Raw genomic sequence first — 57,671 nt, forward strand, 5'->3', positions numbered from 1 at the left:
CGACATCACCACCAAGCCGGTCTCGCGACGCGGGCTGGGTAATGCCATCAACGCCTTGCTGACGAGCGAAGGCGAGACGGCGCGCGCCACGGTGGAGGCGTCATCATCCACGCCGGCCGGCAAGGTGCTGGTGGTCGATGACACGCCTTCCAACCGCTTGCTGGTCAAGGAGCTGTTGCAGGACCGCGGCTTGACGCCGCTACTCGCGGGCAGCGGCGAGGAAGCGCTGGCTATGGCGCATGGGGAGTCCATATCACTGGTATTGATGGACATCCAGATGCCCGGCATGAACGGCGTGGACACCATGAAAGCGCTCCGCGCGCTTGATGACGACTGGCAGCGGCGTCCCATCGTGGCGCTAACTGCGCACGCTCTCGAAGAGGAACGCCAGCAGTTGCTACGCGATGGCATGAGCGATTGTTTGATCAAGCCGATCCGCGAGTCGGCGCTGGATACCCTGCTCAAGCGCTACCTGGGCGAGGCCGTCCATTCCACTTACGACTCTCGCCCCAAGGCGCTGCCCTCGCCATCACCCGACCAGGCACCGACGCAAGAAGTCCAGGACGAGACCGCTGGAGACGAATTACCGGTGGTCGACATGCAGCTTGGCATGCGCATGGCCGGAGGGCGCGAAGCACTGGCACACGACATGCTCACCCTGCTTTTCGAGCATTTGGATGAATCCGAACAGTCGATTCACACCGCTTGGGTTGCCCAGGACGCTGAGGCTTTCCATGAGCAGATCCACCGCCTCAATGGCGCCTGTCGCTACTGCGGCGTGCCACAATTGGCCTTGTTGGCGGAGACGCTGGAAACCCGCCTCAAGGCCCAGGGGCTCGAAGCCTGCCAGGGACTCTACGCTACGCTTCAGACCGCAATCACGCGGCTACGCGAGTGGCAGGCCCAGAACTGGCAGACCGAGGCCTGAGGAACGCAGGATCAATCGCCGCCACACTCGCCGTTATCGTCATGATCGTGGTCGTCCTCATGCTCATGACCGTGCTCGTGGGCATCGAGCTGTGCCATGACCCCGGCTTCCTGCCCGGCAATAGCGAGGCGCTTCATGTCCGCCACGGCCTCTTTGAGGCCCACGAACAGCGCTCGCGCGATAATGGCATGCCCGATATTCAATTCGTGAATGCCGGGGATCGCGGCAATCGCCTCGACGTTGTGGTAATGCAGTCCGTGACCGGCGTTGACCGTCAGCCCCAGCTCGAACGCCATCTCGGCCGCCGCCACCAGGCGCTGGTACTCGATACGCTGTGCTTCGCCACTGGCCTCGGCATATGCCCCGGTATGCAGCTCGACGGTCGGCGCGCCCAGCTCGAACGCGGCCTGGATCTGAGCGGGCTCAGGATCGATGAACAACGACACCTCGCAGTTCACCGCGGCCAGACGCCGGCAGGCCTCACCCACGCGCTCGCAAGCGCCCACGACATCGAGCCCGCCTTCGGTGGTGAGTTCTTCGCGCTGCTCGGGCACCAGGCAAACGTTGGCGGGACGTAACGCCTCGGCAAAGGTGATCATCTCCTCGGTCACAGCCATTTCCAGGTTCATGCGCGTGGCCAGCGTTTCGGCAAGCACGCGCACGTCGCGCTCCTGAATATGGCGGCGATCCTCACGCAGATGCAGGGTAATGCCATCAGCGCCGGCTTCTTCGGCCAGCATGGCGGCCTGCACGGGATCCGGATAGCGTGTCCCCCGCGCCTGACGCAGCGTGGCGATATGATCAATATTGACGCCCAATAGGATACGTGGCGGATGCATGGCGATGTCCTTTCAATAAGAAGTTGGAATAATAAGAGGATGAAATGGTCGTCAGGAGGTGCGTCGACGCTCGGCCAGTCGCCGCATCAACTCTCGCGAGCGCAAGGGGCGCTCGCCCAATAAGGGCGCCAATGCCGAACGCGTGACATGCTTGGCAACACCTGCCAGGCCTGGCGCCTCCCAGTCACCCCGCGCCAACCACTTGAGGCTGCGACCGTCGATGCCTCCCTGTCCGGGGGCGACGGCGCGAAAGCAATGACGCTCGGCGTGATACAGATAATGCGTATAGGCGTCCAGCGGGGCATCGTGCTCATCGACGAAACGCGGTGCCATGTCGAGGCTCTCCAGGAGGGTAATTTCCAGGCGTCTCAACGCTCCCGCTCGCTTGGCCGGCGATGGCAAGGCTTCGAGCGTCAGCGCGTAATGCGAAAACACCTCGCCCACCGGATACTCCAGCGGCAATACCCGCGTCATGAGCTCGTTGGCGTAAAACCCGCACAGTAACCCTTCGCCGGCCAGCAGGGCCGTACTGCCCTGGCTTTCGAGCAGTCGCAAACGCTTGAGCTCGCCATTCCCGCTCCAGGTGACGTGCAAGGGGGAATATGGCTGCAGAATCCCGCGCGCCTTGCTGCCACCACGTTGCACGCCTTGGGCTACGGCACGCACTCGCCCCTGTGTGAGCGTCAGCAATTCGACGATGGCGCTGGTCTCACGGTAGGGACGTTTGTGCAGTAAAAAGGCCGGTTCAGGCGTCATCGCGGCATCCATGCGCCTTGGCAAGCGCCATCAGTCGAGATCGTAACCCAAGCTCTTCAGGGCGCGATCATCGTCGGACCACCCTCGCTTGACCTTCACCCACAGGTTGAGCATCACCTTGGCATCGAAAGCCCGTTCCATTTCCAGACGGGCCTCGCGGCCGATGTTCTTGATCCGCTCGCCCTGATCGCCGATCAGAATCTTCTTCTGCCCCTGGCGCTCGACCAGAATCAAGGCACTGATGTGCAACGTCTTGCCATCATCCTTGAATTCCTCGATCTCGACGGTCATCTGATACGGCAGTTCGTCGCCGAGCTGGCGCATGACCTTCTCGCGCACCAACTCGGCAGCCAGGAAACGCTGACTCTTGTTAGTGACCTGATCCTCGGAGAAGTAATGCACGCTTTCCGGCAAGCGCTGGGCGACTTCGGCTTCAAGCTCAGGCACGTTGGTGCCGTTCTTGGCCGAGAGAGGCACTACGGCCGCGAACTCGCGCTTCTTGCTGATGCTATCCAGCCACGGCAGCAGACTGCTCTTGTCCTCGAGCCAGTCGACCTTGTTGACGGCTAGAATCACCGGTGCCGGCACGTTGCTGAGCTTCTCGAGCACCACGTCGTCTTCCTCGGTCCACTTGGTGCGGTCGACGATGAAGATCACGCAGTCGATATCACGCAGGGCGTGCGTGGCTGCCTGATTCATGAAGCGGTTGATCGCCTTGTTACGATCCCGCGACTGAATGTGCATACCCGGTGTGTCGACGTAGATGAACTGGGTGTCTTCCTCGGTCTTGATGCCCATCACCTGGTGACGCGTCGTTTGCGGACGCCGCGAGGTGATCGAGACCTTCTGCCCGAGAATCCGGTTCATCAGTGTCGATTTACCGACATTGGGGCGGCCAACGATGGCCACGAAACCACAGTGTTGCGTCATGCGTGTCTGCTCTGGGAAGGTTCGAGTATTTCCAGCGCCTTTTCGGCGGCTTGCTGTTCGGCGTGGCGACGGCTGGAGCCGACGCCCAGCATATGATCCTCAAGCATCTCTACATGACACTCGATGGTAAAGACCTGCGCGTGCGCTTCGCCTTCGACCGAGACCACTTCATAGCGCGGTAACGCCGATTGCCGAGATTGCAAAAATTCCTGCAGGCGCGTCTTGGGGTCTTTCTGGTTGTCCTGTAGATCGAGCGCTTCCAGGCGCGTTGCGTACCATGACAGCACCCGCGCCTTGGCGACGTCCATGCCCGCATCGAGATAGATGGCACCGATCAGCGCTTCTACGCCATCGGCGAGAATCGAGTCACGCCGGTAACCACCGCTTTTCATCTCGCCGGAGCCGAGTCGCAGGCATTCGCCCAACTCGAACTCGCGCGCCAGCTCGGCCAGGGTCTGCCCTTTCACCAAGCGCGCGCGCAAACGCGACAACTGACCTTCTCGCGCTTGGGGAAAGCGCTGGAAAAGCGCTTCGCCGATCACGAAGTTGACGATGGAGTCACCCAAAAATTCCAGGCGCTCGTTATTCTTACCTCCATAGCTACGATGGGTCACCGCCAACTCAAGCCGCGCGGTATCACGAAACTGGTAACCGATTCGTTTACTGAGGGTGTGCAAAGGGCTACTCACGACACTGCCTTTTTCATCTGTTCTGGGTGAAGCGGCGGAGAGCATGGCTCTCCCCCAGTATGAGTCATTCAAGAGTATGGTTCATTCGATGACTCTGACACTAGAGAAACTCGGCAAGCCGCTATCCCAGTGCATCCACACCGCGAATGCCTTGCCCACGATATTTTCTTCCGGTACGAAGCCCCAGTAGCGGCTATCGTTGGAATGATCCCGGTTGTCGCCCATCATGAAATAATGGCCGTCCGGCACCACGACCTCGGGCATTTGCGGACCGGGATCGTCGGGATTGTTATAAATGGCGTGCGCCACGCCATCCAATTGCTCCTCGAACTGTTGCTCGCCAGGCGCTGCCTTGATGTCGTCGTCCATCACCGATTTGCCGACCGGCTCATCGTTGACGTAAAGCTGCTTGTCTTCATAGCGAATGCGGTCCCCCGGCAAGCCGATAACACGCTTGATGAAATCGACTGAGGGATCATCAGGGAAGCGGAATACCATGACATCGCCACGCTCGGGTTCGCCGAAATCGACGACCTCGGTGTTGATGACGGGTAGCCGCAGCCCGTAGGTGAACTTGTTGACCAGGATGAAATCTCCGACCTTGAGTGTCGGACGCATCGAGCCGGAGGGAATCTGAAATGGCTCGACCACGAAACTCCGCAGCACCAACACGATCAGCAGCACGGGGAAGAAGGAACGCGCATAATCCACCGCCCAGGGTTCCTTGCCCAACTTGTCCCGCGTGGCGGTGTCCAGCCCACCGTCGACTTGCGATTCGGCTTTTTCCAGACGAGCGCGGCGGGCTCGCCGCCACCATACGATATCAACCAGCCAGACAACGCCGGTGATGGCGACGGCCAACACCAGCAACAACGTAAAATCCATGGCTTTGATTCCTAATCATTCATCTTGAGGACGGCGAGGAAGGCATCCTGGGGAATTTCCACTTTACCTACCTGCTTCATGCGCTTTTTGCCTGCCTTTTGCTTTTCGAGCAACTTCCGCTTGCGGGTCACGTCGCCGCCGTAACACTTGGCAGTCACGTTCTTGCGCAATGCCTTGACGGTCGAGCGCGATACGACCTGACCGCCCAACGTCGCCTGGATAGCGACATCGAACATTTGTCGCGGAATCAGCTCTTTCATCTTTTCCACCAACGCGCGCCCACGCGGATGGGCATGATCGCGGTGCACGATGGTGGCGAGCGCGTCGACGCGGTCACCGTTGATCAATACGTCGAGACGCACGAGATTGGCGGCTTCGAAACGCTCGAAGTTGTATTCGAGTGACGCATAGCCTTTGGAGATCGACTTCAAGCGGTCGAAGAAGTCCATCACCACTTCGCTCATCGGCAATTCGTAGGTGAGCTGAATCTGACTGCCCAGGAACAGCATGTCGAGCTGTGTCCCACGACGCTGCTCGCACTCGGTGATGACATTGCCGACGTATTCCTGCGGTACCAGAATGCTGGCACGCACGATGGGCTCACGCATCTCTTCGATGTCGGCCATGTCCGGCAATTTGGACGGATTGGACACGTAACGTATCTCACCGTCCTTCATGACCAGCTCGTAGATGACCGTCGGCGCCGTGGTCAAGAGGTCCAGGTCGTACTCACGCTCGAGACGTTCCTGGATGATCTCCATGTGCAAGGTGCCGAGGAAGCCGACGCGGAAACCGAAGCCTAATGCATCGGAATTCTCCGGCTCGTAGCCCAACGACGCATCGTTGAGGGCCAGCTTCTCCAACGCATCGCGGAAGTCTTCGTAATCGTCGGAGCTGACGGGAAACATGCCCGCATAGACTTGGGGCTTGACCTTCTGGAACCCGGGCAGGCGCGCGACGTCGTCACCCCCTTTGGCATGCACGATGGTGTCCCCTACCGGCGCGCCGTGGATGTCCTTGATGCCTGCCACGACGAAACCGACTTCACCGGCACGCAGGACGCCGGTTTGCTTGCGCTTGGGCGTGAAGATACCGACTTCGCTGACCTCCCAGGCCCGCTCGGTGGACTTCATGCGGATCTTGTCCCCCTTCTTGATCGTGCCGTCGAAGAGGCGCACCAGGGAAATCACGCCCAGATAGTTGTCGAACCACGAATCGACGATCAACGCCTGCAACGGCGCCTCGGGGTCTCCTTTGGGCGGTGGCACGTCACGCACCAGACGCTCGAGCAAGGCTTCCATGCCCAGGCCACTCTTCGCAGAGACCTGGCAGGCATCGGTGGCATCGATACCGATGATTTCTTCCACCTCGTGGGCCACGCGGTCAGGATCGGCCTGGGGCAGATCGATCTTGTTGAGGACCGGCAAGACTTCGAGCCCTTGCTCCACCGCCGTGTAGCAATTGGCCACCGATTGCGCTTCGACGCCTTGCGCCGCATCGACCACCAACAACGCGCCCTCGCAGGCATAAAGCGAGCGCGACACTTCGTAGGAAAAGTCGACGTGGCCCGGCGTATCGATGAAGTTGAGCTGATAGACCTGACCATCCTCGGCCTTGTAGTCCAGCGTCACGGACTGAGCCTTGATGGTGATGCCTCGCTCACGCTCGAGATCCATCGAGTCGAGCACCTGCTCCTTCGTCTCGCGCTCCGTCAAACCACCGCAGATCTGGATGATGCGGTCGGAAAGCGTCGACTTGCCGTGGTCAATGTGGGCAATGATGGAAAAATTGCGAATGAGTGGAAGCGTTGCGTTATTTTCGTCGCGGCTCATCAAGTCCTACCTGAGTCAGAAACACGATCCGGTCAAGCTAGGCAGCTTGCTAGGCGAGAGTACGCGGACCGATGGACAATTCAATTGAAAGGCATTGTACCGGCAAGCACCCTCCATGGACAGCGAGGGCGTTCGATCGACATGACGAGGCCCCGACGGAGCGGGGCCTCGATGCCTAGTCTAGGTACATTGTCACTGCGTCAATCATCGGCGGATTCAAGCCGCAGCGCGACGAACAGCGACTGTCCATCCCGGGCGATACGCACTGGAATGGCGCGGTCAGTGGGCGCATTCTTAACCGCTTCTAGCAGTGCATCGGTATCTTCGATGATGGTGCCATCGAAACTGATGATGACGTCGCCAGACGAAATCCCCGCAGCCGCCGCGGCACCGCGTGGGTCGACCTGACGCACCATGACACCATTATCGACGTCCAACTGACGACGCATCTGATCGTCCAGGTCGCTAACCGCGACGCCCAGACGCTCTTGGTTGTCGTTTTTCTGATGCTGTTGGCCTGACGTCATCTTGCCCTCTTTCGGCCAATTGCCCACGGTGACATCAACCTTCTGTGGCTCGCCGTTACGCAGAATGCTCAGCGTCACTTCATCGCCAGGCGACACGCGGCCTACTAGTCGCGGCAAGGCACTGGAGTCTTTGACTTCTGCGTCGTCGACCGAGAGCACGACATCGCCGGCCTGGAGTCCAGCCTCGCTGGCGGGGCTGTCATCAGTGACGTCGGCAATCAACGCACCGCGCGTGTCATCAAGACCGAAGGATTCTGCCAGGTCTCTCGACACGGGCTGGATCACCACTCCGAGCCAACCGCGGCTGACGTGCCCGGAATCTTTCAACTGATCGGCGATGTCCATTGCCACGTTGATCGGAATGGCGAAGGAAACGCCCATGAAGCCACCACTACGGGTGTAGATCTGGGAGTTGATACCCACGACCTCGCCATCGAGATTGAACAAGGGGCCGCCGGAATTACCCGGATTGATCGCTACGTCGGTCTGGATGAAGGGGACATAGGCGTCAATCGGCAGGGTGCGGTTGATGGCGCTGACGATACCCGAGGTCACCGAGTGATCGAACCCGAAGGGCGAGCCGATGGCGGCGACCCACTCGCCGACCTGCAGCTCGTCGGAGTCCCCCATGTCGAGTGTCGGCAAATCGTCGGCGTCGACCTTGAGTACGGCAACGTCGGTTTTCTTGTCGGCGCCCACCAGAGTGGCCTCGAGCTCACGACGATCGTTGAGTCGAACCACGATCTCGTCGGCACCGTCCACCACATGGGCGTTGGTCATGATATAGCCGTCATGACTGATCACGAATCCCGACCCCAATGAATGGCGCTCTTGAGTACCCTGACCGGGTGCCCCCGGCGTCATGGGCGGCATCTGATCGCCGAAGAAGTGGCGAAAGATATCGGGAACGCCCTGTTCACCGAATGGCGAGCCCTGCATGGCCCGTGTATTGACCGTGCTGGTAGTGGAAATGTTGACGACACCCGGCGCAGCGTCTTCGACCAATTGAGTGAAGTCCGGCAATTCGCGTGCCTGCGCGAACTGCGCGGCGCATAACGTAACCAACGCCAGGAACAAAGGGGTGAAATAGCGAGAGAGACGTTGCATAAAAGACTCCTGATGAAAAGCGTGAACTCGTTAGCCAAAACGAGGAGTCACATCGACAATGAGCCGGTGCGCATTACCGGCTTACCATGGGTTGGCGGCTAAGAAATCTAGCATCGCCAACTCCATTGATACACTAACGGGACAAGAGTTCACTGAACAACGTAATTAGTTCAACGCAACGCGTTCAATACGCGGCCCTGGTCCTGCCAGACATCCCCAGCCCTGCCACAAAGCGCAGCGCATCGACAAAGCATAAAACGACAAAAGGCGCGCCCCCTGGCAGTAGGTGACGCGCCTTGGCGCGGAATCGAGGGAATCGTCACACTTAGACGACAGACAGCATGGGCTTAACGCTGACTCGACACCTCGGTACCCGAACCATCGAATGCGCGAGAAGACGACATCCAAGCCTCGCCCACATCACCGGACTGCTGCTGGTTCAAGTACGCTTGCAGAAGGCGCGACTGTTCATAGTCGCTGCGTGATGTCTGACGCGGGGAGTCGGAAAAGAGCGACGCATCCATGCTGGCTTCCATGGCGCCGCCGGGGCCCGAAGGCGCGAGGCTGGGAAATACCGGATTCGTCCCGGGCGACGAAGTAAAGAACCCAGTGTCGTCACCGCCGAAACTCGCTAGCCTGGCACCAATACCGCCTCCCGAGGGCGCGCTCTGCAGCGAGGCTGGCTGCATACTGGCGCCGCCCTCGGAGGGAGGCGTCTCGCCGGAAGAGGCGTTACCGCTGGCGAACTCGGCACCTTCACCGGGGACACCGCTTGGCGAATTGGCGTTATATACCTGAACGCCAGTAATGACCATCAGCGACACCGCCGCCGCGACGGCGGCACTTCCTGCGAAGGAAAGCGGCACCGCACGACGCGAGCCGGATGTCACCGCTTCCTGCGACCCAGGTTCGTCCGCAAGGCGTGCCATTATACCGGCGGAAAGATCCGCACTGACATCCACACCACGATCACGCTGCATCATGCTGCGCGCCAAGTGATAACGCCGCCATGTTTCGGCGTCTTCAGGCGCGTCTTGCAACGACCTCATGACACGGCGTACCTCAAGCTCGTCGCCCTCGTTATCCATCAGTGCGGACAAGGACTCTCGCACGTTCTGATTCATACCTACACCCTCACATTCGAGAAGACGAATGCCCATCGTCTACTGGGCGCTACGCAGCGTTTCACGTGTGGCAACACCTTTTCTTGATATCTTGCACGAGCGCCTTGCCCACCTGACGCGGTAGCGCCCACTCATTCCACTGGTACCCGTTGAGACGTCAAAGGCGCCGGACAGTTCAATTTTGCATGCGTCGAGCGACACTTTTTTATCACCCGCCTTGATCACTCGACCGTGGCATCGGCTTGACGCGGTGCGTTGAGCATCGGCTCGATGGCTTTATCCACCGCTTCACGCGCCCTGAAGATGCGCGAGCGCACCGTACCCACCGGACACTGCATGATATTGGCGATATCTTCATAGGCGAGACCGTCCATCTCGCGCAAGGTAATCGCGGTGCGTAGATCTTCCGGCAAGTTCTCGATGGCCTCGAACACCACCGCCTCGAGCTGATCGCGCTGCATGGCGGCTTCAGGGGTCTCAATATCGGAAAGACGACCGCTATGATCGAGCACCTCGGCATCCGCGATATCCATGTCGCTGCCCGGCGGTCTTCGCCCGCGAGAAACGAGATGATTCTTGGCGGTGTTGATGGCGATGCGATACATCCACGTATAAAAGGCACTATCGGAGCGAAACTTGCTCAAGGCGCGATACGCCTTGATGAAGGCTTCTTGAGCGACATCCTGCACCTCGGCGGGATCATTCACATAACGCCCAATCAAGCCGAGAATCTTGTGCTGGTACTTTTTGACCAGAAGGTCGAAAGCCCGGGTGTCTCCCTTCTGGGCACGCTCGACGAGCTGGTGGTCGGTTTCCCTAGTGCCCATTCATTTCTCCCCCATGCCGGAGGCACTATAAAGCGAAGCGCCGACAACGGCGCCAGCGCAGGAAGATCGTATCTGCTGTGTGGTCATCATGTTCCAGTCGAGCCCACGGGGCGCTGAATAATCAAAGTAATAGACGAAATTGGGCGAAGACCTAGGGTCATGTGGCCGATCCACTTGCTTAACTTAAGTAGTGCCTAGTGTTCCTTTTTCTGCCCGCCCCATCAAGACGATAAAGCGGCGGATGCGCTGATGGCATCCGAGCATTGACCGCCATCATGGCGAGAAGTTCGGCCATGACATTGATTTTCCCGGCGCCGACAAGCGATAGTAGCGCTTCTTTGCAAGCGAAACCGATGCCCTTCGCGACACATATCTACAGGTAGCGGAATGTCAGAACAGCAGGTCAATAACATTAACGTCCTTTCCCAGGACGTACTGGTCACACCCGAAGCGCTCAAGCGTGAAATTCCCCTTTCCGAGGAGGCGGAGCGCACGGTACTCGAAGGTCGCCGAACCGTTCAACGGATTCTCGACGGCGACGACCCGCGTCTCGTCGTCGTCATCGGCCCCTGCTCGATTCACGATGTGGACGCGGCACGCGATTATGCCCGCCGCCTGCGCCAGCTAGCCGACGAGGTGAGCGATAGCCTGTACGTCGTGATGCGCGTGTATTTCGAGAAGCCACGCACCACCGTCGGCTGGAAGGGGCTGATCAACGACCCGCACCTCGACGACACCTTCGACATTCAGGAAGGGCTGCGCACCGCCCGGCGCCTTCTGGTGGAACTCGCCGAAATGGGCCTACCACTGGCCACCGAGGCGCTCGATCCCATCTCGCCGCAGTATTTGCAAGATTGCATCAGTTGGTCGGCCATTGGAGCACGCACCACCGAGTCCCAGACACACCGCGAGATGGCGTCCGGCCTGTCGTCGCCGGTCGGCTTCAAGAACGGTACCGATGGCAGTCTCGATGTCGCCGTCAACGCGCTCAAGTCCGTTGCCCACCCGCACAATTTCCTGGGTATCGACCAAGGCGGACAGGTTGCCGTCATTCGCACGCGCGGCAACCCCTACGGCCATATCGTGCTGCGCGGCGGTAACGGCAAGCCCAATTACGACAGCGTCAGCGTTACCCTCGCCGACAAGGAACTGCGTAATGCAGGCGTGATACCGAACATCATGGTCGACTGCTCGCACGCCAATTCCAACAAGGATCCGTCCTTGCAACCCTTGGTGATGGATAACATCGCCAACCAGATCCTCGAGGGCAACACCTCTATCATGGGACTGATGGTCGAGTCGCACATCGGCTGGGGCAACCAGAAGATTCCCGAGGATCGCTCGCAGTTGCAGTACGGCGTTTCAATTACCGACGCCTGCATCGACTGGCCGACGACCGAAACGGCCATGCGTGAGATGAACGAGAAGTTGAAGCCGGTGCTGACCCAGCGCCAGCGCGGCGAGTAAGGCTCTCCCCACGACCCCGCTTCACTGGCGGGGTCAGCTCACTGACTATCGCTTGAGAGCTAGGCATTGCTCGAAACAGGCTGTCCGAACAGTGCCTAAGCCCTGTCTAAAAAGCGCCTTATTGCGCCATACCGTCTATTTCGCGCCGGAAAGGCGGCAAGGAATCGAGCAGCGCCCGTCCGTAACGGCGCGTCAGGACACGGCGGTCGAGTAATGTGATGCGTCCCTGATCGGCTTCCTTGCGAATCAATCGACCGCAGGCCTGGACCAGACGAATCGAGGCATCCGGCACCGAAATGCGCATGAACGGATTGCCGCCACGACTCTCGATCCACTCCGCCAAGGTCGCTCCCACCGGGTCATCGGGCACCGAGAACGGCAGGCGGGTGATCACCACATGAGTGAGATACTCACCCGGCAGATCGATCCCCTCGGCGAAACTCGCCAACCCAAAGATGATACTGCCCTCCCCGGCGTCGACACGCGCGCGATGGCGTTGCAGCAATTCACGCTTGGGCAGGTGATTCTGCGCTAGCACCCGCTGACGCACCGCTTCTGGCAACGCATCGAGTACGGCGCGCATCTGCTTGCGTGACGAAAACAGCATGAGCACGGCTTCACGCTCGCCCAGCGCTTGGGTGAAATCGATCAGCGCACGCTCGTGGGCTTCGCGATTGCTGGGGTCGACGGCTTCCGGCGGCACGCTAAGCACCGCTCGCGAATAATCGAAAGGGCTGGGCAGGCGTTGATAGCGATAGCGATTGGCAAGCCCGGCGCGCTCTTGCAAACGCTCGAAGCGATTGAGCGCGGTCAGCGTCGCCGAGGTCACTACCGCGCCATAGCATGTGCCCCACAAATGCCGGGCCAAGGTCTCGGCGGCCGAGACGGGGCTTGCCGAAAACGTCAATTCCGCCTCGCCGGCGACACGCTCGAAGGTGAGCCAACGTGCTTGCGGTACACCATCCTCGGGGTCCGCCGTGGCCAACGCTTGCCACAAGGCATGCGCTTCCAGGGCACGGCCGTGCAGCAAAGCGATCAACGGCAGCCAGGCCTCGGCCTGCTCGCGAGGCAGCCCCGTGGCTTTTTCCGGATCGAGGCTCTCGCGCAGGATATCGGCCATGCTCTCGAGCGTACGCGACAACTCGGCGAAGGCCGTGACCATCGCCCCGGCCTGCTCGGAAAGTGCCTCGGGCACCCGCCCCATGGAGAAGCGGTGATGCACGGCATCACTGGCTTCTTCAGGCAGCCCGTGTTCCAACTCGGCGATGCTATGCCCCATGGCGAACGCCTCGCCGAGGCGCGGTTCCAGCGCGGCGATGGCTTCCGGCAAGCTCGACAACAAGCGAGCCAGGGTCGGCTGCACGGCCAGCGCGGTATTGAGCTCGGTCAGCGACTTCTTCAGCGTGCGCAGCCAGCGTAGCGTACCGTTGACCGGCAATCGGTGATAAAAGTGGTCGAGAGCCTTATCAGGCAGATGGTGCCCTTCATCGAAGACGTAGATGCACTCCTTGGGCGATGGCAATACCAACCCGCCCCCCAAGGAAAGATCCGCCAGCACGAGATCGTGGTTGGCGACGATGATATCGGCCTGATCGAGCCCACGGCGGGCACGAAAGAAGGCGCAGGCGCCGAAGTGACCACAGCGACGATTGGTGCACTGGCGATGATCGATGGTCAGGCGGCGCCAATCGGCATCGTCGATCCCCGTCGGCCAGCTATCGCGATCCCCTTCCCAGCGCCCTGCCGAGTAGGCCTCGGCCATCTCGTGCGCCAGGGCCTGGAAGTCGTCGCCGTCGCGGGACGTCATCGCCTCTTCGAAAAGCGACAGCGTGGGATTGTCTTCTCCACCTTCCAGGGCCTGATCGAGTCGCGCCACGCACAGGTAGCGCCCCCGGCCTTTGGCCAGGGCGTATTCGAAATCGAGGCCGCTATGCGCCTTGAGGGCCGGCAGATCGTGATGCAGTACCTGCTCTTGTAGCGCCACCGTGGCGGTGGAGATCACCAGGCGCTTACTACGCGCCTGGGCGATGGGCAGCGCGGCAAGCAGATAGGCCAGCGTCTTGCCAGTGCCGGTCCCCGCTTCCAGCACGCAGACATGCTCGTTGGAGAGACGTCGCCCCGCGTCATCTGCCTCGATGCCACCCAAGGTCCGCGCGATCTCGGCGATCATCAGGCGCTGACCGTAACGCGGCGTCAGCTCGAGCCCCTCGAGCACCTGCCGGTAGGCCGCCTGAATGGTCGCCTTGAGCTCGGGATCGAGCGCCTGGGATGCCGTTTCCGCCAAGGGTTAGAGCAGCCCTTCGGGAGGATGCTGACAAGGCAGCTTGGCGTCGATGTAGGACTCGATTCCCGGCAGCGCAAACGCATCTTCTTCGCCGACGAAACTGATCGACACGCCCTCGGCACCGGCACGGCCCGTGCGGCCGATACGGTGAACGTAATCCTCGGGATCTTCCGGCAGGGTGTAATTCACCACATGGCTGACATCGTCGATATGAATGCCACGCCCTGCTACGTCGGTGGCGACCAGCACATCCACCTCGCCGTTGCGGAAACGATCGAGCGTTTCGATACGTGCCTTTTGGGGAACATCCCCGGAAAGCATCGCCACATTGATGCCGGCGTCACGCAAGCTCGAGTCGAGATTACGGACCAGATCACGGCGGTTACCGAACACGATTACGCGCTCCATGCTCTCTTGGTTGAGCAAGTTGATCAGTAGGCGTTGCTTGTCGCTGTCCCCCACCAGATAGACACGCTGATCGATGTTGGCGGCATTCTCGAGGCTGGCCTCGATCTCGACGTGCGTGGCGCCATGCGTCCACTGTCTGGCCAAGTTGAGAATGTCCGGACTGAACGTCGCCGAGAACAGGAAGGTCTGGCGCTCTTCGGACTTGGGCGTATGTTGGATGATGCGCTTGACGTCGGGGATGAAGCCCATTGACAGCATACGGTCCGCTTCATCGAGGACCAGCACCTCGGTTTGCGTCAAATCGACATCGCGCTTTTCGTGGAAGTCGAGCAGACGCCCCGGCGTCGCGACGAGCAGATCGAGCTTGCGCGACAACTGATCGCGCTGCTTCTGATAGTCCATGCCGCCGACGACGCTGGCCACATTGAGTGATGTGAAGCGCGCCAGTGCCTTGGCGTCTTTCTCGATCTGCAGCGCCAGTTCACGCGTCGGCGCAATGATCAACGCACGCGGTGCACCGGGCTTCTGGCCGTCAGGGGCCTTCTCTTCCAGGAAATACGCCAGAATCGAAATCAGGAAAGCGGCGGTCTTGCCGGTACCCGTCTGCGCCTTGCCGACCACATCGCCACCAAGCAGCGTATGCGTCAAGGCTTCCGCCTGGATTGGCGTGCAGTATTCGAATCCCAGGGCGTGAATCGCGCGCATCAGCGGCACGGGAAGATCGAAATCGTGAAAACGCCACTTGCCCGCTACCGGTGTCACCTGGAACTGTTTGACGTCCCACTGGGACTGCGACCGGCGCGGCTTGCGACGCCGACGCTTGGGCTTGCGGTTCTGGGCCGGTGCTGGGGTTTTATCCGACTCACTCATAGGCTTCTATGTCTGTCCATATTCGTACGCAAATGCATGAATCCAGCGCGCTTGTCCGCCTTTCCGGGGCGCGCCACGGCCATCGCGACAGCCAAGCTGGATCACGACGCAAGCGAGCATTGTATCAGTCATTGCCGAGCATCGCGCGGGCATCGCGCTCAAGCACGGATGTCGCCCGGCAGCGCGACTGGTAGAATGGTCCTCAAGTCAATACGACACAGGGTCACGACATGACACGCAGCAAAAAAACGCGTTCGATCGCCAACAAAGTGACGATTCGCACCGGGCGCCGCAAGGACTTCCGTAAATGGCGCCATGATAACCCCGATCAGGTCAAATCGTCGCCGCGCTATGTGCAGAAGAAACGTCAGCAACGCAAACTGCAGGCCGCTCGTCGCCTGGCACGCCAACAGCAGGCGCCGACCCTCGACGTGCATGGCACGCCGACACGCGACGACGATTCGCGGGGTGATCGCTGATGCGCCTGGTCTCCTTCAACATCAACGGGATCCGTGCCCGCCTCCACCAATTGGAGGCACTCATCGAGGCGCATCGTCCCGATATCATCGGTCTCCAGGAAACCAAGGTGCAGGACAGCGAGTTCCCGCGCGAGGCCGTCGAGGCGCTCGGCTATCACGTCGCTTTTCACGGCCAGAAAGGCCATTACGGCGTCGCGTTACTCACCCGACAGCCCCCCGAGGCCGTGCATTATGGCCTGCCCGACGATGGCGAAGAAGCCCAGCGACGCTTGATCGGCGTCCGCGTCAGCTGTGACGACGGCGAGACCATGACCGTGTACAACGGTTACTTCCCGCAGGGTGAAAATATTGAGCACCCCACCAAGTTTCCCAAAAAGCGTGATTTCTATGCCCGGCTCACGGCATTGCTGCAAGAGCGGCATACGCCCAGCGAACGACTCGCGGTCATGGGGGACTTCAATATTTCGCCCGCCGACATCGACATCGGCATCGGCGAGTCCAATCGCAAACGCTGGCTGCGCGAAGGCAAGACCAGTTTCCAGCCCGTCGAGCGTGAATGGCTCACGCGCCTCACCGACTGGGGGCTGAGCGATTGCTATCGCCTGCGCTACCCCGAGGTCGACGATCGCTTCAGCTGGTTCGATTACCGTTCGCGGGGCTTCGAGCGCGAGCCCAAGCGCGGCTTGCGCATCGACTACATCATGGTCACCCCTACGCTGTGCGAGCGGGTGGAAGACGCAGGCATCGATTACGAACTACGCGGCATCCAACGTCCTTCGGATCACGCCCCGGTATGGGCACAGCTGGCTTTGTAACACGCATCCACGCTCGTGGAAGGTAGGCATCACGGCGTATCGGAGGGCGTCTGGGGCGCCGGCGCCTTCGGTGATGCGTCAACGTCGGGCGCCTGCCCGGCATTCCCTTCGCCGAGCGATGCCAGCCAGGCTTCGGCCTGCGACGCACCGGCATCGCGCGCCGCTTCGAACGCCTCACGCGCCGCCTCTTCATCCGACGACTCCAGTTGCGATACCCCTTCCAGCAACCAGGTTCGCGCGGGGTCGGCCCCCTGCTCACGGGCTTGGCGAAGCGCTGCTATCGCTGTCGACCACTCGCCCCAGCCGTAGGCCAGCTCGCCGAGCTGGCGCCAATCCTCCGCGGCCTGGGTCTCTTCGGCCAACGCACGCCACGCCGACAGCGCCTTCTGGTGTGCGCGCGCCGACGTCCAGGCCTCGGCGAGAAGACGCCGATGCTCGCTGTCACGCGACAGCGTGCCCTTCTCGAATGCCGTTTCCAGATGCTCGGCGGCGCGCGCTGGGGTCCCGCCAGCCAGATGCAGCCGAATCAGACGTTCGAGATCGTCCTCACCCGCAAGCGCGCCCCGCCGCCAGCCGGCCTCCCATAACGCTGCTGCCAGTCCGGGCTGCTGCATGCGCTGCGCCAGCGCCGCAGCACGTCGCCAGGCCTGGGGATCGTCACTCTCGCTTCGCAGCTGATCATCGAGCAGCCCCAGCGCCGCGTCGTAACGCTCGGCGTGCTGGTAGACGCTGGCAGCCAAGCGACGTCGATCAGCATCCATGCCGCCCGCGCGACGCGCGCGGTCGACCCACTGCGCCGCCTGCGACCACTGCTCCTGCGTCGCCTGGGCTTGCACCATCAACCACAAGCCATCGCGGTCGTCCGGGCGATACTCGAGCCACCTTTCAAGCAGTTGAGCCCCCCGCGAGGTCTGCCCCGCGCGTAGTCGCAAACGTGCCTCTTGATTGAGCCAACGCTGGCGCGAATCGGCATCGACACTGTCGATACGGCGAGCCTGGCGAAAGAGGTCCGCCGCGTCGGCATCTCGACCCTGGCGCGCCTCACCGGTGGCCGCTAGTTGCAGAAACAGGGCACGCGCCCAGCGATCAGCCCGATTACCGCCTTTTAGCCGCTCAGCGGCCGCCTTGGCGTCATCAATGGCACTCTCGCTGGCGTTATCCTGCATGCGCTGCTGCAGCGACTCCAACGCCCGAATCATGTCCGGTGCCAGGGCCGGTCCAGCGGCACTGGCGCTCGTGCTGGCCATTCCCAGGCCCAGACATAGCATCGCTAAACATCCCCAATGACGCCACTGCATGCGTTACCTCTTGAGACGAAATTCTAGCCGCTGACGCGCTTCACGCGGGCGATCGCTTCGCGGAAACTGCCAATCTGCGACGGCCTTGAGCGCCGCACGTTCGAACATGCTACGCGGCTCGGCATCGGTGACGTGCAAGGAATCGCGATCGACCTGGCCATTGGGCAGGATCGTGAAGCTCACCTCCACGAACCCTTCGATGCCACGTCGTTGTGCCCGTGACGGATATTCCGGCGGCACGCGCTCGGTCGGCTGCGGCGAGCCGACTTGCTCGGCGTCCTGCTCGCTCGTTTCGCCGCTCGCCGAGGCTTCGGTGTCCGCGGCCTCATCGCTGTCACCTTGCGCCGCTGCATCCGCAGATGACGTTTCTTGTGCAGGCTCAGGGGCGGGCTGCGGTTCGGGATCGGGGTCCGGTTCAGGTTCGGGCGCCGGCTCGGGTTCGGGTTCAGGCGTGGGCTCGATTTCCTCAAGCTCCGGCAACGACTCTTCCGGCACCTCCGGCGTAGGAGGCACCGATGCTTCCGGCTCTGGCAACGTCAGCGAACTGTCACTCTGGGGCGCGGGCACTGGCGAGGGCGGCGGAGGCGGCGGCGTTTGAGCCGGAGGCGTCGGGGCATCCGGCGCAGCCGCTTCCGGCGCCGACGCCTGTTGTGTCTCGGGCGCCTCGACACGTGACATCGACATCGGCTGCTCGACCGGTTCACGGTTATCTTCCGGCGGTGCCACCAACAGAGCCAACAGGTAGAAAAGCCCCAACGCCATCAAGATCCCGCCTACAGCGCCTGCGATCGCTCTCATCCGTCGGCGCCTCGATCCGCCGCCACGGCGACGTTTTCCACGCCTGCATCGCGAATGGCATCCATGACTTCAATGAGAAGTCCGGTGGTCGATTGGCGGTCGGCCTGGATCACGACGCCACCTTCGTCGCTCACCAGACTGGCCACTTCATTGCCCACGCGATGCGCATCCACCGGCTGCCCATCGACCCATACGGCGTCCTCGGCGGTGATCGCCACCATGACTTGCGCTTCAGGACGCGCGGTCGCGGAGGACGATTCGGGACGATCGATTTCCACGCCACTTTCCTTGATGAAGCTGGTCGTCACGATGAAGAAGATCAACATGATGAAAACCACATCCAGCATCGGCGTGAGGTTGATTTCCTGGGCGTCGTCATTGACGTCCTGTAGTCGACGCCTACGCATTGGCATCCTCCACGGCACGTGCCATGCGGTCATGTAGCCGCTGATCCTCGCGCCGAATCACGTGTTCTAGACGGGTGGTGAACAAGAGCCCCACCACGGCGACCGCCATGCCGGTCAATGTCGGTAACGTCGCGCGAGCCACGCCATCGGCCATGGCCCGCGCTTGGTTGACATCGGTCAAGGAGAGGCTGTCGAAGACCTGGATCATCCCGGTGACCGTCCCCAGCAATCCCAGCAGCGGGCACAGTCCCACCAGCAGCTTGAGCCACGGTAAAGGGCGCCGCAGTTGGCCGATGAGTTCCGACGTCCAGACCTCGCGCAACGTCAACGCGCTCCAGCTGGCGTGATCGCGGCGCGCGACCCAGCGCGCTACCAGTGCCCGACGACGACGGCTATGCACGAATTGCCAGTACAAGCCGCGCTCCAGCCCCATGGCGAAAAGCGCCATGGCCACCAAGGCAATCATCACCAGTACCGGGCCACCGGCCTTGACCAGCCAGACGATGGGCTCAGCGAGCGTGGACATCGGCCTGCGTCCTCGTATGCCCGTGAGAGGCCTCGAGATGCTCGGCCAGGACGGCACTCGCCCGTCCCTCGAGCGTGCCGAGCAATTCGCGGCTGCGGCTACTCAAGGCGGTATGCACGAATAGAAGCGGCACGGCGACGATCAGGCCCAGCACGGTGGTCACCAACGCCTGGCTGATCCCGCCGGCCATGAGTTGGGGGTCGCCGGTGCCGAATACGGTGATCGACTGGAAGGTGACGATCATCCCCGTCACGGTCCCCAATAGTCCCAGCAAGGGCGCGACGGCCGCCATGAGCTTGACCAGGGGTTGGCCACGCTCGAGACGCGGTTTCTCAGCCAGCAGCGCTTCGTCGAGGCGTGCCTCCAGCGCTTCCGGTGCGTGATCGTGCCCCAGCGCCGCGAAGCGACCGAGCACCCGCCCCAGCGGATTATCGCCGCGCAAGGAGTCAGGAGTACGAAGCTGGCGACGCAGACGCAGACTGACCATCAGCAAATACGCGTATTGCGCCAGCGCGACCAACAAGCCTGCGATACCCAGCACGACAATGACATAGCCAACCGCGCCGCCTTGCTGAAAACGCTCCCACAGCGAGGGTTGCTGCGCCAGGGCATCGAGTACATTGCCTTGAGTGGGGTCGAAGACCACCTTCTCTCCTTCACCATGCTGGAAGGCCTGCAGTGCATCGCTGGCATCCTCAGGCGTATGCGACACCACACGTAGGCCGGCCTCGCCTGCTTGGCTGCCTGTATCACGCGTCAGGAGCTTGCCACCGCTGAAGGCGAGAAAGTCGCCCAGACGCACCGCCTCACGCTGCTCGACGTTACCTTCGGCATCGGCGATGGGCGCTTCGAAGCGCACACCGCGTCCGGTTTCCGCCGTCAGCTCGGCAAACGTCCGCCCCAGGTTTTCCAGTGTCTGGGTATCGATGATGGCGGCGTCGTCGAGCCGTTCCGGCAGCGTCGTCCGCGTTCCCACGGTCAACCAGCCATTGCCCAGATCGTCGCGCAGTTCCCCGATGGCGCCCTGCGCCACGTCGAATACGCCATCAAGGTCGCCCGCTTCATCACGTCGCCGCTGATTGACATCGTCGAGCGCTTCACGCTGGCGTGTTTGAGTTGCCTCCAGTTCATCGCGCCGTTGCCGCGCATCATCGCGTTCGGCTTCCGCTTCTTCCACCGCGTCGCGCAGTGCAGTGCGGTCGTCCACCAGTGCGCTCAAGCGCTCCCGGTCTCTCGACTCGGCAGCCTCACTATCCGCACGCAGACTTTCTAGCATTTGCTCCAGCGAGGGGCTTGAATCGCCCTCCTGGGCCAACGCCGAAGGCACAATGCCCGGAAGTGCCATCACAGATACCAGCATCAGGGCCACTACCGATACCCGGGACCGCAGAGACTTCCATGTACTCATGACGACTCCTCGTCCTCGGCTGGAGAATTCGCGTCATCGGCCGATTGCGTCTCGACCGCTACTGAGACCGGAAGATCAAGCAATGCCGGCGCCCGCTGGTCATGCGCAATACGCAGCCCTTTACGCAGTTCATCGAGCGCATCGTCTTCAAGGGATTGCCACTCCTGCGCATCGGCACGCCAGACGCCACCCGAACGGCCATCCGGTGTGGTGTAATAAAGCCCAATACGCCCCACGCGCAGATAGTCGACTTGACGATCATCATCGCCCACCAACGGACCTTGCCAGGCATCCATCTCACGGCCATAGTCGAGTTCCGTGCGCCAGGCAGAGAGAACGCGATCAAGCTTGTCACCCGCGCTCATTTCGCTGTCATCGAGCATCGCATCGAGACTCTCGACGCGCGCCAAGCGCTCCTCGCGCAAGAAAGGCAAGTCGGCTTCGATCAGGGTGCGCAATTGCGACACCATATCGCGCAGCTGTCCCGGCAAGGCTTCGCGCGTCACCGAGAGTTGATCGATGGCCTCGCGGCGCTTCTCGATCAAAGCCTGCTGTGCCTGATTACGGCGGGCAAGCTCGTCGTTGTAGCGCTCGAGGCGCGAGGCTTCGCGTCTGGCATCGCGCAAGCGCGTCAGCAATTCACGCGTTTCGTCGTCGGCTGCGTCTATCTTGTCCTGCAACGCCGCCTGCTCTTGCTGCGCCTGCGCGCTGGCGTCTCGCAATGACGTCTGTTGTGCACAGACCGTTGCGGAAACCCCCATCAATAACGCCATACCGGCGCAAGCCGCACGCCGGCATGTCCGTGTTCGGCTTCGCGTGTCGTTAGGCACCACGCTTTCTCCCGTTGCTTGATCGTGTCGGACGCCCTTAGCGCCGACGAAAGGACGGCTAGCACGCTAATACAAACAAGAACAATTATCAATCATGGGCTATGAGAAAGAAAAACCGGCCACGTGAGCCGGTTTGACAATACATCGCGCACCAAGCCAATCGGCAGGCCGCGTTGGGACTTCGACTTACAATTTGGATTCGAGTTCGGGAAGTACTTCGAACAAGTCGCCCACCAGACCGTAATCGGCGACCTGGAAGATCGGCGCTTCTTCATCCTTGTTGATCGCCACGATGACCTTGGCATCTTTCATGCCGGCCAGGTGCTGGATGGCGCCACTGATCCCTACGGCGATGTACAGCTCCGGCGCGACGATTTTGCCGGTCTGGCCGACCTGCATGTCGTTGGGCACGAAGCCGGCGTCCACAGCCGCACGCGAGGCGCCAATCGCCGCGCCGAGCTTGTCGGCGATGCCGTCGAGCAGCTTGAAGTTCTCTCCGTTGCCCATGCCGCGACCGCCAGAGACGACCACGCGGGCACTGCCCAGTTCAGGACGATCGCTACTCGCCAGTTCCTCACCGACGAACTGCGACAGAGTGTTCTCGACCGTGGCGTTGACTGACTCGACCTCGGCGCTTCCCGTGGCGTCGACGGCATCGAAGGCCGTGGTACGCACGGTAATCACCTTGAGGACATCGCTCGACTGCACGGTGGCAATCGCGTTGCCCGCATAGATCGGACGCAGGAAGGTATCGGGGCTTTCCACACCGATCACCTCCGACAGTGCGGCCACGTCCTTGAGCGCGGCGACACGCGGCAACACGTTCTTGCCGTGGGTGGACGCGGCGGCCAACACATGGCTGTAGTCGCCAGCGAGCCCGGCGATGAGCTCGGCCAGCGGTTCGGCGAGCTGGTGCGCGTAGACGCCGTCGTCGGCGACCCTTACCTTGCTGACACCGGCCAGTTTGGCGGCCGACTCGGCGACGCCCGCGACGCTCTCGCCCGCCACCAGGATCTCGATGTCTCCGCCGATGGCCTGAGCCGCGGCAACCACGTGGGCGGTGCTTTCCGCCAGTTGGCCGTTATGATGTTCGGCGATAACCAGAATGCTCATGCGATCACCTTGGCTTCGTTCTTGAGTTTGTCGACGAGTTCATCCACGGAGGCCACCTTGGCGCCGCCCTGGCGTTCAGCCGGCGATTCCACCTTGAGCACACTCAGGCTGGACGCCACGGCAATCCCCATATCCTCGGGGCTCTTGACGTCGATGGGCTTCTTCTTGGCCTTCATGATATCGGGCAGCTTGGCATAGCGCGGCTCGTTGAGGCGCAGGTCGGTGGTAATCACCGCCGGCAGCTTGAGCGCGACGGTCTGCAGGCCGCCGTCGATTTCACGGGTCACGCGGACCTCCTCGCCCTCAACCTGTACCTCGGAGGCGAACGTACCCTGCCCCATGCCTGCCAAGGCGGCCAGCATCTGGCCGGTCTGATTGTTATCGGTGTCGATGGATTGCTTGCCGAGAATCGTCAGACCCGGCTGCTCGTCCTCAACGACCTGCTTGAGAAGCTTCGCGGCGGTCAGCGACTCGACCTTGTCGTCGGTCTCGACGTGAATCGCGCGATCGGCCCCCAGTGCCAGGGCGGTGCGCAGCTGCTCCTGTGCGGCTTTGGGACCAATAGTTACGGCAACCACCTCGCTGGCCACCCCTTTTTCCTTGAGGCGCACCGCTTCTTCCACGGCGATCTCGCAGAAAGGATTCATGGCCATCTTGACGTTGGTGAGATCGACGTCGGAGTGATCCGGCTTGACCCGGATCTTGACGTTATAATCGATGACGCGTTTGACCGCGACGAGTACTTTCATGGTGTCCTCGCTTGGTTAGAACCGGCAGGCATGCCCTTAGAATAAATTCATTCAAGCGTTTGATAGGGGGCGTGTCCCGAAAAAACGTCGCCCGTTACACACTCGGCGACCCTGTATAATATTGCGTGATCTCGTCCAACCTGGTCAAACCCTGAAGCGCCGTCATGGCAGTGCCGGACGACAAACTCGATGGAAAATGACATCATGCGGGCCGGCCACTCGGGGTGGAATCAAACGGCCGTTTAAAATACAATCTTTAAAATACAACCAAGAAAAACGCGACTTGTCCATGCACCATTGCTCGAAAGACACTGTGCATGCTCGGGCGCGTCGACCGCCCAACGCGAAGATGGAGGAGATCAAGCCGTGGAACGCGAATACATGGATTTCGACGTCGTCATCGTCGGCGCCGGCCCATCCGGGCTCTCGGCGGCATGTCGCCTGATGCAGCAAGCCCACGAGGCCCAGCGCGAACTCAGCGTCTGCGTAGTCGAAAAAGGCTCCGAAGTGGGCGCGCATATTCTGTCCGGTGCCGTGCTCGAGACACGCGCCCTTCGCGAGCTCTTCCCTGACTGGGAATCGCGTGGCGCGCCGTTGACCACCCCTGTGCTCAGCGATGATCTCTACCTGCTCAAGGACGCCGAGAGCGCCCAGAAACTACCCAATGCCTTGGTGCCCAAGAGCATGCATAACACCGGCGGCGCGCATGACAATTATGTCATCAGCGCCGGCAACCTGTGTCGTTGGCTGGCCGAGCAGGCCGAAGAACTCGGCGTGGAAATTTTTCCCGGGTTCGCCGCCCAGGAAAGCTTGCACGATGAGGATGGCACGGTACGCGGCATCCTCGTCGGAGACATGGGCGTGGCCGCCGACGGCAGTGAAAAATCCGGCCACATGCCGGGCATGGAACTGCGTGCCAAGTACACATTGTTCGCCGAGGGCGCACGCGGGCATCTCGGCAAGCGCCTGATCGAGCGCTTCGACCTCGACGAAGGTCGCGATCCCCAACACTATGCCCTGGGTTTCAAGGAGCTCTGGGACGTGCCCGCCGATCAGCACGAGCCCGGACGCGTCTTGCATGGCTCGGGCTGGCCATTGCCCAGCGATACCCATGGCGGCTGGTTTCTCTACCATGCCGACAATCAGCAAGTCGTGGTGGGGTTGATCGTCGATCTTTCTTACGACAACCCATACCTCTCGCCCTTCGATGAATTTCAGCGCATGAAGCACCATCCGGTGCTCAAGCAACATCTCGAAGGCGGCTCCCGCGTTTCCTACGGGGCGCGCGCTATCACCAAGGGCGGCGCCAATAGTCTCCCCAAGATGACCTTTCCCGGTGGCCTGTTGATCGGCTGCGATGCCGGCACGCTCAACTTCGCCAAGATCAAGGGCATCCACATGGCGATGAAATCCGGCCTGGTCGCCGCAGATGCCGTGTTCGAGGCCTTCGTCGCGGGCGACGAAGGTGGCGCGGAGCTGACCGCCTTCACCTCGAAATGGCAAAATAGCTGGGCCTGGGCAGAGTTGACCGAAAGCCGCAGCTTCGGACCGGCGATTCACAAATACGGCACCGTCAAGGGTGGCGCCTACAACTTCCTCGACCAACTGCTGGGCGGCAAGTTGCCCACCGTGCACGACACCACCTCCGATCATGCGCGCATGCGCCATGCCAACGAGGTGACACCCTTTGACTATCCCAAGCCGGATGGCAAGCTCTCGTTCGACAAGTCTTCGTCGGTGTTCCTCTCCAATACCAATCACGAAGAGGATCAACCCTGCCACTTGCGGCTCACCGATCCCGAAATCCCGGTACGCGTCAACTTGCCGGAATACGCCGAGCCCGCGCAACGCTACTGTCCCGCAGGGGTATACGAAATCGTCGAAGAAGACGGCGAACCCAAGTTCCAGATCAACTTCCAGAACTGCGTACACTGCAAGACTTGCGACATCAAGGATCCGTCCCAGAACATTACCTGGGTGGCGCCGGAAGGCGGTGGTGGTCCCAACTACCCCAACATGTAGTCATGCCCAGGGTGTCCTCGCCAACGAGTGGGGGCATCTAAGCGGCCCTACCTCAGCTCGGCACCGCTGGTTCCGCCACATGCTCAAGCGGCGCGCGCGCGGCGATCAACCGCCGGCGCCCCGCCTGGGTGAAGCGCACCTCGATGACTGGATTGGCGGGGTCGCCCTCGAGCACCACGATCTCGCCATCGCCGAAGACCTCATGCCGCACCCACTCCCCCACCGCCCATGTCGCAGACGCTGATTCAGCGACTGGTTCTGACGCACGAGTGACGGTTAGATTCAGGCCACAACGTTCGAGATAACGCCCGACGACCTCTGGCGCACGCACCGCCAGCGTGTCAGATGGTGTCTCGCCGAGCGCGGCGGCAGCGCGATGGCAGTCGTCCCAGGCGGTCTCGTCGAGGAAGCGACTGGGACGATGATCGCCGCCATCATGCAGGACCAGCAAACGCTCGCGCGCCCGGGTAATCGCTACGTAATAAAGGCGACGCTCCTCCTCCAGGCGTTCGGCGTCCAGAGGCGTCTCACGCGTGTAGTGTGGAAAGTCTTCCTCGTTGGCGCCCCACAGCGCGACCATCGGCCATTCGAGTCCCTTGGCGCCATGCACCGTGGTTACCAACACGCCATCCTCGCGCGCTTCTACCGGTTGACTTAGTAGCGCGATGAAGCCTTCGGGGTCGTTGGCCAGTTCACCGGCCTGTTCGATCAACACATCGAGCAGACGCACATCATCCTCGGCCTTGGCGCGCCTCGAGGCGGCGCGTTTGAGGGCCTTGTCCGCCTCGGTGGCTTCGACGACATGTTCAAGCAGCTTGGCCGGCGGCCAATTCGACATGCGTGGCAGTTCGCATAGCAACTGCCAGCGACGCTTGAGGTTGCGCCGCTGAAGGGGCTTCAACGCATTCAACAAAGGGTCGTGCCGCTCAGGCCATTGCTGGGTCTGGGCCAGTTGGCGCGCCAAGGCGGTCAACGTCTCGCGAGGCACGAAGACCGTTGGCTGCGATAACAGCAGATTGAGCTGCTCAGGGTCCTGCAGGCGGCGCCCATCACGCGCCAGGGCCAGATACCCCGCCAGCGCCTGCACCAGCGGCAGACGGAACACGAAGCGATCCTCACGCGCGAGCCGGAACGGAATGCCGGCACGCAACAGCTGCAACTGCACGGAGACGGACAGCGCCCAACTGCGCACCAGCACGCAGGCCTCGCCCAAGGCTCGCCCGTCGCCGCGCCACTGCTGAAGGGCATCGAGCAGCGCACTGCTGCCCACTGCCACGTCGGCGCGGGTCGCTGGCGTGCTAGGCGCGGCCAGACATAGCTGATCGGGACGCCGGCGATTGGCGCGAATGGCATGGTTGGCCGCCAACGCCAACACATGGCCATGGCGAAAGGTATACGACAGCGGATAATCGTGAGCGGTACCGAACAAGGCGGTAAAACGTTCGAACATCGCATCGGGGCGCGCCCCGCGCCACTCGTAGATGCACTGATTAGCATCGCCCACCGCCATCACTTGTGCACTCTCACCTGCAAGAATGGCCAGCAGGCGCTGCTGCACCTCGTTGATGTCCTGATACTCATCGACGATCACATGATCGAGAAACCCCTGCACACGGGCGCAAGCCTCGGGCGTCGTTTCCAGGCAACGTAGTGGCCGATAGAGCAGGTCGGCGTAGGTCATCAAGGCGTGATCCTCGAGCAATCCCTCGAAGACCGCATACGCCTCACAGAAGTGCTGGGTACCATCACCGAAATCTAGGCGTTCGTAGAGCAGCTCCGGGGCGCACATCTCAGCCTTGACCAGCTCGCAGAACTGCGCCAGCGCCTCGAGACGATCAGACTCCAGTGCGGCGTGGCGCTGACTGTCGTCGGCGTGCTCCAGGCTCATCTGTACCGCCTGGCGCAGCAGACGCTCGCGTTGCCAATCGGCGGCGATCAACTGACGCGATGACAGATACCCCCAGCGCGTCAGGGTTTGGGTCAAGCGATGGCCGATGGAGTGAAAGGTTCGCACATCGGGAAGGCGCTGCCCCGCCGCCTCGTGGGTCAGCTTATGGGTGAAGTCCTCGCGTGCGGCACGATTGAACATCAGTACCAACATCCGCTGCGGTGGCACGCGGTTGGCCAGCAGGTGCAAGACGCGCTGCACGAGCGTGGTGGTCTTGCCGGCACCGGCAACCGCCGACACGCGCGCATGCCCCTCAATATGCGCGATCACGGCGCGCTGTTCGGGCGTCGCCTCGCTCACGGCATTTCCTCGGGTAACCAACCAAGGGGCTGCCAGACGCCGTCGCTATATATCCCGAGCTCGCTACCGTTAGGTGTCTCATGCATCTCGGCGGTATCGATCAGGCGATAGTAGACGTTGCGGTTGAGCCGTGCCGACAATCCGAAGCGAATGGCGACCTCGGGCACCGGATCGCCGCCCGGCATTGCGCTGACCACGAGGCGGCGTTCCGCGCCCAGGGTGACGCTATCGCCGAGGTTGGTGGTCAGCGTCCACACCCCGTCGCGACAATCGGCATCGGCAATCAAAAACGCTCGATCCTCAACCTGGATACGCAGCTTTTCGACCGGTGTAACCAGGTAATAATCGCCATCCGCTTCCCGACGCAACAGACGCGACAGCAAGCGTACCAAGCGTGCGCGCCCAATCGGCGTACCCTCATGCCACCAGCGGCCATCAGAGGCAATGATCAACGCCATGTCACCGCAGAAAGGCGGGTCCCAGGTATCGACCGGCGGCAACGCTGCCGTGGGGGATGCGTCGAGATGCGTCGTCAACGACTCTAGTGTCATGTTCGCTCCTCGCTGCTGGGCGTTACTGACCGCTCATCTGCGCCAATGCCTCGCGTACGTCATCGGGGGCCTCGGGCAGCGCGGCACGAAACAACCGGTAGAAATTGGCACTCGTCTGCATCGCGACTTCGTCGACACTGATACCCCGCTCAGCGGCAATGCATTCCGCCACTTCCACGACCCATTGAGGCTCATTGGGCTTGCCACGATGCGGCACCGGGGCCAGATAAGGGCTATCGGTCTCGATCAATAGCCGGTCGAGGGGTACAAGGCGCGCCAGTTCGTGAACCGAGGTGGCGTTACGGAAGGTCACGATACCGGAAAGCGAAATGTAGAAACCCAGCCTCACCGCTTCCCGCGCCATGTCGAGGTCTTCGGTGAAGCAATGCAAGACGCCTCCCACCGCGGGATCGGTATGCTCACGAATCAACGCCAAGGTATCTTCCTTGGCGTCACGGGTATGTACGACCACCGGCAATTCGAGTTCACGCGCGGCGCGCAGGTGGTGAGCGAAACGCTGACGCTGCACATCGTGAGCCACTTCATCGTAATGATAGTCCAACCCGGTCTCGCCAATCGCCACCGCGTCATGACGCTGGGCACAGTCGACGATGGCTTGCACATCGGGCTCGTGCTCGACCCGATGCAACGGGTGCACGCCGGCGGACAGCGACACGTCATCATGGGCACGAGCGATATCGACCAGGTTAGGCACGCCATCCAGCGTGACGGCAATCGCCAGGAAGTGACGCACGCCTCGTTGGCGGGCGGCGTCCAGGGCGCTATCGAGCTTGCCGTCATGGGCAGTGAGGTCGAGTCGATCGAGATGGCAGTGGGAATCAACGAACATGCGGTACCTAATGAGTCGAAAAGGTTGTGGCCCAGCCCATGGCATTAGGCACTTTTCAGACGAGGCCTAAAGGGTATAGCTGGGGCGTGTGGCAGTGATGCCTTCGAGCTGAGCCTCGATCAGCTCCCTTACACGCTGATCGGCGTCACTGAAATGCACGCCGATCCCCGGAACGCGCCGCCCACCGACACCCGGCGGCGACAGCCAGGCGACCGTCCCCGAGACTGGCAGACGCTCGGCGCCCTCGGGCAAGGTGACCAACAGATACACCGTATCGCCGAGCGCATAACGCTCCTGCGTGGGAACGAAGATGCCACCCCGTTCCAGCCAGGGCATATAAGCTGCCTGCAGAGTCTGCGTATCATGGAACGTCAGGGATAAGGCTTTTTGCGCCACGCCAGGTACTCCTCGGTCAGGATACACGTCTAGCTTCATGCATGATGTTTATGCCTCCCAGCATGGCGTTGTCACGAGCGCAACGACGACGGTCACGAGCGCAACAGCGACGCCCATCGAACCAACCAGGCTTCCAGCACCAATTGTGCATTGGGGTTGCCCCCGGCGGCGATCAAACGGCGCTGTTCGCGCGCGTAGTCGAGCAGACGAAACCAATCGCGAACCCGCGCATTCTTGGCTGCCTGGCGATACAGCGGCAGGAGGTCCGGATTGCGCACGTGTTGCGCTTCGCCGGAGACGCCCAAACGAATCAGGTCTTCGAGCCAAACGATACCGTACCACAGCACGCGGTCCAACGACTGAGGATCGAGACGCGCTGCCTCGGCGACCGGCTCCGCGCCACGCACCAAGGCATCGAAGAGCTCACGCAACTCCTGGCGCAAGCCGCGCCCCTCGGACAATTCGACGGCAAACTGGGGCAAGCCGCCGGCCACGCGCAACCAGAAGCGCGCTTGCTCGGGGTCTTCGAAACGTTCGTTCAGCCATTCCAGGGCACTGTGCGATTCGGGCACGCCCAAGCTCCAATGCTGGCAACGTGAACGAATGGTCGGCAGCATGCGCGAAGGAATGTCCGCCAGAAGCACGAACAGTGTCTTCGCGCCCGGCTCTTCGAGACTCTTGAGGAGGGCATTGGAAGCAGCCACGTTCATGGCTTCCGCGGGATATAGGCGAATCACGCGATAACCGCCCTGTTGTGCTGTCTGCGACACGAAAGCATTGACCTGCCGAATCGGATCGATGCGTATCTGGCGGCGCTTTTCGGCCGGAGTGATATCGAGCAAGTCAGGATGATATCCCGACGCCAGCATGTGACAGGCATGGCACTCGCCACAGGCGGTGTCCCCCGGTGCATGACACAGCGTGCGGGCTACCAGAGCATCGGCAAGGTCGTGCTTGCCGATCCCATGCGGGCCCGAAATCAATAGCGCATGCGCCAAACGGCCGGCGTCCTGTTGGCGAATCAGGCGCTGCCACAAGTCACGCTGCCAAGGCAGTGGCGTCACGACCATAACGCGCTTCTCGCTGCCAAGTGATCGGCGATCGACGCCTGGACTGCATCCAGCTCTCGGTCGGCATCGATCACGGCGAACCGCGCTGGCGCCTGGGCGGCGCGGGCAAGGTAGCTGTCACGCACGGCAGTGAAGAAGTTTTGCCGTTCGCGCTCGAAGCGGTCGCGTGTGGTGCCACGATGTTCGACACGGCGCTGGGCGGCCTCGACCGGCATATCCAGTAACAGCGTCAGGTCGGGTTGCAAATCGTCTTGCACCAAGGCTTCGAGTGTCGCGATACGGGTCTCGTCCAGCCCACGTCCGCCGCCCTGATAGGCGAAGGTCGCATCGGTAAAACGGTCGCAGACGACCCACACGCCCCGCGCCAACGCAGGACGGATCTTGGCCGCTAGATGCTGGGCACGGGCCGCGAACATCAGCAGCAATTCGGCCGTGTCATCGAGCGGCTCCTGCGGGGTGGGGTCGAGCAGCAGCGCACGAATCGCCTCGGCTCGTGGAGTGCCGCCCGGCTCACGCGTACGTAGCACTTCGATACCGCGAGCGCTCAACCAATCGCACACGAAATCCATGTTGGTGGACTTTCCTACTCCTTCACCCCCTTCGAGGGTGATGAAACGTCCTGACGTCATGGCGATGCTCTACCCCGCTCAGCGATTGAGAATGTAACGGCGTACCGCGGCATTGTGCTCGGCCAGCGTACTGGAAAAATGATGCGAGCCATCGCCTTGGGAGACGAAATACAAGGCATCCCCAGGAGCCGGGTTCACGGCCGCTTGCAACGACCCCGCACCCGGCATGGCAATCGGTGTCGGCGGTAGTCCGTCAATCACATAGGTGTTATAGGGCGTCTCGCGACGCAGATCGGCACGCGTGATGTTGCCATCATAGTCGTCTCCCATGCCGTAAATTACCGTGGGATCGGTCTGCAGCCGCATGCCGCTTTCGAGGCGCCGCGTGAAGACGCCGGCAATCTTGCGTCGTTCTTCCGGCACGCCCGTCTCGCGTTCGATCAACGATGCCAGGATGAGCGCGTCGTAGGCGCTGTCGATGGGCAAGTCGTCATGCCGTTGTGCCCAGACATCTTCCAGAATGGCATCCATACGCTCGTAAGCGCGACGCAATACCTCAAGGTCCGTCATCCCTTTATGGTAGCGATACGTATCGGGGAAAAAACGTCCCTCAGGATATTCGCTCTCGTGCCCCAAGGCCGCCATGACCTCGTCATCGCTCATGCCTCGAGTACGATGTTCTAGCTTGGCAGCGGCATCCAGTTCACGACGCATCTGCGCGAACGTCCACCCTTCGGGAATGGTAAACTGATAAGACACGACATTGTCGCTGGAAAGCCGCGCCACCATGTCGTTGCCGCTCATCCCGGGGTCTAGTTCGAACTCGCCGGAACGCAATCCATTAACCTCGTCGGGCGAGAGCCGTGCCAGAACGCGATACGGCCAGGTAGCGTCGATAATGCCGCGCTCTTTGAGTTCACCGATGACACGCAAGAACCCCGCACCACGCGGCACTTCGTAAATCGCCGTTTCATCGAGAGCCAGCGGAGCCGCCAGGCGGGATTGCCAATACTGATAGGCCCCCAACATGGCCACGCCAGCCAGTACCGCAATCCCTATGAAAACCTTCACCACTCGCATGTCGATACCTTGTCTCACGCCTCATCGAAGGCGTCATGGGGATAGCCCAGCAGTCGGTGGGCATGCTGTTGCAGATGCCGATGCGCGGTATGTACCTCCCACCGTTTCAGGCAGGTACCGTCAGCATCGTCCAACTGTCTCAGGGGCCACACCCCCTGAACCGAATTGAGGACCCAGACCGCATCGGCTTCCCTCAACGCCTCGACCCCAGCTCCGCGCGTGTGGATCGGCAAGCGCTCGCGCAACGCCGCCAGCAGCGTACCCTCCACACCACATGCGCTCAGGTCGGGGGTTTCGAGAATACCGTGCCGCCGCCACACCAGGTTCATGCTGGTCGCCTCGACGAGCTGATCGTACTGATCGCACAACACCCCCTCGGCAACCTCGGGATCGCACCACTCACGACGCGCCATGACGTTCTCGAGGCGATTGAGATGCTTGATGCCTGCCAATAAAGGCTGGTGCCCCACGCGCAGCCGGCACAGGCGCACTCGTACGCCATCGCGCCAATACGCAGACTGTGGCGTGAATGGCATACACCGCCAACGCAGACGCGGTGTGGGCGATTCGGGAGATGCGTAACCACGCCCACCGCTGCCACGGGTCACGAGCAGCTTGAGCACGAACAAGCCAGCCCTCGCCTGCCCCGGCAGGCTCGCCAAGGTCTGTGTATCCGGCAATGGAATTTCCAGCCGCTCGGCACCGCGTGCCAGTCGCCTAAGATGCGCATCCCACAATAAAGGATGGCCATCACGCACGAGGACGGTCTCAAAGAGACCGTCCCCATAAGCGAAGCCGCGATCGTCGAACGGCACTGCCTCGTCAGCCATGGCGCCTAAACGCGGCCGAAGATCAGTGACCCATTGGTGCCGCCGAAGCCGAAGGAATTCGACAAGCTGTACGTCACCGGCATCTCGCGCGCCTCGTTGGGCACATAATCTAGCGTGCATCCCTCGTCGGGATCTTCGAGGTTGATGGTGGGTGGCGCAACGTTATCGCGGATGGCCAGCACGCTGAAAATCGCCTCGACAGCGCCAGCGGCTCCCAGCAGATGACCGATCATCGACTTCGTGGAGCTGACCGCTACGGATTTGGCCGCATCGCCCATGACGCGCTCCACGGCCTGGCTCTCGGCGACATCGCCCGCCTGGGTCGAGGTCCCGTGCGCGTTGATGTAATCCAACTCGCCGGCATCGATAGCGGCGTCCTTGACGGCATTGCGCATGGCCATTTCCGCTCCCTGACCGTTGGGCGCGGTCATATGGTAGGCGTCATCGCTCATGCCAAAGCCCAGCAGCTCGGCATAGATGGGCGCGCCACGCTGCTTGGCATGCTCGTACTCCTCAAGCACCAGTACCCCCGCACCATCGGAGAGCACGAAGCCATCCCGTTCGCGGTCCCAGGGGCGGCTCGCCGCGGCGGGGTCGTCATTACGCGTGGATAGTGCACGTGCCGACGAGAAGCCACCCAAGCCCAGCGGTGTAGTGGCCATTTCGGCTCCCCCGCAGACCATGGCATCCGCATCGCCATAGGCAATGGTGCGCGCCGCATAGCCAATGTTGTGCGTCCCCGTGGTACAAGCAGTGGTAATGGCGATGTTGGGGCCACGAAAGCCATGCTGAATCGCCAGGTTGCCGGAGATCATATTGATGATCGATCCGGGTACGAAAAACGGCGAAATTTTGCGCGGTCCACCGCGATTCAAGGCATTGTGGTTATGCTCGATCATCGGCAACCCCCCTATGCCTGAACCGATCGCCACACCGATACGATCGGCGTTCTCGCCATTGCCCTCCAGCCCAGCATCGGCGATGGCCTGACCCGCCGCCGCGATCCCGTACTGAATGAACAAATCCATCTTGCGCGCTTCTTTGGGATTCAGGTAAGGACTGATGTCGAAGTCCTTCACCGAACCGCCAAAACGCGTATTGAATCCCGTGGTGTCGAAGTGTTCGATCGGTGCGATGCCACTCTTGCCCGCCAGGATGTTGTCCCAGCTTTCCTTGACATTGTTACCGACCGGGGTCACCAGACCCAGTCCGGTTACCACGACCCTTTTACGAGGCATCAGCTCTCCTCCAGACTTGCGAGTTGGCACGGCAGTGCCGTGTTTGGCGCGCATTATACCCGAAACACCGACGGGATGGAGACCGCACGCATGCACAAACGACGAAGGCCGCCCTGATGACAGAGCGGCCTTCGCGAGTCGATGTCGAACCGGGCGACCCGGTACCGCTCTACTTACTGGTGAGCGACGACGTAATCGATCGCTTCCTGAACGGTCGTGATCTTCTCGGCTTCTTCGTCGGGAATCTCGGTGTCGAATTCTTCTTCGAGCGCCATCACCAGCTCGACAGTGTCCAGCGAGTCGGCGCCGAGATCCTCGGTGAAGGAAGACGTGTTCTGGATGTCTTCTTCCTTGACGTTCAGGCGCTCAGCCACAACCTTCTTCACGCGCTCTTCGATGGTGCTCATTCTCTTGTTACTCCTAGTGGTACGAATCCGCTAGCTCTGAAAAGCTGCGGCTAGTTTATAGACCGCTCCCAGACGACGCAACAGCGCCTTGGAGAGCGTCAACGCATATTCATGCCGCCGTTGACCTGCAGCGTCTCACCGGTAATGTAGCCGGCATTGTCGCTGGTGAGAAAGCCCACGGCAGCGGCAATTTCCTCGGGAGCACCCAAACGCGACAGCGGAATCTGTCCCAACAACGCTTCATGCTGGGCCTCGGGTAGCGCCTGCGTCATGTCGGTGGCAATGAAACCCGGCGCGACACTATTGACGGTAATGCCACGCGAGGCGACTTCACGCGCCAGGGAACGAGAAAACCCTTCCATGCCAGCCTTGGCCGCCGCATAGTTGGTCTGTCCCAGATTGCCCATGCTGGCGACTACCGAGCTGATACTGACGATACGCCCGAAACGCGCCTTGGTCATGCCACGCACGCACGCTTTGGTGACGCGATAAAGCGACTTGAGATTGGTGTCGAGCACCGCATCCCATTCGTCTTCTTTCATGCGCATCAGCAGATTGTCGCGCGTAATGCCGGCATTGTTGACCAGTATGGTCGGTGCACCGAACTCGTCGCCAATCGCTTTGATCAGGCTCTCGACGCTAGCCTGGTCAGTGACGTCGAGCACGCGACCAGCGCCCTCGACATCGTGCGCCTTTAGATCGGCATCGATCTTGTCGGCACCGGATTGGCTGGTGGCAGTACCGATCACCACACGTCCTTGACGGCCCAGCTCACGGGCGATCGCCTGTCCAATGCCACGACTGGCACCGGTGACCAGGGCTATCCTGCGTTCGCTTGTCATCTGGTTTCCCGCATTCATCACTAAGACTGCTCCCCTTCGCTACGCGCCAATTCCAGTGCGCTCTCGAGCGATTCGGGGTCGTTGACGGCAAGCCCCTTGGCTTGGCGTTGAATTCGCTTATTGAGTCCGGTCAGAACCTTACCCGGGCCACATTCGACAAAGACCCGAGCGCCACGTTCATACATGGCGTTGATGCAATCCGTCCAACGTACCGGTCGATAAAGCTGCTCGACGAGACGCTGACTGAGCGTTTGAACATCTTCATGCGCAAGCGCATCGACATTCTGTACCACCGTATAGCGTGGCGTTCTGAGATCGAGTCGATCGATTTCCGCTGCGAGGCGCTCGGCAGCCGGCTGCATCAAGTTGCAATGCGAGGGCACCGACACCGGCAGTTGCAAGGCCCGCTTGGCGCCAGCTTCCTGGCACAAGCCAATGGCCCGTTCAACGGCGGCTTTGTCGCCCGCAATCACGACCTGCCCCGGGGCATTATAGTTGACCGCCGCGACCACTTCACCTTGCGCTGCCTCACGACATGCCGTCTCGACCGTCGCATCATCGAGACCCAGCACCGCCGCCATCGCGCCACGGCCTTCCGGTACCGCTGCCTGCATCGCCTCACCGCGCAGACGCACCAGGCGCACGCCTTCCGCAAAGCTGATGACACCGGCACATACCATGGCGCTGTATTCACCCAGACTATGCCCCGCCATCACCAGAGGGCGAGGGCCCTCAAGCTCTTGCCAGACGCGCCAGATCGCGACGCTAGAGGTCAGCAGCGCAGGTTGCGTGCAGGCGGTAGCGTTCAAGGCGCTCTCGGGGCCTTCTTGCACGACTTTCCAGAGGTCGTAACCTAACGCACCGGACGCTTCGTCGAACGTGGTCCGCACGACGCTGTAACGCTCGGCCAGCTCCCTCAGCATGCCGACCTGCTGGGAGCCCTGCCCCGGAAAGACGAGGGCGAGGGATTGTGTCATGACAGTCACCTTTGAGGATGGGAGTCGTCGGGTTGAGCATCGCTCGCTAACCCACTATCCGCTCGACCGCTATCGGGGTCGACCGAGAGGATAGAAGGCTCAGGGCGCACCGCATCGCTCAACTCCCGTGCCAGATGCGAAGGCAAGTCCATGTCGACCTCGCGCACCGCGCGTGAAATAGCATAGGCAAAGCCTTTGACGTCTGCCCCGCCATGACTCTTGACGATGATACCCGACAGCCCCAGCAGACTCGCGCCATTATAGCGCACCGGGTCGAGCCGCCGCTTGAGACGAAGTAACGCAGGCCTTGCCATGGCACGTACCACGCGCGTGGTCAGATGCGCCTCGAACGTCTCCTGCAGGCGCGACAGCAACATCGTCGCCAAACCCTCGCTGGCTTTCAGGATCGCATTGCCCACGAAACCGTCGCACACCACGACATCTGCCGCCCCCGAGAAGACGCCATCGCCTTCGAGGTAGCCGATATACTCGAAGCCATAACCATCTCGATGGCACACCACGCCTTGGCGCAGATACTCATCCGCTTCGCGTACGCTGGGCACGCCTTTATTGGCTTCAACACCAATATTCAAGAGCGCCACACGCGGTGTCGCCACATCATCGATCACCCGCGCCATGATCGCGCCCATACGCGCAAAATCGACCAAATGACGAGCCTGGACACCGACGTTGGCACCCAGGTCGAGCAGATAACACTGCCCGCCGCCCTGAGTTGGCACCGCCGTGCTGATGGCGGGCCGGGCAATACCCTTGACCGTGCCCAATTCACGCCTTGACAACGCCATCAGCGCTCCAGTGTTCCCCGCACTGACGCAGGCATCCGCTTGGCCGTCGCGAACACTCGCGATGGCACCGAGCATGCTCGACCCATTGGCCTCACGCATAGCATTCGCTACCCGCATGGCCTGCGAAATGACACGCGGCGCGTGCTGCAGGACGAGACGGGAGCGATAGCCGGAAAGGCGTTTGGGAAGGGACTCTAGCTCGGCCTCCAAAGCGTCGCGAGGGCCGTGCATCTCAATCTCAAGATTCGAGTGCATGGCAAGCGCCTGGAGAGAGCCGATGACGGTGGCGCGGGGACCCAGGTCCCCGCCCATCGCATCGATAGCGATTCGCACGGTCACGTGCGCGTCGACGACGTCTTAAACGTCGAAGACCTTGCGGCCACGGTAGAAGCCATCGGACGCCACGTGGTGACGACGATGCGTAGTACCGGTTTCCTTGTCTTGAGACAGGGTCGGTGCGCTCAACGCATCGTGACTACGACGCATGCCACGCTTGGAACGGCTCTTGCGGACTTTTTGAACTGCCATGGGTTACACTCCAGAGTGTCAACGATGATTCAAAGTTTGCCTTTCAAGTTACGCAGCACCTCGAAAGGGCTTGCAGGACGCTGTTCCGATACCTCGGTATCAGCGCCGCTTTCCAGCTGGTCGCGCGAAACGGCGCAATCCGCCTCGTCATGATAAACCACCTGCGGCAGGCTGAGGATGAGCTCATCCTCAACGACCGGCAGAAGATTCAGCTGTTCGTTTTCCACCAAGACCGGTTCGTAATCGCTCGGCAACTCGCCCGCCAGGCTATCATCAGTGACAAGACCCAACAGAAAGCGACTCTCCAGCGTCACCGGCATGAACTCCAGACAGCGTCTGCAAGGCACCTGCACATGCGCCAGGAGATGACCGTCCATGAGGCGCCGCCCTTGCGTATCGATATCGAAACTCAGGCGTACCTCGCAGTCACCCTGCTGCGCGCCGATCTCTTCGCCAAGACGCTGCATCGCATCAAGCGCCGCTAGCCCTTCGAGACGTTCGCGATTGGCAGCGAGCTTGTAAGGCTCGACCTGCTTGGGGAGTCGTGTGGTTAACATAGGCGCGCAATAATAGGGACTTGCCCCGACGCTGTCAAAACAAGCGCACTGTACAGAACCGACTGGACGCGACAGACTGCGAATTGATACGCCAACCCGCCATCTTTTTTCCAGGAGACGCCATGACTCGTCTTGTCCTCGCTTCCGGCTCCCGTTGGCGCCGCCAGCTTCTCGACCGTCTCGAACTGCCTTATGCGTGGGCCTCGCCGGATATCGATGAAACCCCTTACCCTCGCGAATCACCCCAGGCTCTGGTGCATCGCCTCGCACTAGGCAAGGCCACGGCACTCGCCGGCGAATATCCCGAACACTTGATCATCGGCTCGGATCAGGTCTGCCTGTTCGATGGTGAGATACTCGGCAAACCTGGCGACATGGCCACCGCCCGCGCCAACCTGCGCCGCTTTTCGGGCCGACATGTTCGCTTTCTAACCGGCATCGCCCTGATCGATACCGCCCACGCGCGCCATTGGGTCGATCATGAACGTTACGATGTCGTATTTCGCGAACTCAGCGACACCCAGATCGAGCGTTACGTCGAGAAGGAGCGCCCACTGGATAGTGCCGGCAGCTTTCGTATGGAAGGGTTGGGCATCACTCTCTTCGAACGCCTCGAAGGTCGTGACCCCAACACCCTGATCGGCCTGCCGCTGATACGCCTGTGTGAAATGCTGCGCGAGGCCGGTCTCGACCCACTGGGCTGATACCGGCTTGGCGCCGTATTGCACCTGGCCGTCATTGCACCTGATAGCGCACGGGCGACGCGTTGCTGGAGATCCCAGCCCACTCGGCCGCGACACGCCCCAACTGACGTGACAAGCGACTCAAGGGATCGAGCGCCGGCGTATAATCATGCAGTTGCACATCATCGAAGCGCTCCCGAGACAACCCATCGAGACTCTCCAAGCCGTCGATCAGCCCCAAGTCGAGCGCTTGCTCCCCGGTCCAGACCAGGCCGGAAAAGAGCCTAGGATCGTCGGCCAAACGTGCGCCGCGCCCGTCCTTGACGTCTTCGATGAATTGACGGTGAGTGGTGTCCAACACGTCTTGCCAGAAATCTCGCTGCTCATCGCGCATCGGGGAGAAGGGATCGAGAAACGCCTTGTTGTCGCCGGCGGTAAAGACCCGGCGCTCGATTCCCAGCTTATCGATGGCCTCCTGCATCCCGAAGCCGGAATAAATGACGCCGATGGAGCCCACCAGGCTCGCCGGGGCGGCATAGATATCGTCCGCCGCCGACGCTATGTAATAGGCACCGCTAGCGCCGATATCCTCGATCACTGCCACGACCGGCTTGTCGCCTTTTTTCGTCAAACGGCGCACTTCATCATATACGCGCTGTGATTGCACTGGGCTGCCACCGGGGCTATTGATATGCAGCACCACCGCCCGTGACGACGGCGCTTTCCATGCGGCACGCAGCCCTTCGATGATGCGCTCGGCACTGGCCTCCCCATCGGCATCGATGACACCGTCGACCTCGACGACGCCCAGATGGGGTGCACCGACACCACCGGCCATGTCGCGATCGGTGAAGAATAACGCATACGCTGTCATCGCTAGCGACGACGCAATCAGCAGCACGACCACTAGACGAAAGAATAGCTTCCAGCGCCGTGAACGCCGCTGCTCGACGAGCACGCCGTCGATCCAGCGGTCGAGCATGCGCTGTTCGCGCAGGCGCCGCAGCTCACGCAAGCGGTCGGGGTCGCTTATCGCCTCTTCGTCAGACTCGTCGGCCTGGTTGCGTTCGCGCGACGCGCGCCCGACAGCGGGGCCCTGCGTCCAAGCGTCCTCGCGTTTATCGTCACTCATGAGATTTCGCTCCGACGCCCGATGCACTGTCCTGCATCGGGTACATCATCGTGGTGATCCACATACAACCAATCCATCAGCGCCGTGAACGTATCGGCCATCAACACAGGTTCGCTACGCGCCAGGCGCTCGCGGGCATGAACGCCGTAGGTCACCGCCACGCGGTCCATACCCAATGCCCGTGCCATTTCCATGTCGTATTCGGTATCCCCGACCATCAACGCCTCCTCCGGCGCCAAGTCCGTCTCGGCCAGCAATTCCTCCAGCATGCGAGGGTGCGGCTTGGACAACGTTTCATCGGCCGTACGGCTAGCGTGGAACCATTCACCACTGCCTGTGCTCGTGAAAATGCGATCCAGACCACGGCGGCTCTTGCCGGTCGCCACTGCCAATCGCAGGTTCGACTCGCCGCGTAGGCGTGTCATGCCGGATGCCACCCCATCAAAGAAGCGCATCGGCTCCCGCTCAGCGGCAACGAAGTGTGCCGCGTAACGCTCGCGCAAAAGCTCACGTTGCTCCGCGGCCATGCCCGGACATAGCTTGGCGATGGCCTCTGGAAGCCCCAGCCCAATAATGTCACGCACCTCCGCAGCCGACAGCGGTGTCCAGCCGATATCGTGCGCTGCTGCTTGCATGCAGGCGACGATTCGCGCCGCGGAATCCATCAAGGTGCCATCCCAATCGAAGATCACTAAACGATAGCGCAAACCACTCTCCCCTCATCGGCGTTATTCGAGGCCGCGCCCTCGCGACCCATTGGCCAATCAATTGGCACGGCGCGCTCTCGCCAACACCGCTTCGAGCGTTTCCCCCAACGGTGCCTTGACATGCACCGGGCGACCGCTCGAGGGTTCGGGAAAGGTCAAGGCATGGGAATGCAAAAACAAGCGATCGAGTTTCAACTCACGCGCCAAACGCGCACCCTCGCGAGTACCGTACTTGTCGTCACCCAACAGTGCATGGCCAGCATGCCCAGCATGCACGCGAATCTGGTGCGTGCGTCCGGTCACCGGCTCGGCCTCGATCAGCGTGACACGCGAGAACGCCTCGCGCACAGCGAAACGTGTGCGTGACACCTTACCCTGGTTATCGACACGCACACGTCGCTCGCCGTTGCCCGCATTGAAGCGATCGAGCCGGGCGCTGACGAACTCGCGCCGCGTCGGCCAGCGCCCCTGAACCAAGGCCAGATACTGTTTGTCCATCTGATGTGCCTTGAGCGACTGATTCAAGGTCACCAGCGCCTCGCGAGACTTGGCCAACAACAGGCAGCCGGAGGTATCACGATCCAGGCGATGTACCAGTTCCAGGAAATCGAGATCGTCACGCACCTGGCGCAGCGCCTCGATCAACCCAATCTTCACACCACTGCCACCATGCACGGCGAGCCCGGCCGGCTTGTTGAGCACCAACCAGTCAGGGCCCTCGACCAGCACGCTGCCCGCCAGAAGATTGCGCAGCCCATCGCTGACTTCGCGCACGGCTTCTTCGGGCGCCAGACGTAACGGCGGTATGCGCACCATATCACCCAGCACCAGGCGGTAGTCCGCCTTTACCCGCTTCTTGTTGACGCGAATCTCACCCTTGCGCACGATGCGGTAGATCAAGGATTTGGGCGCCCCCTTGAGCCGCGTACGCAAGAAATTGTCGATACGCTGTCCGACCTGCCCTTCGCTTATTTCCACCCACTGTACGTCGCGGCCCTCGGCCATGCGCACCCTCTCCTTTACGAATCCCCACCGAATTGTCGCCACTTGACGCCGGCCAACATTCTACCGCAGCGAGACCGACTTGACGCCAATTGCTGCGTTATCGCTTTACTGTTATATTCGAGGCTCGTTCAAATGGGCATCAAGCGCCCGTCAGTTGCGCCTGCTTTGCAGACACGCAGGCCCGAACGAAGAACATGACATCCCCGCTGGCGAAGACATCATCGCCACACTAGGGGAAACGAAACGTTTGGAACGCCATGCCCGCCAGGGGCGCACGATATGTTCTGCGCCACCACACGGGGTGACATAAACACCGTGCCGGGGCCGGCGTCGCCGAATCGACTTATTGCTAGCTGTCTGGTGGATGACCGCAGGGCCGGACGGGCACACTCCCGCCGGGACACGTCCTGCCTCCGCCGCGTACTCAACATGCTCTTACAGTGTTCAGGGATGTATACGACAGGATCGATACGAACGGGATAACGAAGTTGAACACCCCTCGAAGCGCTGGCGGGCCCCCTCGTCCACCGCATTCGGCGGCCATCATCACGCGCATCGTCCCCGCCGGGCGATGACGACCGTTGGTATGCCTGTCTTGTCGTCCACGACCCTCTGGGTCGCCAAGACATCGTCACGACATGCACTGAGCACAAGCATGCAAGCAAACGATTCGACGCGTCGTTGCCACGCCTTGTCGTTAGACCGGCACGCCTAGTCAGTGAGACTTGCATGAAACGAATGCTCATCAATGCGACACAGCCCGAAGAGCTGCGCGTCGCGCTCGTCGATGGACAACGCCTGTATGACCTGGACATCGAATCCGGTGCCCGGGAACAGAAAAAAGCCAACATCTACCGTGGCCGCATCACGCGTATCGAGCCCAGTCTCGAGGCAGCCTTCGTCGATTTCGGTGCCGAGCGCCACGGTTTCCTCCCGCTCAAGGAAATTTCGCGGGAGTACTTCACCAAAGAACCTTCCGGGCGTCCCAATATCAAGGAAGTCCTCAAGGAAGGTCAGGAAGTCATCGTCCAGGTCGATAAGGAAGAACGCGGCAACAAAGGCGCCGCGCTGACCACCTTCATCAGCCTGGCCGGGCGTTTTCTCGTACTGATGCCCAACAATCCCCGCGCCGGCGGCATCTCGCGGCGCATCGAGGGCGACGACCGCGCACAGCTCAAGGATGCCATGGGCCAGCTCACCGTTCCCGATAAGATGGGCGTCATCGTGCGCACCGCCGGGATCGGGCGTTCCTCCGAGGAACTCCAGTGGGACATGGATTACCTCGTGCAGGTATGGGAAGCGATTACCGAGGAGGCCGGCAAGCGTAGCGCGCCCTTCCTCATCTACCGCGAGTCCAACGTCATCATCCGCGCCATGCGCGATTACCTGCGCCACGATATCGGCGAGGTTTTGATCGACAGTCCCGAGGTACACGAGGAAGCCCTGCATTTTATCCGCCAGGTCATGCCCTCCTATCAGAACAAGATCAAGCTCTACGCTGACGACGTTCCGCTGTTCTCGCGCTTCCAGATCGAGTCGCAGATCGAGACCGCCTATCAGCGTGAAGTCAAGCTGCCCTCCGGCGGCGCCGTGGTCATCGACCACACCGAAGCCCTGGTGTCCATCGACATCAACTCGGCACGCGCCACGCGCGGCAGCGACATCGAGGAAACTGCGCTACAGACCAATCTCGAAGCCTCCGACGAAATCGCACGGCAACTGCGGCTTCGCGACATCGGCGGCCTAGTGGTCATCGACTTCATCGACATGACGCCGGCCAAGAATCAGCGCGAAGTGGAAAACCGTGTCCGCGATGCACTCAAGCTCGATCGCGCTCGCGTGCAGATCGGACGCATCTCGCGTTTCGGTCTGATGGAAATGTCGCGCCAGCGCCTGCGGCCCTCGCTCGGCGAAACCAGTGGCGTGGTCTGCCCGCGTTGCAACGGTCAAGGCACCATCCGCGATGTACGCTCCATCTCGCTGTCCATCATGCGCCTCATCGAAGAAGAGGCCATGAAGGAGCGCAGCTCGCAGATTCGCGCGGTTCTCCCGGTACCGGTGGCAACCTATCTGCTCAACGAAAAGCGCAGCGTGCTCAACGACATCGAGCAGCGGCAAGGCGTCCAGGTCGTGCTCTTGCCCAACCCTGACATGGATACGCCGCATTACGACATGCAGCGTCTGCGCGACGATCAAGTCAATGAAGAAGACGGCCAGCGTTCGAGCTTCGAATTAGCCACCGAAACCGAGCTGACGCAGGAACCCGACCCGGCGCTCGAAAAACCGGTGCAGCGCGCAGAAGCGGCGGTCAAGAGCATTGCGCACAACGCTCCGGCACCTACCTCGCTGCAGACCGATGCCGAGCCTCAGGACAAGTCGAGCGCAGCGAGCTCTACATCGAGCGCCGCCACGACGCCTGCAACAGCCCCCGAAGGTGGGCTTTTCTCACGCATGGTGAAGGGACTCGGCAAGCTGCTCAATGGCGATGACAGCGCCGCCTCGTCACAGGGCGCCTCGTCACAGAGTGCCGTGTCCGGCGCCGAGTCGCCCAAGCGCGCGGCCAGCAAGTCTACGACGGACTCCTCGCAGCAACGCAACCGTAACGGCAACAACCAAGCGGGACGTTCTGACGACAAGAAAACCGCCGACAAGCAGCAGCGTCAGACGTCACGCGACACCGACGATACGCGCCGCGATACAGCGTCCAGCAATAGCAACAACGCTGGTAACAACGCCCGCAATGGCAATAATAACCGCCGGCGTCGCAATGGCGAGGAATCGCAAGAGCGCCAGGCATCGCGCAACGAAGGCCGTCGCGAGGAGAGCAATAACTCGCAATCCAACCGTAATTCGCGGCCTTCGCGTGGCTCCGGCAAGTCGAACAATGCCGAACGTAGCGAAAACGCCAGTAATGGCGACAACGCGAAGCAGGACACTCGTAACGACGGTCGCAACGAAGCGCGTAACGCCGGTAAATCCAATAAGTCCCGCGCGGACAACAAGGACGCCAAGGCCAATAAGCCCAAGTCGGAGTCTGCATCACAAGCGACGCCCGATGACAAGGCCACGGCCTCTCCAGCACAAGACGAAACGCCGAAGGCAGACAGCAAGCCGAAGCGCACGCGCAATAACCCGCGCCGGCGCAGCCGCAAGCATGCCGTGAATCCGCAATCCGTCGCCGAGCAGGAAAAACTGCAAGCCCAGCAGCAAGAAGCAGCAAGCGAACCGGCGCAAGACGTCCAAGGTGAAACCGCCAGCGCCGCGCCCTCGCCCGCCAAGCCGGCAGAAGACAAAGCGAGTGCCACGCCGAGCGAGACGGCATCATCCACCGTGACCGAAACGACGTCCGAGGCGACGACATCGCCCAGCGAGACGCAGCCGCGCACGGATACGGATGATAGCGCCCAAGCGGATAAATCCCGCAAGAATGCGGCAACGCCATCGCGCCCGACCGAAGCACCGGTGGAGAGCAGCACTACCGAGGCGCCGCAAGACGTAGCAGCGCAGACGCCTGAAGCGGATAGCACCGAACGTCCCGCCGCCCAGGCGACGTCGGAAGATGCTCTCACTGATGACGCTTCACAAACGTCCGCTGACGACTCTTCACAAGCACCTGCTGATGGCTCTTCACAAGCACCTGCTGATGGCTCTTCACAAGCGCCCGCTGACGACTCTCCGGCACAGGCACCGACGCAAGCCGCTCCAGAGGATGCCGACGAGACCGTCGAAGCAGCTCCCAAGGAGGCAGACCTCAAAGAGGCAGATCTCACAGAGAAAAGCGGCACAGCTTCTCCGGCCGAGAAGCACGCCCCGCAGGCTAGCGACGCATCGGCCGCGAACGAGAAATCCGAGCCGTCTACGCCCACCGAGCCCCTTGCGGCTCAGGCGAGCGATGACAAGCCGGCCAACGATGACGTGACGTCGTCCTCGCAGATAGAAGACGATAACGACGCTACTACCGATACGATCGCCGCGACAACGTCCAAGGATAGCGCCGAAGCAGAGGTCAGCTCGGCTTCGACCCCGACGCCCACACCGGCGCCCGAGGTTGAAACGCCGGCCGCAACCGACGCACCGGCCAGCACCGAGGAAACACCTACGACCCCGGCCGAGGCTCCGGCACCGACAGCCACACCTCGCGCCGAGGAAACATCCGCTCCGGCAGCCACTACCACGGTAGCGTCGCAAGCGCCCCAGGAATCGGCCACACCGCGTCAGCGTCGTCGTGCCCACAACGACCCACGCGAACAGCGCCATCGTCTCCAGGAAAATCTCTTCCGCGGCGACGACAACGCCTAAGCCCCAAGGCGGCCGAGTCGGCCGCCTTCCAGACATAAAAAAACGCCTGAAGGAGCGATCCTTCAGGCGTTTTTTATGGTCGGCTCACCTTGGGCGAACGCAGGCGGACCCAGCTACCCCATCAGGCGCGGCTCTCGCTCCAGCATCACCCCAAATACCTGATGGACTGTATCGCCAATATGATCGGCCAGTGCCAACAGTTCCTGCCTGTCGCCACCACCGAAGTGCACCAGCACCAAGGCCTGGCGTTCATGCACACCAAAAGCGCCCCAGCGCGTCCCTTTGAAGCCACAACGCTCGATCAACCATCCCGCGGCCAGCTTGACGCTTCCATCCGGTTGCGGAAAATGCGGCATCGCAGGATATTCTCGCAGAAGACGCTCGGCTTGGGTCGCCTCGAGCACAGGGTTGGTAAAAAAGCTGCCGGCGTTGCCCAGCACGGCGGGATCGGGCAATTTCTCACGTCTTACGGCACACACAGCATCAAAGATCTCTCGCACTTCGGGATGCACCGAGACACGCTTGGCGAGATCGCCGTAGCCCAAGCGAGGCGAAGGACTCCGCGACAGCCTCAGCACCACCTGCGTTACCACGACACGCCCCGCCAAGGCGCGTTTGAAAATACTGTCGCGGTAGGCGAATTCACAATCATCGCGCGAGAAAACGGCTTCGCGGCCATCATTACAGTGCGTGACATGGACCGCCTCCAGCACGTCGGCAAGCTCGACGCCGTAGGCGCCGATATTCTGGATCGGTGCGGCGCCGACATGGCCGGGAATCAACGCCAGGTTTTCGATGCCCCACCAGCCGCGTTCGACGCATGCCGTGACAAGATCGTGCCAGGACAATCCTGCCTGCACGTATACGAGAATCGTCTGGTCGTCGCTTTCTTCCCACCACCAATCGTCACACGCCACCTGTAAGGTCACCCCCGAGAGACGCGGCGCCAAGATCAGATTGCTGGCGCCGCCCACGATGTTGAGCGGCGCCGCATCATCCGCTGCCATGACCAGCGCATTGCGTATCTCGTCGTGCGTGGTGGCCACGATGAAACGCTCCGCACGACAGGGCAACCCTAGCGTATTATCGAGTGTCGCGGCCTTAGCGAGCGCCATCGCCAGGCTCCGAACGCTGCACTTCAAGGCGTTGACGACAGGTCTCGATCAGGCCGTCGGCAGCCTGCTCGATCAAGGCGAACACATTGGCAAAACCATCCCCCGCTCCGTAATACGGATCCGGCACCGAGCGTCCGGGGGTCCCTGCAAAATCCAGCAGCAGACCGAGATGCGCCTGACAGTCGGCAGGCGCCATACGTCGCATATGAGCTAGGTTGTCGGCGTCCATGGCCAGCAGGTAATCGAACGCATGGAAGTCGTCGATACGGAGCTGGCGCGCGCATAGCGAGGCGATGTCGATGCCTCGTGCCCGCGCTTCCTCCTGAGCTCGCGGATCGGGCGACTCCCCCACATGCCAGCGCCCGGTGCCGCAGGAATCGAGCGCCACGGCCTCCGCGAGGCCTGCCGCATGCAAACGCGCCCTGACAATGCCTTCGGCAGTGGGCGAGCGGCATATATTGCCCAGACACACGAAGAGAATACGGATCATGTCGCGCTCTCCTCCTCGATGATCAGGCGACGCACCCGGTCAAGGTCCTCCTGCGTATCGACCCCCGCCGGATGGGCTTCGCTGGCCAGCGCCACCTGAATGCGATGCCCATGATGCATGGCACGCAATTGCTCGAGCTGTTCCAACTGCTCGAGCGGCGATGGCAGCCAGTCCACATACTCGGCCAGGAAACCGGCTCGGTACGCATAGAGCCCGATATGGCGCAGCCAGGCATCGGTCTCGAGATGCTCGGGACGCTGGGCGAAGCCCTCTCGGTCCCAGGGCACCGGCGCCCGGGAAAAATACAGGGCGCGCCCGTATAGATCGCGCACTACCTTGACCACGTTGGGATTGAACAAGGTTTCGACGTTGCCGATGGGCTCCGCCAGAGTGGCGATCGAGGCACTCGCATCGTCGGCGAGACGTCGTGCCACCTGGTCGATCAGCGACGCCGGAATGAGCGGCTCATCGCCTTGCACGTTGACCACGATGGTATCGGCATCCAAGCCAAGGCGTACCGCGACTTCGGCGAGACGGTCGGTACCGGAGGGATGATCGCGCTCAGTCAGCATGACCTCGGCCTCATAGGGCCGCATGGCCGACTCGATACGCTCATCATCGGTGGCCACTACTACACGCGTGGCCCCGCTTTGGCAGGCGCGTCGCCATACGCGCGCGATCATGGGCTCGCCGTGGATATCCAACAGGGGCTTGCCCGGTAGACGCGACGAGTCATAGCGCGCCGGTATCACCACGACCACCTCATTCATGTCGCGTCATCCCGTGCTTCTCCGGCGCTGCTACGGGTCTTGGCCAGCTTCTCGTCAGCGTCCATGCGGCGCGCTTGTTCTGCCAGCATCACCGGGATTTCGTCTTCCACGGGATATGCCAGGCCATCGAAGTAACACTTGAGCTCACCGCGCTCGCGGTCGTACTTGAGCTTGCCCTGACAGTGTGGGCACACCAGCATTGCCAGCATTTGCTTATCCATGGTTCACCTCTCGGTCAGCGCCGCCAAGCGGCCTTCTAGCCAGGTCATCAGCGCCGGATCGGGATGCGCTTCGACATCCAGTACCCAGCACCGTTCGTGCGCGAAAGGACGACATTTGACCGCATCCTTGGCCGTCATGACCACCGGACGATTGTCGGAAAATTGCAGGTCGGCGGCGTCGAAACGATGATGATCGGCCAACGGACAAGGATCGAATTCGACGTTCAGTCCCGCTAGCGTCTCGAAGAAACGCGATGGATGACCGATCCCCGCCAGCGCATGCACGCGCCCATTGAACGGCCGCCCCTCGATGGGGTAGCAAACGTCATCGATCAAATGACGCCAACGCGACGGCTTCAGATGCATGCTGTAGTGAGGCACCGGCAAGTCCTGCTGCAGGGGGCCATTGCCGATGACTGCGTCCACGTCTTCCAACCGAGAAAGCGGTTCGCGCAGCGGTCCCGCGGGCAGACAGCGACCATTGCCGAAGCCGCGCGCGCCATCCACCACCACGAGTTCGATATCGCGCCCCATGGCCAGATGCTGCAGCCCATCATCGGACAGCAGGATGTCACAACCGGCGGCGACCAGCTTGCGCGCGGCGCGCGGGCGGTCGGGGTCGACCGCGACGGGCAGTCCTGTCTGCGCCGCGAGCATGACCGGTTCGTCACCTGCTTCCGCAGGCGATGTTTCCGGCGTCACGTACAGCGGATAGCGACGTGCGTGCCCACCATAGCCACGCGACACGATACCCGGTCGCCAGCCACGCTCGGTAAGCCAACGCGCCATCCATGCCACCAAGGGTGATTTGCCGGTTCCTCCCACGGAAAGATTGCCGATCACGATCAACGGCACTGGGGGTTCCCAGACCGTCTTCGTGCCACGCTGATAGGCCCTGCGTCGCGCCCCCATGGCCGAAGCATACAGCCCCGCCAAAGGACGCAACGGCATGAGCCAGGCCGCGTCACGGTACCAGGCATCCTGCAAGCGACTCACTCGGCCTCCTGGAATTGCAGTTGGTGAAGCGCGGCATAGGCGCCATCCTGCGCCAGCAATTCGGTATGCGTGCCACTTTCAATGATCTCGCCCTGCTCCATGACCAGAATACGGTCGGCACGCTCGATGGTCGACAAGCGATGAGCAATGACAAAGGTCGTGCGTCCGCGGCACACCGTTTCCAACGCTTGCTGAATATAACGCTCGGACTCGGTATCCAGCGCCGAGGTGGCCTCGTCGAGCACCAGCACAGGGGCATCCTTGAAAATCGCCCGCGCGATGGCTAGACGCTGCCGCTGGCCGCCGGACAGCATCACCCCGTTATCGCCGACGACGGTTTCATAGCCATTGGGCAAACGCTCGATGAACTCATGCGCATAGGCGGCGCGGGCAGCGCGCTCGACGGCTTCCCGGTCGGATTCGGGGTGTCCGTATGCAATATTGGCACCGATGGTAGTGTTGAAAAGCGTTACCTGCTGGGAGACCAGCGCGATGCGCTGACGCAGCGGCGATAGCGAGTAGCTCTGGATGTCCACGTCATCCAACATCACTCGTCCCTCAGTGGGGCGATAAAAGCGTGGCAACAAGCTCACCAGGGTCGACTTGCCACTGCCGGAACGGCCCACGATAGCGACCATCTCTCCAGCGGGTATATCCAGATCGATGCCTTTGAGCACCTCGCCCTGGTCCTCGCCATAGTGAAAGCGAACACCCTCGAAACGCACACGTCCGTCGATGCGCGTCGGCACATAGGTGCCCTCGTCGACTTCGGGCGGTTGCTCGAGAAGGCCGAACAACTCCTGCGAGGCCGACAGCCCCTTCTGGATCGTGCTATTGACCTCGGTGAGCTGCCGCACCGGCTTGGCCATCAGCGACGCAGCGGTGATGAAGGCCACGAACTCGCCCGGCGTCATCGAGGCCATCAAGGCCGGCGACATCGCCAGCCATACCAATCCCGCCAGCGAAAGCGCCACCAATAACTGGATGACCGGCGTGCTGACGGCCTTGGTCAACGCCACCTTCATACTCTGTTCGCGGTTGTAATCACTGGCCTTAGCGAAACGCGCCTTTTCATAGCCTTCGGCGCCGTGAGTACGTACCACACGATAACCCGATAGCGCCTCGGAAGCGACGTGGGTGACATCGCCCATCGAGTTCTGAATACGCCGAGACAAGCGCCGGAAGCGCTTGCTAGTGTAACTGACCACAAGGCCAATCAACGGTGTAACGGCCAAGAAGATCAACGTCAGCATCCAGTTGGTCCAGAGGAGGTAACTGACCAGGCCGATCACGAACAGGCCTTCACGCAGAATGATGGTAATGGCGTTGGTCGCCGCACCGGTCACCTGTTCGACATGATAAGTGACGCGTGACAGCAGATGGCCGCTGGAGTGCATGTCGAAAAAACGCCCCGGCAGGCTCAACATGTGGTTGAACACTTCGCAGCGCAACGCATGGACCACATTACGGGCCACATCGCTCATATAATAGGTGCCCAGGAATGTCCCCACGCCCCGTGCCGCGAACATGCCGATCACGAATAGGGGCAACATCAGGCGAAAAGCCGCATCGGGATTCTGGATGCCATCGATCAAGCGCTTCATCATCTCCGCCAACGCGGTGCTCGAGGCCGCATAGATAGCGTACCCCACCACGGCAGCCATGAATGCCTTCCAATGCGGTTTAACGTATCCCAGCAAGCGACGGTAAAGGGACCAACTGGTAGCGTTTCTCACGGCGTCTCCGCTGGTTGAGAGGCTTGCTCACCCCACTCAAGGGGCAACTACTGAATTAGGCAATACGATACACACGTATCAATCGCCGGATTCTACCCCAATGCACGCCCCTTCGACACCGCCGGGCGGGCGCGCTGGATGCATGCGCGGCGCCGGTACGCCCAGCGTGAAACGCAACGCACCGTCCGTGGCGGTATTCCATAAGCAGCTGCCGGCGCGACGAAAACGGCGCACCACCTCGGGATGCGGATGCCCATGCGCATTGTCCCGGCCGGCACTAAAGATGACGTGCTCCGGCCGGGTGCGGGCTACGAACACCTGCGAGGAACTCGTACGACTGCCATGATGCCCTGCAACCAGAACAGTCAACGGGGATTCGAGCCCTGCAAGCAAGCGCCTTTCGACGAAGCCCCCCGCGTCCCCCATGATCAACAAGCGCTGCTCGCCAGCCGTCACCTGCAATACGCACGAACGATCATTGTCGGAGCGCGTTACGTCATCCGCCACGGGCGATAGAAATCGGTAGTCGACGCCATCTCGCCGCCACCCCACCCCCCGGCGACATGCCCGTGTGGCGATGCCTACCGACATATCTGGCGGCCCCCACCAACGCGCGACATGATGCATCTCATCAATCGTTCCCACCCCACCGGCATGATCGCGATCGCTATGACTGACGATGATATCGTCGAAGTGCCGCCCCGGTGGCCATAGTGACTCAGCGGGGGTAAACCCCGAGCCATAGCGCGGCCCGGTATCGAACAGTAAATGCTGCGTGGCACTACGCAGCTCGACCAACTGCCCCTGCCCCACATCGTGAACGGTGACTACGACCCGCCCCGGTGCAATACCCGGCGGACGCAGAGTAAACGCCAGGGCAAAAAGGCTTACCGAGGCCCACAGGCGTAGATACCCCACCAAACCAGGGATCAGCCATACCGCGCCCAATGCGGCCAATATCAACGCCAGCGGCCATGTCTCCCATATCGGCGGTGACCACACAGGCAACCATGCGGCAGCCAGCGTCAGTCCTTTCCAGACGCCCTGAGCGAGTCCATCGAACATCCCCCAGGGGATCATCGCCAAACTCGGCGACCAAGCCAGCGCCCAGCCCAGCAGGCCCAGCGGCACCATGATACTGCCGACCAGTGGCACCGCCAGCAGATTGATCAACGGCCCTACCGGCGCCAGCCGCTCGAAACCGACCAGCACGGCGGCGGCCATGAAAGGTGCCAGCAAGCATTGCGAGCGTCCCAATGCCCATAGCCATCCCTTCACCCCACGCGGGGCGGGGCGTCCCTGCCATGCAGCGATCAACACGCCCACCGCCAGAAATGATAGCCACAGCCCGGGGCGCCACACCGTAAGAGGATCACTAACCACGATCACTAACAAGGCCAGCCACCAAGCCTGCCAGGGCCCGGGGGCGTGACGTCCGCTGGCCACCCACAGTCCCAGCAAGGCCATTACCGTGGCGCGTAGCGCAGGCGGTTCGAACCCCGCCATGCCCGCATATGCCAGAGTCGCACCCCCCGCCAACCACCATGGCCAAGTCGCAAGGCGCCAATGCCCTGGTGTCACGCCTCGCGCTAGCAGGCGCAGCAACACCAGCGCCACGCTTGCCACCAAGCCGACATGCAACCCGGATATGACCATCAGGTGCGTGGTGCCGGTCGCGTTGAGCAAGTCCCAGTCGTCTTGCGTCAGACGCCCGCTCGCGCCCAGAGTAAGCGCCGCCAACCAGCGAGTAGCAAGCTCGGACAACCCCTGTGTATCCAGAAATGCCAAGCCGGCATCGCGCATATTCGAAGACGCGGCACTCAAACGCTGTGTCACGGACGAATCACGCACATACCCCGTCGCTTGGATGCCCTCGCGCCATAGCCAGGCCGCGTAATCGAAGCCATAACCATTGGCAAACCCCTGCGGCGGACGCAGACGCACGCGCCATCGCCAACGGTCACCGACCTGCAAGGGCGGCGCGTCGTACCAGGACAATCGCACCCGTGAAAGCGAATCGCATGATGGTAAATCGGTCTCTTGAGGCACGCAGTGCGTGACCGCGATGCGCATGCGTGTCAGCCCTTGGCCTTCACTTATCTGCGTCACCTGACCGGCAAGCGTGACGTCCTGCCGCGACAAGCCCTCGGGCAACGTGCCGACGCGCTGTTCGGTGACCTGCCACGCGCATAACCCCGCCACGACGAGCATCGCAAGCCACCGCCATCGGCCGCGTGCCACAGCCAACAGGACAGCCATCCCCCATATGCAGACACCACCGGCCAATCCCCACCAACCCCAGACGCTGCCGGCGAGTGCCGCCAGGGCCAGCGGCATCGCCCATCCCAGGTTCATTCACCATCCTTTTCTTAGCTAATGACGATATATCATCGACTGCTGCGCGCTCGCGCGCAACGATAGCGAGAGCCCAGGGTTGTATGGATAATGAATCGACACTTCGCTAGCTCGTGGATCATGCCCCGCCGACTTCTGCAGCGTTACATGCCCCGGCCGGAAACGCTGAAACGCCAGAAATCGCTGCGTTTCATGCACCACCTGCTGGGCGACCCGTCCCTATGGATGCTGTCGCGCCGTAGCGTAGGCAATGCTTTCATGGTGGGTCTTTTCGTTGCGCTACTACCGATCCCCTTACAAATGGTCGTCGCTGCCTTCGGCGCTTGGCTGCTGCGCTGTAACCTGCCATTGTCGGTTAGCCTCGTCTGGCTGACCAACCCACTCACCATACCGGTGATTTTCTACTTTAATTACCGTGTCGGTGCATGGCTGCTCGACTCGCCCGCGCGCCACATGCCCGACAGGCTGTCGACGGCGTGGATTGCCGAGAAAATGGCAGATATCTTGCCCGCCTTGCTGACGGGCTCGCTCGTGGTGGCGATCATCGTCGGCTTGCTCAGCAACCTGGTCATCCGACTGATCTGGCGTTGGCAGGTGGCCCGAAGCTGGAAACGCCGCGCACGACGGCGCCGCCAGCGTCAGACGTAACGTTCTTACTCAGGCCGCGCTCAAGCGCCCCTGATCAAGGCGCATCACGCGGTCTTGGTGGGCGGCGAGGCCAGTGTCGTGAGTGACGATGATGAAGGCGCAGGCGCTATGTGCGGCAAGACTATCCATCAGCGACAGAATATTGCCCGCCGTGGTCTGATCAAGATTACCGGTCGGCTCGTCCATCAGCACCAGGCTGGGATCAGTCACCAAGGCACGGGCTATCGCCACGCGTTGCCGCTCCCCGCCCGAGAGTTCGCCCGGTTTGTGCTCGCAACGCTCTGCCATGCCCACCCGGGACAGAATGTCACGCGCCTTTGCCTGCGCCTCCTGCCTTTTTTGCCCGCGAATGAGCAATGGCATGGCGACATTTTCCAGCGCCGAAAACTCTGCCAGCAGATGGTGGAACTGATACACGAAGCCGATGTGGCGATTGCGAAAGCCGCCCAATGCGGCTTCCCCCATTTCGGCCAGCGACTGACCGGCAACCCGCACATACCCCGCACTCGGGCGGTCGAGGCCACCCAAGAGGTTGAGCAATGTGGTCTTGCCTGATCCTGAGCTCCCCACTACGGCGACGCGCTCACCGGCACGCACTTCTAATTCCAGCGCATCAAGCACGGTGACGTCCTGCGGGCCCTCGCGATAAATACGCGTCAAACCATCGCACTGCAGCATGATCTCATTGTTGGCGAACGTGGAATTGCCATTCGATGCCATCGCGGTTTCCTCATTCATAACGCAATACCTCGGCCGGTTGAATACGCGCCGCACGCCAAGCGGGATACAGCGTCGACAGGAATGTCAGCACGAAAGCCGATCCTGCGATGATGCCCACGTCGCCCCACTGAAGTTGTGAGGGCAGGTAGCTGATGAAATAGACATTAGGATCCAGGAACTGGATACCCGTCAATGCCTCGAACCAGGCAATCAAGTCCGATACCGACAATGCCAGCACCACGCCGAGCACCACACCCACGACGGTACCAATGGTGCCGATCGCCATGCCCTGGACCATGAAGATACGCATGATGGTCCCCGGCTTGGCGCCGATGGTCCGCAAGATCGCGATGTCGGCGTGCTTGTCCGTCACCACCATGACCAGTGTGGAGACGATGTTAAACGCCGCCACGGCGATGATCACCATCAGCAACAACCCGATCATGCGCTTTTCCATCTGGATCGCCTGAAACAGATTGCCATGGGTATAGGTCCAATCGATCCCGCGGTAGCCACTGCCCAGATCGTCCACGATCGCATTGGTGACTGGCCCCGCCTGGAAGAGGTCATCAAGCTCCAGACGCAGGCCACCGACCGAATCTCCCAGGCGGCCCAGCTTCTGCATGTCCTTGATGTTGGCATAGGCCAGGTTGGCGTCGAGATCGGCGCCTATCTTGAAGATGCCGCTGACAGTGAAACGCTTAAGGCGCGGGAAGACGCCCCCCGGCGTGATCGACGCCTCGGGCACCAGTAATGTCACGCGGTCCCCCACGCCCACGCCAAGGTTGCGTGCCAACAAGTCACCCAGCACCACATGCCACTCGCCGGGCGCAAGATCGTCTAGCGTACCTCGCGTCATGTGCTCGTCGATGATCGATACCTTGCTTTCATAGCTCGGCTCGATCCCGTTGACCATGGCTCCCTGGGTGCGCCCCTCGGAGGAAAACATGCCTTGCTGTTGAACGAAGGGCGCCGCGCCGATGACGTGATCACGCTTCTCCAGGCGTTCGGCGAGCGTTTTCCAGTTGGTCATGCCCCCCTGGGCTTCGATCTTGGTATGCGGCACCATGCCCAGTATGCGTGTCCGCAATTCATGATCGAAACCGTTCATGACCGACAAGACGAGGATCAACACCGCCACGCCCAGCATCAAGCCCAGCATGGACGTCAGGGATATGAATGAAATGAAATGGTTGCGACGTTTCGCGCGTACATAGCGCAATCCGATAAGAAACGGCAAGCGATCCAGCATCGACATCGATTCCTTGGTATGAGCCGGGCTCATGGTACGTGTTTTTGCGTGCTCCTGCATGAGCCAATGACGGCGAAAAATCATTCGATGGCCTCATCATGGGCAGCGCCTGGTGATACTTGCATCCGTGTCGGCGAAGGCTAAAATGCCGCGGCCGCCGTCATCATCGACATGACACCGAGATCCTGCCACGGCGTCGTGTCTCAATCCCATAGGAGACCGCAATGCTCCCACGCCTGTTCCCCGAATGGCATCCCCAAGATGCCATTCAACTCACTTGGCCCAGTGCAGATAGCGATTGGGAGCCCCTGCTCGAGCGTATCGAAGCCTCTCTGGAAGCCTTGGTCGTAGCTATCACACGATACCAGCCCGTATTGGTTGTCGTCGCCGATGACGCAACACGCCAACGCCTCGATTCACGCTTTTCCCGCTTGGGCATTCATCCCAAGCAATGGCATCTCATCGAGGCCCCTTCGGACGATACTTGGACCCGAGATCATGGGCCGATTGCCATCGAACGCGACGGTAATGTCGTGCTACTCGATTATTGCTTCACGGGCTGGGGCGGCAAGTTCGCCGCCGAGCGCGATAACGCCTTGACAGCGGCTCTCTCGGATATCGGCATTTACGCTGCCCCGCGGGAGGCACGTGAGTTAGTCTTGGAAGGCGGCGCCA

General features: G+C 61.5%; 55 protein-coding genes (2 of these 55 cut by a window edge). 9 read left to right on the forward strand and 46 right to left on the reverse strand.

Features of this window, described 5'->3' with window-relative positions; genetic code table 11:
- Positions 1-928 carry the 3' portion of an ATP-binding protein gene (locus LUN51_RS08780; RefSeq protein WP_277810965.1) on the forward strand. The gene continues 1,829 nt to the left of window position 1, outside the view, so the window shows 928 of its 2,757 coding nt (coding positions 1,830-2,757); its start codon lies off the left edge, out of view; the stop codon is at positions 926-928.
- Between the two features lie 11 nt (positions 929-939).
- On the opposite strand, the gene pdxJ is transcribed toward LUN51_RS08780, so the two are convergent.
- The 9 genes from pdxJ to rpoE all read right to left on the reverse strand — a co-directional run bounded on the left by pdxJ (position 940) and on the right by rpoE (position 10,444).
- Positions 940-1,767 (reverse strand): pyridoxine 5'-phosphate synthase, encoded by an 828-nt coding sequence (gene pdxJ / locus LUN51_RS08785; RefSeq protein WP_277810966.1) that lies wholly within the window; start codon positions 1,765-1,767, stop codon positions 940-942.
- 51 nt (positions 1,768-1,818) lie between these two features.
- Positions 1,819-2,523, reverse strand: a complete 705-nt coding sequence (gene recO / locus LUN51_RS08790; protein WP_277810967.1) for a DNA repair protein RecO — start codon at positions 2,521-2,523, stop codon at positions 1,819-1,821.
- 30 nt (positions 2,524-2,553) lie between these two features.
- On the reverse strand, positions 2,554-3,453 hold the full coding sequence (era, locus tag LUN51_RS08795; RefSeq protein WP_277810968.1) for a GTPase Era: 900 nt from the start codon (positions 3,451-3,453) through the stop codon (positions 2,554-2,556).
- Entirely contained in the window at positions 3,450-4,142 is a 693-nt protein-coding gene (rnc, locus tag LUN51_RS08800; protein ID WP_277810969.1) for a ribonuclease III, read from the reverse strand. Before rnc ends, era begins: the two co-directional genes overlap by 4 nt.
- A gap of 81 nt (positions 4,143-4,223) precedes the next feature.
- Positions 4,224-5,027 carry a signal peptidase I gene (gene lepB, locus LUN51_RS08805; RefSeq protein WP_277810970.1) on the reverse strand — a complete coding sequence of 268 codons (804 nt, stop codon included), beginning with the start codon at positions 5,025-5,027 and terminating at the stop codon, positions 4,224-4,226.
- 11 nt (positions 5,028-5,038) lie between these two features.
- A complete protein-coding gene (lepA, locus tag LUN51_RS08810) occupies positions 5,039-6,859 on the reverse strand; it encodes a translation elongation factor 4 (protein WP_097023283.1) in 1,821 nt (606 codons plus the stop codon).
- 200 nt (positions 6,860-7,059) lie between these two features.
- The gene (locus tag LUN51_RS08815) at positions 7,060-8,493 is read right to left on the reverse strand and encodes a DegQ family serine endoprotease (protein WP_277810971.1); all 1,434 of its coding nucleotides are present in this window, start codon (positions 8,491-8,493) and stop codon (positions 7,060-7,062) included.
- 347 nt (positions 8,494-8,840) lie between these two features.
- Entirely contained in the window at positions 8,841-9,617 is a 777-nt protein-coding gene (locus tag LUN51_RS08820) for a sigma-E factor negative regulatory protein (RefSeq protein ID WP_277810972.1), read from the reverse strand.
- Positions 9,618-9,838: 221 nt separating this feature from the next.
- Positions 9,839-10,444, reverse strand: coding sequence for an RNA polymerase sigma factor RpoE (gene rpoE, locus LUN51_RS08825; protein ID WP_040243627.1), 606 nt, complete (start codon positions 10,442-10,444; stop codon positions 9,839-9,841).
- 387 nt (positions 10,445-10,831) lie between these two features.
- On the opposite strand from rpoE, the gene LUN51_RS08830 reads away from it, so the two are divergent.
- Positions 10,832-11,911: a 3-deoxy-7-phosphoheptulonate synthase gene (locus LUN51_RS08830; RefSeq protein ID WP_040243628.1), complete on the forward strand. Its 1,080-nt coding sequence runs from the start codon at positions 10,832-10,834 to the stop codon at positions 11,909-11,911.
- A 118-nt stretch (positions 11,912-12,029) separates the two neighbouring features.
- Here LUN51_RS08830 and dinG read toward each other — a convergent pair whose 3' ends face one another.
- Both dinG and LUN51_RS08840 read right to left on the reverse strand, forming a co-directional pair.
- Positions 12,030-14,195: an ATP-dependent DNA helicase DinG gene (gene dinG / locus LUN51_RS08835; RefSeq protein WP_277810973.1), complete on the reverse strand. Its 2,166-nt coding sequence runs from the start codon at positions 14,193-14,195 to the stop codon at positions 12,030-12,032.
- 3 nt (positions 14,196-14,198) lie between these two features.
- Positions 14,199-15,473: a DEAD/DEAH box helicase gene (locus tag LUN51_RS08840; RefSeq protein WP_277810974.1), complete on the reverse strand. Its 1,275-nt coding sequence runs from the start codon at positions 15,471-15,473 to the stop codon at positions 14,199-14,201.
- A gap of 230 nt (positions 15,474-15,703) precedes the next feature.
- Between LUN51_RS08840 and LUN51_RS08845 the strand changes: the two genes are divergently transcribed.
- Entirely contained in the window at positions 15,704-15,952 is a 249-nt protein-coding gene (locus LUN51_RS08845; protein WP_097023276.1) for a hypothetical protein, read from the forward strand.
- Positions 15,952-16,767 (forward strand): exodeoxyribonuclease III, encoded by an 816-nt coding sequence (gene xthA, locus LUN51_RS08850; RefSeq protein ID WP_277810975.1) that lies wholly within the window; start codon positions 15,952-15,954, stop codon positions 16,765-16,767. Before LUN51_RS08845 ends, xthA begins: the two co-directional genes overlap by 1 nt.
- A gap of 29 nt (positions 16,768-16,796) precedes the next feature.
- On the opposite strand, the gene LUN51_RS08855 is transcribed toward xthA, so the two are convergent.
- The 8 genes from LUN51_RS08855 to LUN51_RS08890 form a co-directional block, all read right to left on the reverse strand.
- Positions 16,797-18,065, reverse strand: a complete 1,269-nt coding sequence (locus LUN51_RS08855; RefSeq protein ID WP_277810976.1) for a tetratricopeptide repeat protein — start codon at positions 18,063-18,065, stop codon at positions 16,797-16,799.
- Positions 18,066-18,068: 3 nt separating this feature from the next.
- Positions 18,069-18,863, reverse strand: a complete 795-nt coding sequence (locus tag LUN51_RS08860) for an energy transducer TonB (RefSeq protein ID WP_277810977.1) — start codon at positions 18,861-18,863, stop codon at positions 18,069-18,071.
- Entirely contained in the window at positions 18,860-19,270 is a 411-nt protein-coding gene (locus LUN51_RS08865; protein WP_040243640.1) for an ExbD/TolR family protein, read from the reverse strand. Before LUN51_RS08865 ends, LUN51_RS08860 begins: the two co-directional genes overlap by 4 nt.
- A complete protein-coding gene (locus LUN51_RS08870; RefSeq protein ID WP_277810978.1) occupies positions 19,263-19,796 on the reverse strand; it encodes a MotA/TolQ/ExbB proton channel family protein in 534 nt (177 codons plus the stop codon). The genes LUN51_RS08865 and LUN51_RS08870 overlap by 8 nt, the downstream gene beginning before the upstream one ends.
- Positions 19,780-21,204, reverse strand: coding sequence for a MotA/TolQ/ExbB proton channel family protein (locus tag LUN51_RS08875; RefSeq protein WP_277810979.1), 1,425 nt, complete (start codon positions 21,202-21,204; stop codon positions 19,780-19,782). The genes LUN51_RS08870 and LUN51_RS08875 overlap by 17 nt, the downstream gene beginning before the upstream one ends.
- Positions 21,201-21,977, reverse strand: a complete 777-nt coding sequence (locus LUN51_RS08880; protein ID WP_277811046.1) for a DUF3450 domain-containing protein — start codon at positions 21,975-21,977, stop codon at positions 21,201-21,203. The genes LUN51_RS08875 and LUN51_RS08880 overlap by 4 nt, the downstream gene beginning before the upstream one ends.
- A gap of 243 nt (positions 21,978-22,220) precedes the next feature.
- Positions 22,221-23,147, reverse strand: coding sequence for an electron transfer flavoprotein subunit alpha/FixB family protein (locus tag LUN51_RS08885; protein ID WP_097023269.1), 927 nt, complete (start codon positions 23,145-23,147; stop codon positions 22,221-22,223).
- A complete protein-coding gene (locus tag LUN51_RS08890; protein ID WP_246921118.1) occupies positions 23,144-23,896 on the reverse strand; it encodes an electron transfer flavoprotein subunit beta/FixA family protein in 753 nt (250 codons plus the stop codon). The genes LUN51_RS08885 and LUN51_RS08890 overlap by 4 nt, the downstream gene beginning before the upstream one ends.
- 381 nt (positions 23,897-24,277) lie before the next feature.
- Here LUN51_RS08890 and LUN51_RS08895 point away from each other — a divergent pair, with 381 nt between their 5' ends.
- Positions 24,278-25,918 (forward strand): electron transfer flavoprotein-ubiquinone oxidoreductase, encoded by a 1,641-nt coding sequence (locus tag LUN51_RS08895; protein WP_277811047.1) that lies wholly within the window; start codon positions 24,278-24,280, stop codon positions 25,916-25,918.
- Positions 25,919-25,970: 52 nt separating this feature from the next.
- Here LUN51_RS08895 and LUN51_RS08900 read toward each other — a convergent pair whose 3' ends face one another.
- From LUN51_RS08900 to LUN51_RS08970, 15 genes are all read right to left on the reverse strand, one after another.
- Positions 25,971-28,166, reverse strand: coding sequence for an ATP-dependent helicase (locus tag LUN51_RS08900; protein WP_277810980.1), 2,196 nt, complete (start codon positions 28,164-28,166; stop codon positions 25,971-25,973).
- Positions 28,163-28,717, reverse strand: coding sequence for a DUF1285 domain-containing protein (locus LUN51_RS08905; protein ID WP_277810981.1), 555 nt, complete (start codon positions 28,715-28,717; stop codon positions 28,163-28,165). The genes LUN51_RS08900 and LUN51_RS08905 overlap by 4 nt, the downstream gene beginning before the upstream one ends.
- Before the next feature lie 22 nt (positions 28,718-28,739).
- On the reverse strand, positions 28,740-29,567 hold the full coding sequence (locus LUN51_RS08910) for a TatD family hydrolase (RefSeq protein ID WP_277810982.1): 828 nt from the start codon (positions 29,565-29,567) through the stop codon (positions 28,740-28,742).
- 66 nt (positions 29,568-29,633) lie between these two features.
- Entirely contained in the window at positions 29,634-29,963 is a 330-nt protein-coding gene (locus LUN51_RS08915; protein WP_277810983.1) for a PilZ domain-containing protein, read from the reverse strand.
- A 92-nt stretch (positions 29,964-30,055) separates the two neighbouring features.
- Positions 30,056-31,033: a DNA polymerase III subunit delta' gene (locus LUN51_RS08920; RefSeq protein WP_277810984.1), complete on the reverse strand. Its 978-nt coding sequence runs from the start codon at positions 31,031-31,033 to the stop codon at positions 30,056-30,058.
- The gene (tmk, locus tag LUN51_RS08925) at positions 31,024-31,662 is read right to left on the reverse strand and encodes a dTMP kinase (protein WP_277810985.1); all 639 of its coding nucleotides are present in this window, start codon (positions 31,660-31,662) and stop codon (positions 31,024-31,026) included. The genes LUN51_RS08920 and tmk overlap by 10 nt, the downstream gene beginning before the upstream one ends.
- Before the next feature lie 18 nt (positions 31,663-31,680).
- Positions 31,681-32,682 carry an endolytic transglycosylase MltG gene (mltG, locus tag LUN51_RS08930; protein ID WP_277810986.1) on the reverse strand — a complete coding sequence of 334 codons (1,002 nt, stop codon included), beginning with the start codon at positions 32,680-32,682 and terminating at the stop codon, positions 31,681-31,683.
- Between the two features lie 14 nt (positions 32,683-32,696).
- Complete coding sequence (pabC, locus tag LUN51_RS08935) at positions 32,697-33,512, reverse strand: aminodeoxychorismate lyase (protein ID WP_277810987.1); 816 nt, start codon at positions 33,510-33,512, stop codon at positions 32,697-32,699.
- A 5-nt stretch (positions 33,513-33,517) separates the two neighbouring features.
- Positions 33,518-34,750, reverse strand: a complete 1,233-nt coding sequence (fabF, locus tag LUN51_RS08940; protein ID WP_277810988.1) for a beta-ketoacyl-ACP synthase II — start codon at positions 34,748-34,750, stop codon at positions 33,518-33,520.
- A 173-nt stretch (positions 34,751-34,923) separates the two neighbouring features.
- Positions 34,924-35,157 (reverse strand): acyl carrier protein, encoded by a 234-nt coding sequence (gene acpP / locus LUN51_RS08945; RefSeq protein WP_011506901.1) that lies wholly within the window; start codon positions 35,155-35,157, stop codon positions 34,924-34,926.
- A 98-nt stretch (positions 35,158-35,255) separates the two neighbouring features.
- A complete protein-coding gene (gene fabG / locus LUN51_RS08950) occupies positions 35,256-35,999 on the reverse strand; it encodes a 3-oxoacyl-ACP reductase FabG (protein WP_277810989.1) in 744 nt (247 codons plus the stop codon).
- A 20-nt stretch (positions 36,000-36,019) separates the two neighbouring features.
- Positions 36,020-36,976, reverse strand: coding sequence for an ACP S-malonyltransferase (gene fabD / locus LUN51_RS08955; RefSeq protein WP_040243665.1), 957 nt, complete (start codon positions 36,974-36,976; stop codon positions 36,020-36,022).
- A gap of 5 nt (positions 36,977-36,981) precedes the next feature.
- Positions 36,982-38,115 carry a phosphate acyltransferase PlsX gene (plsX, locus tag LUN51_RS08960; RefSeq protein ID WP_277811048.1) on the reverse strand — a complete coding sequence of 378 codons (1,134 nt, stop codon included), beginning with the start codon at positions 38,113-38,115 and terminating at the stop codon, positions 36,982-36,984.
- Positions 38,116-38,139: 24 nt separating this feature from the next.
- The gene (rpmF, locus tag LUN51_RS08965) at positions 38,140-38,310 is read right to left on the reverse strand and encodes a 50S ribosomal protein L32 (protein WP_040243667.1); all 171 of its coding nucleotides are present in this window, start codon (positions 38,308-38,310) and stop codon (positions 38,140-38,142) included.
- A gap of 29 nt (positions 38,311-38,339) precedes the next feature.
- Positions 38,340-38,867, reverse strand: coding sequence for a YceD family protein (locus LUN51_RS08970; RefSeq protein ID WP_277810990.1), 528 nt, complete (start codon positions 38,865-38,867; stop codon positions 38,340-38,342).
- A gap of 122 nt (positions 38,868-38,989) precedes the next feature.
- Here LUN51_RS08970 and LUN51_RS08975 point away from each other — a divergent pair, with 122 nt between their 5' ends.
- Positions 38,990-39,571, forward strand: coding sequence for a Maf family protein (locus tag LUN51_RS08975; protein ID WP_277810991.1), 582 nt, complete (start codon positions 38,990-38,992; stop codon positions 39,569-39,571).
- 31 nt (positions 39,572-39,602) lie between these two features.
- Here the strand turns inward: LUN51_RS08975 and sppA are convergent, their stop codons facing one another.
- The 3 genes from sppA to LUN51_RS08990 are packed head-to-tail and all read right to left on the reverse strand — an operon-like array spanning position 39,603 to position 42,394.
- The gene (gene sppA, locus LUN51_RS08980; protein ID WP_277810992.1) at positions 39,603-40,682 is read right to left on the reverse strand and encodes a signal peptide peptidase SppA; all 1,080 of its coding nucleotides are present in this window, start codon (positions 40,680-40,682) and stop codon (positions 39,603-39,605) included.
- Entirely contained in the window at positions 40,679-41,389 is a 711-nt protein-coding gene (locus LUN51_RS08985; RefSeq protein WP_277810993.1) for an HAD family hydrolase, read from the reverse strand. The genes sppA and LUN51_RS08985 overlap by 4 nt, the downstream gene beginning before the upstream one ends.
- Positions 41,390-41,446: 57 nt before the next feature.
- Positions 41,447-42,394: an RluA family pseudouridine synthase gene (locus tag LUN51_RS08990; RefSeq protein WP_277810994.1), complete on the reverse strand. Its 948-nt coding sequence runs from the start codon at positions 42,392-42,394 to the stop codon at positions 41,447-41,449.
- A gap of 729 nt (positions 42,395-43,123) precedes the next feature.
- On the opposite strand from LUN51_RS08990, the gene rne reads away from it, so the two are divergent.
- The gene (gene rne / locus LUN51_RS08995; protein ID WP_277810995.1) at positions 43,124-46,693 is read left to right on the forward strand and encodes a ribonuclease E; all 3,570 of its coding nucleotides are present in this window, start codon (positions 43,124-43,126) and stop codon (positions 46,691-46,693) included.
- Positions 46,694-46,806: 113 nt separating this feature from the next.
- Here rne and murB read toward each other — a convergent pair whose 3' ends face one another.
- From murB to LUN51_RS09030, 7 genes are all read right to left on the reverse strand, one after another.
- Positions 46,807-47,808, reverse strand: a complete 1,002-nt coding sequence (gene murB, locus LUN51_RS09000; protein WP_277810996.1) for a UDP-N-acetylmuramate dehydrogenase — start codon at positions 47,806-47,808, stop codon at positions 46,807-46,809.
- Positions 47,795-48,298, reverse strand: a complete 504-nt coding sequence (locus LUN51_RS09005) for a low molecular weight protein-tyrosine-phosphatase (protein WP_277810997.1) — start codon at positions 48,296-48,298, stop codon at positions 47,795-47,797. The genes murB and LUN51_RS09005 overlap by 14 nt, the downstream gene beginning before the upstream one ends.
- Complete coding sequence (gene kdsB, locus LUN51_RS09010; protein ID WP_277810998.1) at positions 48,295-49,068, reverse strand: 3-deoxy-manno-octulosonate cytidylyltransferase; 774 nt, start codon at positions 49,066-49,068, stop codon at positions 48,295-48,297. The genes LUN51_RS09005 and kdsB overlap by 4 nt, the downstream gene beginning before the upstream one ends.
- Positions 49,065-49,289 (reverse strand): Trm112 family protein, encoded by a 225-nt coding sequence (locus tag LUN51_RS09015; protein ID WP_040243681.1) that lies wholly within the window; start codon positions 49,287-49,289, stop codon positions 49,065-49,067. The genes kdsB and LUN51_RS09015 overlap by 4 nt, the downstream gene beginning before the upstream one ends.
- Positions 49,290-49,292: 3 nt before the next feature.
- Positions 49,293-50,285, reverse strand: coding sequence for a tetraacyldisaccharide 4'-kinase (gene lpxK, locus LUN51_RS09020; protein WP_040243683.1), 993 nt, complete (start codon positions 50,283-50,285; stop codon positions 49,293-49,295).
- Positions 50,282-52,021, reverse strand: a complete 1,740-nt coding sequence (msbA, locus tag LUN51_RS09025) for a lipid A export permease/ATP-binding protein MsbA (protein WP_277810999.1) — start codon at positions 52,019-52,021, stop codon at positions 50,282-50,284. Before msbA ends, lpxK begins: the two co-directional genes overlap by 4 nt.
- Before the next feature lie 78 nt (positions 52,022-52,099).
- Positions 52,100-54,376 carry a DNA internalization-related competence protein ComEC/Rec2 gene (locus LUN51_RS09030; RefSeq protein WP_277811000.1) on the reverse strand — a complete coding sequence of 759 codons (2,277 nt, stop codon included), beginning with the start codon at positions 54,374-54,376 and terminating at the stop codon, positions 52,100-52,102.
- 120 nt (positions 54,377-54,496) lie between these two features.
- On the opposite strand from LUN51_RS09030, the gene LUN51_RS09035 reads away from it, so the two are divergent.
- The gene (locus LUN51_RS09035; protein ID WP_277811001.1) at positions 54,497-55,024 is read left to right on the forward strand and encodes a DUF2062 domain-containing protein; all 528 of its coding nucleotides are present in this window, start codon (positions 54,497-54,499) and stop codon (positions 55,022-55,024) included.
- Between the two features lie 9 nt (positions 55,025-55,033).
- Here the strand turns inward: LUN51_RS09035 and LUN51_RS09040 are convergent, their stop codons facing one another.
- Together LUN51_RS09040 and LUN51_RS09045 are read right to left on the reverse strand one after the other, a co-directional pair.
- On the reverse strand, positions 55,034-55,762 hold the full coding sequence (locus LUN51_RS09040; RefSeq protein WP_277811002.1) for an ABC transporter ATP-binding protein: 729 nt from the start codon (positions 55,760-55,762) through the stop codon (positions 55,034-55,036).
- A complete protein-coding gene (locus LUN51_RS09045; RefSeq protein WP_277811003.1) occupies positions 55,755-56,996 on the reverse strand; it encodes a lipoprotein-releasing ABC transporter permease subunit in 1,242 nt (413 codons plus the stop codon). Before LUN51_RS09045 ends, LUN51_RS09040 begins: the two co-directional genes overlap by 8 nt.
- Positions 56,997-57,220: 224 nt before the next feature.
- Here LUN51_RS09045 and LUN51_RS09050 point away from each other — a divergent pair, with 224 nt between their 5' ends.
- Positions 57,221-57,671 carry the 5' end (the start) of an agmatine deiminase family protein gene (locus tag LUN51_RS09050; RefSeq protein WP_277811004.1) on the forward strand. The gene runs 647 nt beyond the window's last position, so only the first 451 of its 1,098 coding nucleotides appear in the window; its start codon is at positions 57,221-57,223; its stop codon lies beyond the right edge, outside the window.

The organism is Chromohalobacter canadensis, assembly GCF_029544075.1.
GTDB classification, from domain to species: domain Bacteria; phylum Pseudomonadota; class Gammaproteobacteria; order Pseudomonadales; family Halomonadaceae; genus Chromohalobacter; species Chromohalobacter canadensis_A.

Coding starts and splice junctions, on each gene's coding strand:
- pdxJ (WP_277810966.1), bottom strand. CDS start 1,767: ATGCATCCGCCACGTATCCTATTGGGCGTCAATATTGATCATATCGCC.
- recO (WP_277810967.1), bottom strand. CDS start 2,523: ATGACGCCTGAACCGGCCTTTTTACTGCACAAACGTCCCTACCGTGAG.
- era (WP_277810968.1), bottom strand. CDS start 3,453: ATGACGCAACACTGTGGTTTCGTGGCCATCGTTGGCCGCCCCAATGTC.
- lepB (WP_277810970.1), bottom strand. CDS start 5,027: ATGGATTTTACGTTGTTGCTGGTGTTGGCCGTCGCCATCACCGGCGTT.
- lepA (WP_097023283.1), bottom strand. CDS start 6,859: ATGAGCCGCGACGAAAATAACGCAACGCTTCCACTCATTCGCAATTTT.
- LUN51_RS08815 (WP_277810971.1), bottom strand. CDS start 8,493: ATGCAACGTCTCTCTCGCTATTTCACCCCTTTGTTCCTGGCGTTGGTT.
- LUN51_RS08820 (WP_277810972.1), bottom strand. CDS start 9,617: ATGAATCAGAACGTGCGAGAGTCCTTGTCCGCACTGATGGATAACGAG.
- rpoE (WP_040243627.1), bottom strand. CDS start 10,444: ATGGGCACTAGGGAAACCGACCACCAGCTCGTCGAGCGTGCCCAGAAG.
- LUN51_RS08830 (WP_040243628.1), top strand. CDS start 10,832: ATGTCAGAACAGCAGGTCAATAACATTAACGTCCTTTCCCAGGACGTA.
- LUN51_RS08840 (WP_277810974.1), bottom strand. CDS start 15,473: ATGAGTGAGTCGGATAAAACCCCAGCACCGGCCCAGAACCGCAAGCCC.
- LUN51_RS08845 (WP_097023276.1), top strand. CDS start 15,704: ATGACACGCAGCAAAAAAACGCGTTCGATCGCCAACAAAGTGACGATT.
- xthA (WP_277810975.1), top strand. CDS start 15,952: ATGCGCCTGGTCTCCTTCAACATCAACGGGATCCGTGCCCGCCTCCAC.
- LUN51_RS08855 (WP_277810976.1), bottom strand. CDS start 18,065: ATGCAGTGGCGTCATTGGGGATGTTTAGCGATGCTATGTCTGGGCCTG.
- LUN51_RS08860 (WP_277810977.1), bottom strand. CDS start 18,863: ATGAGAGCGATCGCAGGCGCTGTAGGCGGGATCTTGATGGCGTTGGGG.
- LUN51_RS08865 (WP_040243640.1), bottom strand. CDS start 19,270: ATGCGTAGGCGTCGACTACAGGACGTCAATGACGACGCCCAGGAAATC.
- LUN51_RS08870 (WP_277810978.1), bottom strand. CDS start 19,796: ATGTCCACGCTCGCTGAGCCCATCGTCTGGCTGGTCAAGGCCGGTGGC.
- LUN51_RS08875 (WP_277810979.1), bottom strand. CDS start 21,204: ATGAGTACATGGAAGTCTCTGCGGTCCCGGGTATCGGTAGTGGCCCTG.
- LUN51_RS08880 (WP_277811046.1), bottom strand. CDS start 21,977: ATGGCGTTATTGATGGGGGTTTCCGCAACGGTCTGTGCACAACAGACG.
- LUN51_RS08885 (WP_097023269.1), bottom strand. CDS start 23,147: ATGAGCATTCTGGTTATCGCCGAACATCATAACGGCCAACTGGCGGAA.
- LUN51_RS08890 (WP_246921118.1), bottom strand. CDS start 23,896: ATGAAAGTACTCGTCGCGGTCAAACGCGTCATCGATTATAACGTCAAG.
- LUN51_RS08895 (WP_277811047.1), top strand. CDS start 24,278: ATGGATTTCGACGTCGTCATCGTCGGCGCCGGCCCATCCGGGCTCTCG.
- LUN51_RS08905 (WP_277810981.1), bottom strand. CDS start 28,717: ATGACACTAGAGTCGTTGACGACGCATCTCGACGCATCCCCCACGGCA.
- LUN51_RS08910 (WP_277810982.1), bottom strand. CDS start 29,567: ATGTTCGTTGATTCCCACTGCCATCTCGATCGACTCGACCTCACTGCC.
- LUN51_RS08920 (WP_277810984.1), bottom strand. CDS start 31,033: ATGGTCGTGACGCCACTGCCTTGGCAGCGTGACTTGTGGCAGCGCCTG.
- tmk (WP_277810985.1), bottom strand. CDS start 31,662: ATGACGTCAGGACGTTTCATCACCCTCGAAGGGGGTGAAGGAGTAGGA.
- mltG (WP_277810986.1), bottom strand. CDS start 32,682: ATGCGAGTGGTGAAGGTTTTCATAGGGATTGCGGTACTGGCTGGCGTG.
- pabC (WP_277810987.1), bottom strand. CDS start 33,512: ATGGCTGACGAGGCAGTGCCGTTCGACGATCGCGGCTTCGCTTATGGG.
- fabF (WP_277810988.1), bottom strand. CDS start 34,750: ATGCCTCGTAAAAGGGTCGTGGTAACCGGACTGGGTCTGGTGACCCCG.
- acpP (WP_011506901.1), bottom strand. CDS start 35,157: ATGAGCACCATCGAAGAGCGCGTGAAGAAGGTTGTGGCTGAGCGCCTG.
- fabG (WP_277810989.1), bottom strand. CDS start 35,999: ATGACAAGCGAACGCAGGATAGCCCTGGTCACCGGTGCCAGTCGTGGC.
- fabD (WP_040243665.1), bottom strand. CDS start 36,976: ATGACACAATCCCTCGCCCTCGTCTTTCCGGGGCAGGGCTCCCAGCAG.
- rpmF (WP_040243667.1), bottom strand. CDS start 38,310: ATGGCAGTTCAAAAAGTCCGCAAGAGCCGTTCCAAGCGTGGCATGCGT.
- LUN51_RS08970 (WP_277810990.1), bottom strand. CDS start 38,867: ATGTTAACCACACGACTCCCCAAGCAGGTCGAGCCTTACAAGCTCGCT.
- LUN51_RS08975 (WP_277810991.1), top strand. CDS start 38,990: ATGACTCGTCTTGTCCTCGCTTCCGGCTCCCGTTGGCGCCGCCAGCTT.
- sppA (WP_277810992.1), bottom strand. CDS start 40,682: ATGAGTGACGATAAACGCGAGGACGCTTGGACGCAGGGCCCCGCTGTC.
- LUN51_RS08990 (WP_277810994.1), bottom strand. CDS start 42,394: ATGGCCGAGGGCCGCGACGTACAGTGGGTGGAAATAAGCGAAGGGCAG.
- rne (WP_277810995.1), top strand. CDS start 43,124: ATGAAACGAATGCTCATCAATGCGACACAGCCCGAAGAGCTGCGCGTC.
- murB (WP_277810996.1), bottom strand. CDS start 47,808: ATGGCGCTCGCTAAGGCCGCGACACTCGATAATACGCTAGGGTTGCCC.
- LUN51_RS09005 (WP_277810997.1), bottom strand. CDS start 48,298: ATGATCCGTATTCTCTTCGTGTGTCTGGGCAATATATGCCGCTCGCCC.
- kdsB (WP_277810998.1), bottom strand. CDS start 49,068: ATGAATGAGGTGGTCGTGGTGATACCGGCGCGCTATGACTCGTCGCGT.
- LUN51_RS09015 (WP_040243681.1), bottom strand. CDS start 49,289: ATGGATAAGCAAATGCTGGCAATGCTGGTGTGCCCACACTGTCAGGGC.
- LUN51_RS09030 (WP_277811000.1), bottom strand. CDS start 54,376: ATGAACCTGGGATGGGCGATGCCGCTGGCCCTGGCGGCACTCGCCGGC.
- LUN51_RS09035 (WP_277811001.1), top strand. CDS start 54,497: ATGCCCCGCCGACTTCTGCAGCGTTACATGCCCCGGCCGGAAACGCTG.
- LUN51_RS09040 (WP_277811002.1), bottom strand. CDS start 55,762: ATGAATGAGGAAACCGCGATGGCATCGAATGGCAATTCCACGTTCGCC.
- LUN51_RS09045 (WP_277811003.1), bottom strand. CDS start 56,996: ATGCTGGATCGCTTGCCGTTTCTTATCGGATTGCGCTATGTACGCGCG.